This window comes from Variovorax sp. CF079, assembly GCF_900101545.1.
Lineage (GTDB): Bacteria > Pseudomonadota > Gammaproteobacteria > Burkholderiales > Burkholderiaceae_C > Variovorax.
On the sequence record NZ_FMZU01000009.1, the window covers coordinates 1 to 54,542 of the forward strand.

At 68.3% G+C, this 54,542-nt stretch carries 57 protein-coding genes and 1 pseudogene (1 of these 58 running past the window's edge); 27 read left to right on the forward strand and 31 right to left on the reverse strand.

The genetic code is table 11. The features are described 5' to 3' along the window. The 4 genes and pseudogenes from BLS74_RS35080 to BLS74_RS13330 all read left to right on the forward strand — a co-directional run. Positions 1-168, forward strand: a pseudogene (locus tag BLS74_RS35080) (twin-arginine translocation pathway signal protein); the annotation flags it as partial. A 2-nt stretch (positions 169-170) separates the two neighbouring features. Then, positions 171-1,121, forward strand: coding sequence for a 3-hydroxyacyl-CoA dehydrogenase NAD-binding domain-containing protein (locus BLS74_RS13320; RefSeq protein ID WP_170855590.1), 951 nt, complete (start codon positions 171-173; stop codon positions 1,119-1,121). A 24-nt stretch (positions 1,122-1,145) separates the two neighbouring features. Next, a complete protein-coding gene (locus BLS74_RS13325) occupies positions 1,146-2,960 on the forward strand; it encodes a feruloyl-CoA synthase (RefSeq protein ID WP_093106872.1) in 1,815 nt (604 codons plus the stop codon). 207 nt (positions 2,961-3,167) lie between these two features. After that, positions 3,168-3,560: a DUF1801 domain-containing protein gene (locus BLS74_RS13330; protein WP_093106874.1), complete on the forward strand. Its 393-nt coding sequence runs from the start codon at positions 3,168-3,170 to the stop codon at positions 3,558-3,560. A 15-nt stretch (positions 3,561-3,575) separates the two neighbouring features. Here BLS74_RS13330 and BLS74_RS13335 read toward each other — a convergent pair whose 3' ends face one another. The 5 genes from BLS74_RS13335 to BLS74_RS34780 form a co-directional block, all read right to left on the reverse strand. Then, entirely contained in the window at positions 3,576-4,274 is a 699-nt protein-coding gene (locus BLS74_RS13335; protein WP_093106877.1) for a hypothetical protein, read from the reverse strand. A 175-nt stretch (positions 4,275-4,449) separates the two neighbouring features. Next, positions 4,450-4,914, reverse strand: coding sequence for a DUF4259 domain-containing protein (locus BLS74_RS13340; RefSeq protein WP_170855591.1), 465 nt, complete (start codon positions 4,912-4,914; stop codon positions 4,450-4,452). A 44-nt stretch (positions 4,915-4,958) separates the two neighbouring features. Further along, positions 4,959-5,711 carry a hypothetical protein gene (locus BLS74_RS13345; RefSeq protein WP_093106882.1) on the reverse strand — a complete coding sequence of 251 codons (753 nt, stop codon included), beginning with the start codon at positions 5,709-5,711 and terminating at the stop codon, positions 4,959-4,961. Between the two features lie 124 nt (positions 5,712-5,835). Then, entirely contained in the window at positions 5,836-6,309 is a 474-nt protein-coding gene (locus BLS74_RS13350) for an RES family NAD+ phosphorylase (RefSeq protein ID WP_093106884.1), read from the reverse strand. Then, positions 6,306-6,830 (reverse strand): antitoxin Xre/MbcA/ParS toxin-binding domain-containing protein, encoded by a 525-nt coding sequence (locus tag BLS74_RS34780; RefSeq protein ID WP_093106887.1) that lies wholly within the window; start codon positions 6,828-6,830, stop codon positions 6,306-6,308. Before BLS74_RS34780 ends, BLS74_RS13350 begins: the two co-directional genes overlap by 4 nt. A gap of 153 nt (positions 6,831-6,983) precedes the next feature. On the opposite strand from BLS74_RS34780, the gene BLS74_RS13360 reads away from it, so the two are divergent. From BLS74_RS13360 to BLS74_RS13370, 3 genes are read left to right on the forward strand one after another with little or no spacing between them, the layout of a single operon-like run. Beyond that, the gene (locus BLS74_RS13360) at positions 6,984-7,454 is read left to right on the forward strand and encodes a helix-turn-helix domain-containing protein (RefSeq protein ID WP_093107342.1); all 471 of its coding nucleotides are present in this window, start codon (positions 6,984-6,986) and stop codon (positions 7,452-7,454) included. Positions 7,455-7,459: 5 nt separating this feature from the next. Beyond that, positions 7,460-7,870: a VOC family protein gene (locus tag BLS74_RS13365; RefSeq protein ID WP_093106890.1), complete on the forward strand. Its 411-nt coding sequence runs from the start codon at positions 7,460-7,462 to the stop codon at positions 7,868-7,870. A 41-nt stretch (positions 7,871-7,911) separates the two neighbouring features. Next, positions 7,912-10,299, forward strand: a complete 2,388-nt coding sequence (locus tag BLS74_RS13370; RefSeq protein WP_093106892.1) for an ATP-binding cassette domain-containing protein — start codon at positions 7,912-7,914, stop codon at positions 10,297-10,299. Positions 10,300-10,342: 43 nt separating this feature from the next. Here BLS74_RS13370 and BLS74_RS13375 read toward each other — a convergent pair whose 3' ends face one another. Then, entirely contained in the window at positions 10,343-10,918 is a 576-nt protein-coding gene (locus tag BLS74_RS13375) for a carboxymuconolactone decarboxylase family protein (RefSeq protein WP_093106895.1), read from the reverse strand. A 102-nt stretch (positions 10,919-11,020) separates the two neighbouring features. On the opposite strand from BLS74_RS13375, the gene BLS74_RS13380 reads away from it, so the two are divergent. Beyond that, a complete protein-coding gene (locus BLS74_RS13380) occupies positions 11,021-11,341 on the forward strand; it encodes a winged helix-turn-helix transcriptional regulator (RefSeq protein ID WP_093106897.1) in 321 nt (106 codons plus the stop codon). A 44-nt stretch (positions 11,342-11,385) separates the two neighbouring features. Then, positions 11,386-12,357, forward strand: coding sequence for a threo-3-hydroxy-L-aspartate ammonia-lyase (locus tag BLS74_RS13385; protein WP_093106900.1), 972 nt, complete (start codon positions 11,386-11,388; stop codon positions 12,355-12,357). Positions 12,358-12,360: 3 nt separating this feature from the next. On the opposite strand, the gene BLS74_RS13390 is transcribed toward BLS74_RS13385, so the two are convergent. From BLS74_RS13390 to BLS74_RS13400, 3 genes are read right to left on the reverse strand one after another with little or no spacing between them, the layout of a single operon-like run. Further along, positions 12,361-14,652 carry a LamG domain-containing protein gene (locus BLS74_RS13390; protein ID WP_093106903.1) on the reverse strand — a complete coding sequence of 764 codons (2,292 nt, stop codon included), beginning with the start codon at positions 14,650-14,652 and terminating at the stop codon, positions 12,361-12,363. Continuing rightward, positions 14,649-15,626 carry a Bug family tripartite tricarboxylate transporter substrate binding protein gene (locus BLS74_RS13395; protein ID WP_093106905.1) on the reverse strand — a complete coding sequence of 326 codons (978 nt, stop codon included), beginning with the start codon at positions 15,624-15,626 and terminating at the stop codon, positions 14,649-14,651. Before BLS74_RS13395 ends, BLS74_RS13390 begins: the two co-directional genes overlap by 4 nt. A 27-nt stretch (positions 15,627-15,653) precedes the next feature. Next, complete coding sequence (locus BLS74_RS13400; RefSeq protein ID WP_093106908.1) at positions 15,654-17,054, reverse strand: aminotransferase family protein; 1,401 nt, start codon at positions 17,052-17,054, stop codon at positions 15,654-15,656. 131 nt (positions 17,055-17,185) lie between these two features. Between BLS74_RS13400 and BLS74_RS13405 the strand changes: the two genes are divergently transcribed. Next, a complete protein-coding gene (locus BLS74_RS13405) occupies positions 17,186-18,103 on the forward strand; it encodes a LysR family transcriptional regulator (protein WP_093106910.1) in 918 nt (305 codons plus the stop codon). 3 nt (positions 18,104-18,106) lie between these two features. On the opposite strand, the gene BLS74_RS13410 is transcribed toward BLS74_RS13405, so the two are convergent. Then, a complete protein-coding gene (locus tag BLS74_RS13410; protein ID WP_093106913.1) occupies positions 18,107-19,414 on the reverse strand; it encodes an AsmA-like C-terminal region-containing protein in 1,308 nt (435 codons plus the stop codon). Between the two features lie 105 nt (positions 19,415-19,519). Here BLS74_RS13410 and BLS74_RS13415 point away from each other — a divergent pair, with 105 nt between their 5' ends. Then, positions 19,520-19,942, forward strand: a complete 423-nt coding sequence (locus tag BLS74_RS13415; protein ID WP_093106916.1) for a hotdog fold thioesterase — start codon at positions 19,520-19,522, stop codon at positions 19,940-19,942. A gap of 49 nt (positions 19,943-19,991) precedes the next feature. Continuing rightward, positions 19,992-21,350 carry a solute carrier family 23 protein gene (locus tag BLS74_RS13420; protein WP_093106918.1) on the forward strand — a complete coding sequence of 453 codons (1,359 nt, stop codon included), beginning with the start codon at positions 19,992-19,994 and terminating at the stop codon, positions 21,348-21,350. Here the strand turns inward: BLS74_RS13420 and BLS74_RS13425 are convergent. Further along, positions 21,317-21,649: a hypothetical protein gene (locus BLS74_RS13425; RefSeq protein ID WP_093106920.1), complete on the reverse strand. Its 333-nt coding sequence runs from the start codon at positions 21,647-21,649 to the stop codon at positions 21,317-21,319. The genes BLS74_RS13420 and BLS74_RS13425 overlap by 34 nt on opposite strands. A 201-nt stretch (positions 21,650-21,850) precedes the next feature. On the opposite strand from BLS74_RS13425, the gene minC reads away from it, so the two are divergent. Genes minC through minE form a run of 3 tightly spaced genes read left to right on the forward strand, consistent with a single transcriptional unit; the run spans position 21,851 to position 23,758 of the window. Next, on the forward strand, positions 21,851-22,606 hold the full coding sequence (gene minC, locus BLS74_RS13430) for a septum site-determining protein MinC (RefSeq protein ID WP_093106923.1): 756 nt from the start codon (positions 21,851-21,853) through the stop codon (positions 22,604-22,606). Positions 22,607-22,654: 48 nt separating this feature from the next. Then, on the forward strand, positions 22,655-23,470 hold the full coding sequence (gene minD / locus BLS74_RS13435; protein ID WP_093106925.1) for a septum site-determining protein MinD: 816 nt from the start codon (positions 22,655-22,657) through the stop codon (positions 23,468-23,470). Between the two features lie 3 nt (positions 23,471-23,473). Then, positions 23,474-23,758, forward strand: coding sequence for a cell division topological specificity factor MinE (gene minE, locus BLS74_RS13440; RefSeq protein WP_093106928.1), 285 nt, complete (start codon positions 23,474-23,476; stop codon positions 23,756-23,758). 15 nt (positions 23,759-23,773) lie between these two features. On the opposite strand, the gene BLS74_RS13445 is transcribed toward minE, so the two are convergent. Together BLS74_RS13445 and BLS74_RS13450 are read right to left on the reverse strand one after the other, a co-directional pair. After that, entirely contained in the window at positions 23,774-24,679 is a 906-nt protein-coding gene (locus BLS74_RS13445) for an alpha/beta hydrolase (RefSeq protein WP_093106931.1), read from the reverse strand. 190 nt (positions 24,680-24,869) lie between these two features. Then, positions 24,870-25,472 (reverse strand): TetR/AcrR family transcriptional regulator, encoded by a 603-nt coding sequence (locus BLS74_RS13450; protein ID WP_093106933.1) that lies wholly within the window; start codon positions 25,470-25,472, stop codon positions 24,870-24,872. A 100-nt stretch (positions 25,473-25,572) separates the two neighbouring features. On the opposite strand from BLS74_RS13450, the gene phaP reads away from it, so the two are divergent. Together phaP and BLS74_RS13460 are read left to right on the forward strand one after the other, a co-directional pair. After that, positions 25,573-26,064 (forward strand): TIGR01841 family phasin, encoded by a 492-nt coding sequence (gene phaP / locus BLS74_RS13455; protein ID WP_093106936.1) that lies wholly within the window; start codon positions 25,573-25,575, stop codon positions 26,062-26,064. 106 nt (positions 26,065-26,170) lie between these two features. Then, a complete protein-coding gene (locus BLS74_RS13460; protein WP_093106939.1) occupies positions 26,171-26,419 on the forward strand; it encodes a hypothetical protein in 249 nt (82 codons plus the stop codon). A gap of 4 nt (positions 26,420-26,423) precedes the next feature. Here the strand turns inward: BLS74_RS13460 and BLS74_RS13465 are convergent, their stop codons facing one another. From BLS74_RS13465 to BLS74_RS13475, 3 genes are all read right to left on the reverse strand, one after another. Further along, a complete protein-coding gene (locus tag BLS74_RS13465; protein WP_093106941.1) occupies positions 26,424-26,828 on the reverse strand; it encodes an RcnB family protein in 405 nt (134 codons plus the stop codon). A gap of 96 nt (positions 26,829-26,924) precedes the next feature. Next, positions 26,925-27,278: a hypothetical protein gene (locus BLS74_RS13470; protein WP_093106944.1), complete on the reverse strand. Its 354-nt coding sequence runs from the start codon at positions 27,276-27,278 to the stop codon at positions 26,925-26,927. Positions 27,279-27,303: 25 nt separating this feature from the next. Further along, positions 27,304-27,876: a cob(I)yrinic acid a,c-diamide adenosyltransferase gene (locus tag BLS74_RS13475; protein WP_093106946.1), complete on the reverse strand. Its 573-nt coding sequence runs from the start codon at positions 27,874-27,876 to the stop codon at positions 27,304-27,306. Between the two features lie 58 nt (positions 27,877-27,934). Between BLS74_RS13475 and BLS74_RS13480 the strand changes: the two genes are divergently transcribed. Further along, entirely contained in the window at positions 27,935-29,359 is a 1,425-nt protein-coding gene (locus tag BLS74_RS13480; protein WP_093106949.1) for an FAD-binding oxidoreductase, read from the forward strand. Positions 29,360-29,424: 65 nt separating this feature from the next. On the opposite strand, the gene BLS74_RS13485 is transcribed toward BLS74_RS13480, so the two are convergent. The 9 genes from BLS74_RS13485 to BLS74_RS13525 form a co-directional block, all read right to left on the reverse strand. Further along, positions 29,425-30,321 carry a CsgG/HfaB family protein gene (locus BLS74_RS13485; RefSeq protein ID WP_093106952.1) on the reverse strand — a complete coding sequence of 299 codons (897 nt, stop codon included), beginning with the start codon at positions 30,319-30,321 and terminating at the stop codon, positions 29,425-29,427. A 117-nt stretch (positions 30,322-30,438) separates the two neighbouring features. Next, entirely contained in the window at positions 30,439-31,380 is a 942-nt protein-coding gene (locus BLS74_RS13490; RefSeq protein WP_093107344.1) for a ParB/RepB/Spo0J family partition protein, read from the reverse strand. 5 nt (positions 31,381-31,385) lie between these two features. Next, entirely contained in the window at positions 31,386-31,928 is a 543-nt protein-coding gene (locus BLS74_RS13495; RefSeq protein ID WP_093106954.1) for an RBBP9/YdeN family alpha/beta hydrolase, read from the reverse strand. A 42-nt stretch (positions 31,929-31,970) separates the two neighbouring features. After that, positions 31,971-32,825 (reverse strand): ParA family protein, encoded by an 855-nt coding sequence (locus BLS74_RS13500; RefSeq protein WP_093106957.1) that lies wholly within the window; start codon positions 32,823-32,825, stop codon positions 31,971-31,973. A gap of 1 nt (position 32,826) precedes the next feature. Further along, a complete protein-coding gene (locus BLS74_RS13505) occupies positions 32,827-33,441 on the reverse strand; it encodes a LysE family transporter (protein WP_093106960.1) in 615 nt (204 codons plus the stop codon). 59 nt (positions 33,442-33,500) lie between these two features. Next, entirely contained in the window at positions 33,501-34,139 is a 639-nt protein-coding gene (rsmG, locus tag BLS74_RS13510) for a 16S rRNA (guanine(527)-N(7))-methyltransferase RsmG (protein WP_093106964.1), read from the reverse strand. Then, complete coding sequence (gene mnmG / locus BLS74_RS13515) at positions 34,136-36,085, reverse strand: tRNA uridine-5-carboxymethylaminomethyl(34) synthesis enzyme MnmG (RefSeq protein ID WP_093106967.1); 1,950 nt, start codon at positions 36,083-36,085, stop codon at positions 34,136-34,138. The genes rsmG and mnmG overlap by 4 nt, the downstream gene beginning before the upstream one ends. A 100-nt stretch (positions 36,086-36,185) precedes the next feature. Next, positions 36,186-37,109, reverse strand: coding sequence for a transglutaminase-like domain-containing protein (locus BLS74_RS13520; RefSeq protein WP_093106969.1), 924 nt, complete (start codon positions 37,107-37,109; stop codon positions 36,186-36,188). After that, positions 37,106-37,291, reverse strand: a complete 186-nt coding sequence (locus BLS74_RS13525) for a DUF1328 family protein (protein ID WP_093106971.1) — start codon at positions 37,289-37,291, stop codon at positions 37,106-37,108. The genes BLS74_RS13520 and BLS74_RS13525 overlap by 4 nt, the downstream gene beginning before the upstream one ends. Before the next feature lie 186 nt (positions 37,292-37,477). Between BLS74_RS13525 and gstA the strand changes: the two genes are divergently transcribed. Next, positions 37,478-38,086 carry a glutathione transferase GstA gene (gene gstA, locus BLS74_RS13530; RefSeq protein WP_093106974.1) on the forward strand — a complete coding sequence of 203 codons (609 nt, stop codon included), beginning with the start codon at positions 37,478-37,480 and terminating at the stop codon, positions 38,084-38,086. On the opposite strand, the gene BLS74_RS13535 is transcribed toward gstA, so the two are convergent. Then, entirely contained in the window at positions 38,079-39,302 is a 1,224-nt protein-coding gene (locus BLS74_RS13535; RefSeq protein ID WP_093106978.1) for a YbfB/YjiJ family MFS transporter, read from the reverse strand. The genes gstA and BLS74_RS13535 overlap by 8 nt on opposite strands. Positions 39,303-39,417: 115 nt before the next feature. Between BLS74_RS13535 and BLS74_RS13540 the strand changes: the two genes are divergently transcribed. Continuing rightward, on the forward strand, positions 39,418-40,521 hold the full coding sequence (locus BLS74_RS13540; protein WP_093106980.1) for an alkene reductase: 1,104 nt from the start codon (positions 39,418-39,420) through the stop codon (positions 40,519-40,521). On the opposite strand, the gene BLS74_RS13545 is transcribed toward BLS74_RS13540, so the two are convergent. Together BLS74_RS13545 and BLS74_RS13550 are read right to left on the reverse strand one after the other, a co-directional pair. Then, positions 40,503-41,906, reverse strand: coding sequence for a sensor histidine kinase (locus tag BLS74_RS13545; protein WP_093106983.1), 1,404 nt, complete (start codon positions 41,904-41,906; stop codon positions 40,503-40,505). The genes BLS74_RS13540 and BLS74_RS13545 overlap by 19 nt on opposite strands. Continuing rightward, positions 41,903-42,592, reverse strand: a complete 690-nt coding sequence (locus BLS74_RS13550; RefSeq protein ID WP_093106985.1) for a response regulator transcription factor — start codon at positions 42,590-42,592, stop codon at positions 41,903-41,905. Before BLS74_RS13550 ends, BLS74_RS13545 begins: the two co-directional genes overlap by 4 nt. A 141-nt stretch (positions 42,593-42,733) precedes the next feature. Between BLS74_RS13550 and BLS74_RS13555 the strand changes: the two genes are divergently transcribed. Then, positions 42,734-42,928 carry a heavy-metal-associated domain-containing protein gene (locus tag BLS74_RS13555; RefSeq protein ID WP_093106988.1) on the forward strand — a complete coding sequence of 65 codons (195 nt, stop codon included), beginning with the start codon at positions 42,734-42,736 and terminating at the stop codon, positions 42,926-42,928. A gap of 115 nt (positions 42,929-43,043) precedes the next feature. Next, entirely contained in the window at positions 43,044-43,811 is a 768-nt protein-coding gene (locus BLS74_RS13560; protein ID WP_093106990.1) for a TIGR04325 family methyltransferase, read from the forward strand. A gap of 81 nt (positions 43,812-43,892) precedes the next feature. On the opposite strand, the gene BLS74_RS13565 is transcribed toward BLS74_RS13560, so the two are convergent. Further along, positions 43,893-44,828 carry a YcjF family protein gene (locus BLS74_RS13565; protein ID WP_093106993.1) on the reverse strand — a complete coding sequence of 312 codons (936 nt, stop codon included), beginning with the start codon at positions 44,826-44,828 and terminating at the stop codon, positions 43,893-43,895. Positions 44,829-44,905: 77 nt separating this feature from the next. On the opposite strand from BLS74_RS13565, the gene creB reads away from it, so the two are divergent. Together creB and creC are read left to right on the forward strand one after the other, a co-directional pair. Next, positions 44,906-45,658 carry a two-component system response regulator CreB gene (gene creB, locus BLS74_RS13570; protein ID WP_093106996.1) on the forward strand — a complete coding sequence of 251 codons (753 nt, stop codon included), beginning with the start codon at positions 44,906-44,908 and terminating at the stop codon, positions 45,656-45,658. A 91-nt stretch (positions 45,659-45,749) separates the two neighbouring features. Further along, complete coding sequence (creC, locus tag BLS74_RS13575; protein ID WP_093106998.1) at positions 45,750-47,186, forward strand: two-component system sensor histidine kinase CreC; 1,437 nt, start codon at positions 45,750-45,752, stop codon at positions 47,184-47,186. Between the two features lie 4 nt (positions 47,187-47,190). On the opposite strand, the gene BLS74_RS13580 is transcribed toward creC, so the two are convergent. Together BLS74_RS13580 and creD are read right to left on the reverse strand one after the other, a co-directional pair. Continuing rightward, complete coding sequence (locus BLS74_RS13580) at positions 47,191-49,533, reverse strand: penicillin-binding protein 1A (protein WP_093107001.1); 2,343 nt, start codon at positions 49,531-49,533, stop codon at positions 47,191-47,193. Beyond that, complete coding sequence (gene creD / locus BLS74_RS34785; RefSeq protein ID WP_093107346.1) at positions 49,530-50,933, reverse strand: cell envelope integrity protein CreD; 1,404 nt, start codon at positions 50,931-50,933, stop codon at positions 49,530-49,532. The genes BLS74_RS13580 and creD overlap by 4 nt, the downstream gene beginning before the upstream one ends. 195 nt (positions 50,934-51,128) lie before the next feature. Here creD and BLS74_RS13590 point away from each other — a divergent pair, with 195 nt between their 5' ends. The 3 genes in view from BLS74_RS13590 to BLS74_RS13600 are tightly spaced (at most 10 nt apart) and all read left to right on the forward strand, a layout consistent with a single transcriptional unit that may run on beyond the window. Continuing rightward, positions 51,129-53,201, forward strand: a complete 2,073-nt coding sequence (locus BLS74_RS13590) for a VIT and vWA domain-containing protein (RefSeq protein ID WP_093107348.1) — start codon at positions 51,129-51,131, stop codon at positions 53,199-53,201. A gap of 10 nt (positions 53,202-53,211) precedes the next feature. Further along, on the forward strand, positions 53,212-54,147 hold the full coding sequence (gene xrtQ, locus BLS74_RS13595) for an exosortase Q (RefSeq protein WP_093107003.1): 936 nt from the start codon (positions 53,212-53,214) through the stop codon (positions 54,145-54,147). Beyond that, positions 54,125-54,542, forward strand: partial view of a hypothetical protein gene (locus BLS74_RS13600; protein ID WP_093107004.1) — the 5' portion only. It continues 158 nt past the right edge of the window; the window shows 418 of its 576 coding nt (coding positions 1-418); its start codon is at positions 54,125-54,127; its stop codon lies beyond the right edge, outside the window. Before xrtQ ends, BLS74_RS13600 begins: the two co-directional genes overlap by 23 nt.

The window sequence follows — 54,542 nt, forward strand, 5'->3', positions numbered from 1 at the left end:
GCGTCCATCAACGCCGCGATCAAGGACAAGTCCGTCATCGACAGCCTGGCGGTGGTCGGCCTGATCGCCCAGGGCTCCACCGTCGAGGAGATGGCCCGCTCGCAGAACATCGAGTTCGAGCGCTGGGGCCCATTGGTCAAGAAGGTCGGCTTCACGGCCGAATCCTGACGATGGCGCACATGGACACGGCCATCACACGCGTCGCGGTCGTCGGCACCGGTGTGATCGGCGCCAGCTGGACGGCCTACTTCCTCGCCCACGGGCTCGACGTCGATGCCACCGATCCTTCGCCGGGCGCCGAGGCGCGCCTATTCGAAGCCGTGGCGCAGCACTGGCCGACCTTGCAGCGCTTCGGGCTGGCCGAAGGTGCGTCGATGGAGCGGCTGCGCTTCCATGCAACGCTGGAAGACGCGGTGCGCGACGCCGACTTCGTGCAGGAGAACGGCCCCGAGCGCCTGGACTTCAAGATCGATCTGTTCCGCCGCATGGACGTGGCCGCGCAGCCGCACGCGATCCTCGCTTCGAGCTCTTCGGGGCTCGCGATCAGCGGCGTGCAATCCGGCTGCGCGCATCCCGCGCGCGTGGTGCTGGGCCACCCCTTCAATCCGCCGCACCTGATTCCGCTGGTCGAGGTGATCGGCGGCACGGCCACATCGCCCGCGACCATCGAACGCACGATGGCCTTCTATGCCGCGATCGGCAAGCGCCCGATCCACGTGAAGCGCGAGGTCAAGGGCCATATCGCGAACCGGCTGCAGGCCGCGCTGTGGCGCGAGGCCTTTCACCTAGTCGACCAGGGCGTAGCCTCGGTGGCCGACATCGATGCGGCCATCGCGCACGGGCCCGGTTTGCGCTGGGCCGTGATGGGCCCGTTCATGAACCTGCATCTCTCCGGTGGCGCCGGCGGCATCGCGCATGTGCTCGCGCACCTGGGTGGGCCGATCGAGGACTGGTGGAAGGATCTGGGTGCACCCACGATGACACCCGAGCTCAAGCAGCAGGTGGCCGAAGGCGTGGCCGCGGAGCTGGGCCAACGCCACACCAGTGAGCTCGAAGCCGCGCGCGACATCCTGCTGTTGAACCTGATTCGCGCAAAAGCGGCGTCCGGCACACTCGAATAACCAAGCGCCTCCAGGAGACAAGCGATGACCGCCCCCGGCTTCTTCGACGACGAGCGCCACCTCGCCCCGCCGCGCACCCTGCGCATCGACTTCGACGACGGCTCCTTCGCGCTGCGCTCGCCGGTGGCGCTCAGGCCCTATGCGCGCTGCATCGGCGAGTGGCTGGAGCGCTGGGCGCGCGAGACGCCCGATGCGCTGGCGCTGGCCGAGCGCGACGAAAGCGGCGAAGGCTGGCGCCGGCTCGACTACCGTGCGCTGCGCCGCGCCGTCGGCGCCGTGGCGCAAGGCCTGCTGGACCTGGGCGTGCCCGCAGACAAGCCGGTGGTGATCCTCTCCGACAACGCGATCGACCATGCGGTGCTGATGCTCGCCGCCATGCACATCGGCCGCACCGCCTGCTCGCTCTCCAGCGCCTATTCGCGCATGGCGAAGGACCCGACGCGGCTGCACAGCATGCTGCGCGCGCTCGAGCCGGCGCTGATCTATGCCTCGGATGCCAAGGTCTACGGCAGCGCACTGGCGGGCTCGCGCATCGATGCGCCGGCGGTGTTCAGCCGCAACGCCGACGCCCACCCGGGCGCGCTCAGCTTCGCGCAGCTGCTCGAAACCGAGGAAACGCCGGCCGTCATGCAGGCCTTCGAGGCCATCCTGCCCGACACCCACGCCAAGTACCTGCTGACTTCGGGCTCGACCGGCCGGCCCAAGGTGGTAATCAACACGCACCGCATGCTGTGCGCCAACCAGCAGATGATTGCGCAGACTTGGCGCTTCCTCGACCAGGAGCCGCCGGTGCTGGTGGACTGGCTGCCCTGGAGCCACACCTTCGGCGCCAACCACAACTTCAACATCGTCCTCAGCCACGGCGGCGCGCTCTACATCGACGAGGGCCGGCCGGCGCCGGGGCTGATCGAGAAGACGGTGCGCAACCTGCGCGAGGTGCGGCCCACGCTGCTCTTCAACGTGCCGCGCGGCTACGACATGCTGCTGCCCTTCCTCGAGGCGGACGACACGCTCGCGGCCGAGGCCTTCTCGCGCCTGCGCCTGTGCTTCTATGCCGCCGCGGCGCTCGCGCCCTCGACCTGGCAGCGGCTCGAAGCGGTGGCGCGGCGCGCACGGCCCGCGCAGCCGCTGTGGCTCACCACTTCCTGGGGCGCGACCGAGACCTCGCCCGCGATCACCTCGGCGCACTGGAAGCTCGACGGCGCAGGCTGCATCGGCGCGCCGCTGCCGGGGCTGGAGCTGAAGTTCGTCCCCAACGGCGACAAGCTGGAGATGCGGGTCAAGGGCGTTTCGGTGTTTCCCGGCTATCGCGGTGCGCCGCGCGAGACCGCGCAGGCCTTCGACGAGGAGGGCTACTACCGCATCGGCGACGCGGGCTACCTGGTCGATAAAGCACGGCCCGAGTGCGGCGTGATGTTCAACGGCCGCGTGGCCGAGGACTTCAAGCTCACCAGCGCCACCTGGGTGTCGGTGGGCACGCTGCGCGTGGAGCTGGTCTCGCGGCTTGCGCCGCTGGTGCAGGACGTCGTGATCACCGGCCACGACCGCGAGGCGGTTGGCATGCTGGTGTTCGCCAGCCCGCAGGGCGCCGCGCTGCCGCGCGAGGAGCTGGCGGCCGCGCTGCGCCGCACGATGGCAGCCATGCGCGACGCCGGTGCAGGCTCCTCGCAACGCCCGGTGCGCGCACTGGTGCTCGCTACCCCGCCCGATATCGATGCCGGCGAGATCACCGACAAGGGCTACATCAACCAGCGCGCGGTGCTGACGCGGCGCGCGGCCGAGGTCGAGCGGCTGCATGGCAGCGCAGCCGACCCGGAAGTGGTGCGCCTGGACGATTGAGCTCGAGAAGCGGCTACGGAGCGTTCATGTAGCGCTCGACCTCGCAGGCCTGCCCTGCGGGATCGGCGCCGCAGGCCGTCGGAGGCGGTGCATGGGCCGCGCCCGCGCAGCCTGCCAGGTTGAGAACACCAGCGATCGCCGAAGCTTGTCGAACGACGGCTTGGCGCCCCGGTCCCGTTTAAGCTTCGCCGATCAAGCCTGTCCGGAATGCAAAAGACGACGCCTGCTTCTAGTCCCGACGCCTATGTGGCCGCCCTCGATGGCTGGCGTCGGGCGTGCGTCGGGGAATTGCGTGCGGAGGTTCGCGCCGCGTCGGCGATGGAGGAGGTCGTGAAATGGCGCCACCTCGTCTATCTCGCGAACGGGCCCGTGCTCCTCATTCGCGCGGAGGAAGCCCGGGTACTGTTCGGCTTCTGGCGAGGGCAGCAGCTGCGCGCCATCGAACCCGGGCTCAAGCCTGGAGGGAAGTACGAAATGGCCACGCTGGAACTGCGAGAGGGAATGACCGTCGACCCCGCCACAGTGCGCCTCCTGACGCGAAAGGCGGTCGCCCTCAATCGAACGCTTGGTGATCCGACTCTCGCAGCGAAGCGCAGCTGAACGACTGATGCAGGCTCAGCCCAGCAGCAACGGATTGCGACGCGCTTCGTCGAGCCGGCGCTGGCGTAGGGGTTCGACGCACTGCAGGCTGCGGCGGGCGGATGGCTGCGCGCACGCGTAGTTCATGCAGACCGCGCGGAACACGAAACTCAAGCCCGTACACTTGGCCGACGGACCCCGGGCGCCGGCGCGGGCCAGCAGCGGTGCTGCACTGGCGTGGGCCGATGAAGACCTACGCGGGGTTTTGCCTGGCGCCGCACGGGAGCGCTCCGCAACGACGGCAAGGGGTTCGGTGTCCGCCTTCGGCGCTTGCGCCAGCGCGACGGCCGGCGCATCCGGCGATGCATGCATCGGCATTTTTTCGCTTGCCGAAGAGAAGGACCCGTCGCGAGGGCCGAAGGCCGCGACGACGATGAGCGGGATCGCCACGGTCCACATGGCCAGCAAGGCAACGGCGCGCAATGGCCGCGCCACCACGACGGGCGACGGCGTCTTCGGTTCGTTGTCGGCCGGCCGCGCCGCCAGGCGGTCGGCGAGCCGGCGGCGCCGTCGCGCTTCGTCGGCCGCCAATCTCGCGAACTGCCTGAGCTGCTCTTCCGTAGGACCCGGGCCGCCCCGGATGAAGCTTCCGAACGAGCGAACGATGGCGGCCTGCGCCTCTTCTCTTGCGCTCGCCGCGTTGCGGGTGGCGTCCAACTGGGCGCCGATCGACACCTCCGTCGTCCGCGCAGACCTTGAATTGAAACCCTCTGACATCAGTTCCTTCCAGCACCAAAAGCCATGAGACGGCATCACATCCGAGCTTGCGCATTTTTCTGTCGGACATCGCCTGATGTGCTTGTCCCGGTGGTAACCGGGCGTTAAGACGCCCAGGGCCTGCTAACAGGCCCTAGCGCTGCAGACGCGCCGCAAGCCGTGTCAGGTTGGAAGCCCACCGGTTCGGCTTTTCTTCTTCCCATTGTTGGGCGAGCTCGGAGACATTGCGGTCCGCGACGCGGGCCAGGGCCAGCCTGGCGCGCGTCGCGAGCGCATGCAGTTCTTCTGTTCGTCTGCCGGCCAGGCACTCCACCGCTCGCGTTTTCGATGCCGCGGCGCCCTTGCCGATGGCGCCGGCGATCAGTTCGGCGGCAGCGACCGCGGCGGCCCCGTCGTCCGCATCGATGTGGCTTGCCATCTGCGCCATGTCGAGAGCCTGGGACACAAAGGCCGGATCCGCCCTGCGCTCGCATTCGGCCAGCCAGTCCTGCGCGGCGTCGTTGTCGAAAGCGCCGTCGCCCCACGCCCCGGCGTGCGCCGCCAGGTTCATCGAAAGTGCGAGTGCAGCAACAATCAAAAGATGCTTCGGCCGGCTCACCGTGGTCCACCTCATCGCAGCCGCCATGGCTGCCGGCGACAAGGCTACATCAACCAGCGCGCGCTGCCGGCGCGGCGCGCGGCGGGACTCGAAAAGCTGTCCTGCAACGCCAGCGATGCGGTGGTCGTCCGGCTGGACTGAAGCACGGCCAGGTCGGTCTCGACTTCGAGGAAGCAGGCCAGCATCGCATTGACGCCCGGCGCGCGGCCGGTGCCGTCGCGCCAGTGCGGCAGCTCGTGGTCCATCTGGACGCAGAGATCGTTCCAGGCCTCGGCCAGCGCGGCCCAGGGCACGACCGCAGGTTCGCTGACGCGGCCCGCCAGCAGCAGGAGCGCGCGCCGCAGCGAGGGGGTCTGCTCCACCAGCAGCCGGCAGCGGCGGAACTCGCTCGCGCTGCGCGGCAGGTCGAGCGCTGCGCCGCCGTAGTGCGGCGGGCGAACGCCGGTCAAGAGCGCGAAGAGCGCCAGGCTCGAAAGCCCCTGTTCACCGGCCGCGAGCCAGCGCACGGCATCCGGCTCGAGCCGGCGCGCAGCACGGCCCAGCTGCGCGCGCACGCGTCCCATGGCGGCGGGCGCTTCCTGCTCGCGGATGCGCGCCAGCCCTTGCGGCGGCCCGAGGACGGCAGTGGCGCCCAGCATGCGCGCGACGTCGGCATGCAGCACGTCGATGTCGCTCGCCTCCTTCAAGAGAAGCAGCCAGTCGCGCAGCGGCATGTGGCCGTACACGATCCTGCAGCCTTCGCGCTGCTGGATCTTGTAGTTCGGCTCGCCCGCGGCCGGCGTCTTCGATGGGGTCATGCCGGTATATCGGCAGACCCGGGGCCGGCGAACAGGGCGACGCCAAGAAAAAATGCGAGCGTGGTGTGCGGGTAGCGCTCACTCCAGCTTCATGCCCGAATCCGCCAAGCGAATCGCGCCAAGCTCATGACCTGAAGAGCCGGTCGTATTCGAACAGGCGAACGATTCGCGGCGCGATCCGCTTCGACTGCGGATGGAGAGGATTGATCAGGGCCGCTCGTTCCTCTGGAACCACCACCGAAGGCACCAGCAGAATCGGCGTTCGCAGCGAGGCAAGCCACGCGGAGCCGATCCTCACGCTGGCATGACCCGCGGGGATCGCCGACCAGGTCGCAGGCAGGGACGCCACGTCGAGTTCTTCGCGCGACTCCCACATGTCATCCGGTACATCCAGCTCGAGCAGATATCGGTTCAGCGGAAGGCCGGTGTTGTCGATGTGCGCAGCGGTCTCGAGCACCGCGATGGAGACGGACGGCGCCGCGTAGACGACCGGCTCGCCAGTGTCGTTCCATCGGCCGGGATGCTTGGCCGCGCCGCCGCCGCTGAGATCATCGGCGCGGTACTTTCGAGTATCGGCCGCGATTCGCCACAGCTTCACTGGTAGGCGCCGCTCTCGATGGAGCCCAGCAGACGGGCGACGACCTCCACGCCCGTCGGCGTGTCGATCAGATCCGCGGGTTTGCGGCCGCCGAGAGAGGGCTGGGGCCGCTCGATCCATTGGCCGAGCCATTTCGCGGCATCGAAGCCCTTCGCCTCGGGCGCCTTGCTGTTCTCGACGATGTCCTGTGCGATTCCGAGGAGCTTGATCATGCCGATCGCGGCTTGGCCGCCGCTGCCGGAGACCAGCTCGCCCGCAGCAGCCTTCTTCTCGGCCGTGGCCTTCGGCACGCCGAGGATGGCGAAGAAGCGCGAAGTCGCAAGGTCCATCCTCTTGGACAGATCCTTGATGAAGATTCCCTGCACACCCTGGCGTTCGATCGCCACGATTTCCATCGGCGTGGCGCCGGACACCGCGCGCACGTAGGCGTCGACACCTTTGTTCCGCTGATAGACGATGACGGCCTGGGTGCCGCGACGCGGCTTGGGGGCGGAACCGGTTCTGGTCTGTGACGACAACATGGCTGGCCTCGGTATGTCTATATGAAGACGAATTTTAGTCTCATTCTAGACGACACAGGCAACCCCCTCACCTTCCGCGACCTCGTCGCCCACCTCGGATACACCACGTCAACGGGCTTGAGCACGCCGGTGCGGCGTGACACGATCGCGCAGATGACCAGCAGACCCGCCGCAGCGCAGCACCTGCGCGACCTCGCGAGGCTACGCCGCGTTCGCGACCGGATCGACCGGGAGTACGCGCAGCCGCTGGACGTCGAGGCGCTCGCCCGTGGCGTGAACATGTCGGCCGGGCACCTCAGCCGCCAGTTCCGGCTCGCCTATGGCGAGTCGCCGTACGCCTATCTGATGACGCGGCGCATCGAGCGCGCGATGGCGCTGCTGCGTCGTGGCGATCTCAGCGTCACAGAGGTCTGTTTCGAGGTCGGCTGCTCGTCGCTGGGCACCTTCAGCACTCGCTTCACCGAGCTGGTCGGCATGCCGCCCAGCACCTATCGGCGCCAGGGAGCGCGCGCGACCGCGGGGATCCCGTCGTGCGTGGCGAAACAAGTCACCAGACCGATCAGGAATCGAGAAGCGCCGATCACCGAGCCGCAACTAGACTGGCCGCCACCGCAACCAGACTGACCGCCATGGACATCACCATTCACTCGAGCTTCCTCCCGCACAACGACCCGGACGCCTCCCTGGCCTTCTACCGCGACATCCTCGGCTTCGAGGTCCGCAACGACGTCGGATACAACGGGATGCGCTGGATCACGGTCGGCCCCGCCGACCAGCCTGGCACGTCCATCGTCCTGCACCCGCCGGCCGCCACCCCCGGCGTCACCGACGACGAGCGCCGCACCATCGCCGAGATGATGGCCAAGGGGACCTACGCCATCATCATCCTGGCCACCGCCGACCTCGACGGCACCTTCGCTCGCCTGCAGGCGAGCGGCGCCGAGCTCATCCAGGAGCCCACCGAGCAGCCGTACGGCGTGCGCGACTGCGCCTTCCGCGATCCCGCAGGCAACCACATCCGGATCAACGAAGTGCGCTGAGCGGTCCGGCAATGCGGCCCCGCCCAACAGATGGAGACACGATGAGCAAGGCGACGAGGAAGGACACGCAGTCGCCTGCGCTGCACGTTGCCGACCGCCACGGTCTGATCCGCGTGCAGGGCGCGCGCGTGAACAACCTCAAGGACATCAGCGTCGAGCTCCCTAAGCGCCGGCTGACGGTGTTCACCGGCGTCTCCGGCTCCGGCAAGAGTTCGCTGGTGTTCGGCACGATCGCCGCGGAATCGCAGCGGCTGATCAACGAGACCTACAGCGCCTTCGTGCAGGGTTTCATGCCGACGATGGCGCGGCCTGAGGTCGACGTACTCGACGGCCTGACGACCGCGATCATCGTCGACCAGGAGCGGATGGGCGCCAACGCCCGCTCTACCGTCGGCACCGCCACCGACGCCAACGCGATGCTGCGCATCCTCTTCAGCCGGCTCGGCAAGCCGCACATCGGCTCACCCAACGCGTTCTCCTTCAACGTCGCCTCGGTCCGGGCGACCGGTGTGATCACCGTCGAGCGCGGTGCCAGCAAGACGGTGAAACAGAGCTTCAGCCGCACGGGCGGTATGTGCCCGCGCTGCGAGGGCATGGGCAAGGTCTCCGATATCGACCTCACCCAGCTGTACGACGAGGCCAAGTCGCTCAACGCGGGCGCGATCACGATTCCCGGCTACAGCATGGACGGCTGGTATGGCCGCATCTTCCGCGGCTGCGGCTTCTTCGACCCGGACAAGCCGATCCGCAAGTTCACCAAGAGGGAGCTGCACGATCTCCTGTACAAGGAGCCGACCAAGATCAAGGTCGATGGCATCAACCTGACGTACGCGGGGCTGATCCCGCAGATCCAGAAATCGTTTCTGTCCAAGGACCTCGACGCGCTGCAGCCGCATATCCGCGCCTTCGTGGATCGGGCGATGACGTTCGACACCTGCCCCGACTGCGGCGGCACCCGGCTCAGCGAGGCCGCCCGGTCCTCCAGGATCAGGAAGATCAACATCGCCGACGCCTGCGCGATGCAGATCAGCGACCTGGCCGATTTTGTCCGTGGCCTCGAAGAGCCGTCGGTCGCGCCGTTGCTCGCCAAGCTGCTGCATACCCTCGACTCGTTCGTGGAGATCGGGCTGGGCTACCTCTCGCTCGACCGGCCGTCGGGCACGCTGTCGGGCGGCGAGGCACAGCGCACCAAGATGATCCGCCACCTCGGCTCCTCGCTCACCGACGTCACCTACGTCTTCGACGAGCCCACCATCGGTCTGCACCCCCACGACATCCAGCGGATGAACGAGCTGTTGCTGCAGCTGCGGGACAAGGGCAACACGGTGCTCGTCGTCGAGCACAAGCCGGAGGCGATCGCGATCGCCGACCACGTCGTCGACCTGGGCCCGGGCGCCGGTACGTCGGGCGGCACCGTCTGCTACGAGGGAACCGTCGAGGGGCTGCGGGCCAGCGGCACCCTCACCGGGCGCCACTTCGACGACCGGGCCGCCCTCAAGGAGACGGTACGAACGCCGACGGGCCAGCTTCCGATCCGCGGCGCGAGCACTCACAACCTGAAGGACGTCGACGTCGACATCCCGCTCGGCGTGCTTTGCGTGATCACCGGCGTGGCGGGCTCCGGCAAGAGCTCGCTCGTGCACGGATCGATCCGCGCCGGCGAGGGTGTGGTGTCGGTCGACCAGGGCGCGATCCGCGGCTCGCGACGGAGCAACCCGGCGACCTACACCGATCTGCTCGAGCCGATCCGCAAGGCGTTCGCAAAGGCCAACGGCGTGAAGCCCGCGCTGTTCAGCGCCAACTCCGAGGGCGCCTGCCCCACTTGCAACGGCGCCGGCGTCATCTACACCGACCTGGCGACGATGGCCGGCGTCGCCACGACCTGCGAGGACTGCGAGGGCAAGCGATTCCAGGCGTCGGTCCTGGAGTACCGCTTCGGCGGCCGCGACATCAGCGAGGTGCTCGCGATGTCGGTGTCCGAGGCCGAGGAGTTCTTCGGCGCCGGCGAGGCGCACACGCCGGCCGCACACGCCATCCTCGAGCGGCTCGCCGATGTGGGCTTGAGCTACCTCAGCCTCGGCCAGCCGCTCACCACGCTGTCCGGCGGCGAGCGGCAGCGGCTCAAGCTGGCCACCCACATGGCCGAGAAGGGCGGCGTCTACGTCCTCGACGAGCCGACCAGCGGCCTCCATCTCGCCGACGTCGAGCAGCTGCTCGGCCTGCTCGACCGGCTCGTCGACGCCGGCAAGTCGGTCATCGTCATCGAGCACCACCAGGCGGTCATGGCGCACGCCGACTGGATCGTCGACCTCGGCCCCGGCGCCGGCCACGACGGCGGCCGGATCGTCTTCGAGGGCACACCCGCCGACCTCGTCGCCGCCCGCTCCACCCTCACCGGCGAGCACCTCGCGGCCTACGTCGGCACCTGACCCCCTGCTGCGCAAGCGTTGGGATCACCCCAGATGCACCGCGTCAACGGGCTTGACCCCACCGCGCCGCCCATGTCTCCAGCGGCACCCGCGCCGCGTTGCAGACATAGCTGATCGCGTGGTACCAGCCGGCGAGCATCAGCAGCTCGATCAGCTGCGGCGGCGTCCAGTGCGCCGACAACGATTGCCAGAGCGCGTCGTCGACATCGGCCTTGTCGTGCAGCGCGTCCACCATCTGCAACAGCAGCCGATCACGCGGTGCAAGCACTTCGAGGTCGGCGACGGCCGAGACGATGGCCTCGCGCTCACGTTCGCCCAGTCCCGCAGCCTGGGCGAACGCCGCCCAATGCACGCCCCACTCGTACTCCGCGCCGCAGCGCGTACACACGCGCAGGATGACGATCTCCCGATCGCGCAGCGGAAGGCTTGCCTTGCGGCCCAGCAGGTAGCCGCCCCATGGCATCGATCGATCGGCCAGCGCCGGATTGATCGCCAGTACCCGGAAGAGCGCCAGGATCTCTGGCGCATCGGGCGGCGTCATCTTTTTCAGCAGCGCACCGAGCTCTTCCGGATAGGGCGGCGCAAGCGGTGCGATCCGTGGTTCGGACGGGGTCGTCATCGGCAATTCCTCTGGCTAGAATGGCTGCATTTCGCTACGGAATTCGTAGCAGCAAAATGCAGTCTATCGCTACGGATTCCGTAGCGCAATCACCTTTGCGGCATGAACGCCAAGACTTCCGATGCCCTCCCCGTCACGGCGCGGCGACCGATCATGGCCCTGCTCGAGCAGCTCGGCCGCAAGGGCACATTGCGCATCCTGTGGGAGCTGCGCGACGGCGCGCCGCAGAGCTTCAGGCTGCTGCAGACGAATGCGGGCGAGATGTCGCCCTCGGTCCTCAACGACCGCATCAAGGAACTGCGCGCGCTGAACATCGTCGAGTTGGCCGAGCTCGGCTATGCGCTCACCGAATCGGGCGTCGAACTCGTGAAGCGCCTGAAGCCGCTCAACCAGTGGGCGGACCGCTGGTTCGAGGAACTTTGATAATTTGTCCAGATATAGATAATCTGTCCATACCGAGGAACGCCATGCCTGAGACCCTGAAACTGCCCACCTTCGAAGACGTCGCCGCCGCTGCCGCGCGCATCGAAGGCCATGCCCATCGCACACCGGTCCTGCGTTCGCGCACGGCCGACGAAGAGCTGGGCGCTGAAGTGTTCTTCAAGTGCGAGAACCTGCAGCGCATGGGCGCCTTCAAGTTCCGCGGCGCCTTCAATGCCTTGTCGAAGTTCGACGAGCGCCAGCGCCGCGCCGGCGTGGTGGCCTTCTCTTCGGGCAACCATGCGCAGGCCATCGCGCTCGCGGCACGCATCCTCGGCATGCCCGCCACCATCGTGATGCCGCACGATGCGCCGGCGTCCAAGGTGGCGGCCACCAAGGGCTACGGCGGCCAGGTCGTGATCTACGACCGCTACAAGGACGACCGCGAACAGATCGGCCGCGAGCTCGCCGAGAAGCACGGCCTGACGCTGATCCCGCCCTACGACCATCCGGACGTGATCGCGGGCCAGGGCACGGCGGCGAAAGAACTGTTCGAGGAGGTGGGGCCGCTCGATGCCTTCTTCGCTCCCATGGGCGGCGGCGGCCTGATCTCGGGCTCGGCGCTCTCGACGCGCGCGCTTTCGCCGCAGTGCAAGGTCTACGGCGTGGAGCCGGAAGCGGGCAACGACGGGCAGCAGTCGTTTCGCAGCGGCGAGATCGTCCACATCGACACGCCCAAGACCATTGCGGACGGCGCGCAGACGCAGCACCTTGGCCAACACACCTTCCCCATCATCCGCCGCGATGTCGACGACGTGCTCACCACGAGCGACGCGCAGCTGGTCGAGGCCATGCGTTTTTTCGCCTCGCGCATGAAGCTGGTGGTGGAGCCCACCGGCTGCCTGGGCTTTGCGGCCGCACGCGAGATGAAGGCGCAGCTGCGCGGCAAACGCATCGGCGTGCTGGTGAGCGGCGGCAATGTCGACGTGGAACGCTTCGGCGCCCTGCTCGCAGGCTGAGCCTCAGGCCCGCGGCTGCACGCCGAAGCGGTACAGCACGTTCTTGAGCAGCTTGCCGAAGTTCGGGTCGCTGCCGATCACCCAGGCCGCGCCGACCGCGCCGGCGTGAAACACGCGCCCGCCTTGCGGCCGTTCCCAGTAGATCATCTCGGCCGAGAGTCCGCCGATCGACTCGGTGAGATTCGAGTGGTAGTCGAGGTAGGCGTCGAGCTTGCCGGGCACGCGCCGGATGCCGTTGGCGATGACCTCGATGCCTTCCTGCGGCGCCGGCAGCGCAGCACCCGGCGGCGTGTGCTTCGTCATGCGTGCGAGCGTGGCGATCGTCAGGTCCCACTCATGGCCGATCGCGCGCGGCAGGCCACCGCCCGGCGCATGGCCGAAGGTCTGTCCCTTGGCCAAGCCCAGAGGATGCGGCTCGTTGAACAACGCATGCGCCGGCTGTTCCACGTGGTAGACGCCGAAGTCCTCGCCGTCGGCAAAGGCCCAGCCCGCGGTCTCCAGGCCGATGATGTCGGCCGCCGGCCGGCCCGAGGCCTTGAGGCGGCCGCCACGCGCCCAGTCCTGGCTGTGGTACTGCTCGCCGAAGGGCCCGGCGGGCGGGCCCACCGGCGGCACGGTTTCGTCGTGATGGGGGCCGTTGACCTTGCGTTGCTCCATCACGCTGAAGTCCTCGTCGTAACTCACGCGCAAGTACATGGTGTTGCCCGACAGCACGATCGCGCTGCCGCCGCGGCGGAGGTAGTCGTCGAGACCCTCGACGCCGGGCAGCGACCAGTATTCGCTGTGGCCGTTGACGAACACGGTCTGGTAGCGCGAGAGGATCGCGGGATCGCGATGCAGGTCGATGTCGCCGATCACGTCGAAGTCGTAGCCCTCGCGCGCGAGCCAGACGTGCAGGCGGCGCTCCAGCCGCGTCCACTGGCTGAAGCCGCTGCCGGCCGGATCGTAGAGCGCACTGGGGCTGGCGTTGGGCCAGGGCATGCGCAGGCCGACCTGGTAGCAGGGCTGGCCGGCGCGGTGGTAGGTGTAGCTGCTGTAGGCCGGCGCTTCCGGATGGCAGTTCTCCAGGCCGGCCGCACGGCGCGGCCACACAGGATCGTCGACCACGTTCTTCGCGAAGGGCGTGCTCGCATAGGCCAGCCAGCTGTTGACGGCGCACAGCACGAGGATCGGCGCCGGCGCTGCATGCGCCGGCTTCCGGACGATGAAAGTGATGTCGTAGTCGGCTTCGCGGCCGCCCTGCTCGAAGCGGATGCGGCCGACGTAGACGCCGGACTTCGCATCTTCGGGGATGCGGAACTCGTGCGTCGCCTCCCATCGGCAGTCGTAGAGATCGTCGCTCGCGAAGCGCAGGCCGTGGCCGCGCGTCGGATCGGCGAAGGGGTCGTAGCCTGATTCGGCGTCTTCGCTGGGTGCGACCTTCGCAGGCTCGAAGGCGGGGCCGACGATCATCCAGGTGCCGTGGTTGACGATGCGGCCGGTGCGCTGATGGCCGCTGGCGTCGGCCACCTGCGCGCCGCGCTCCTCGCGCAGCGGCCAGCAGGCGAGCACCGAGCGGCCGGAGGCGATCGCGAGGCCGCGCTGCGCGTGGCGCTCGACAATCTCTTCAGGTACCAGCGCGCGGCCGTAGAGGACCGGCATGGCGAGATCGGCTTCGAGGAAGACGTCGGCCAGACCGTCGACGCCGCTCGCGCCCATTCGCAGCGGCGCCGGACCGGGCCGGACTACCTGCCCCGCATCCCATTGCCCGGCCTGTTGACCATCGATCCACAGCGCCGCGACGCGGCCGTTCCACGTGGCGGCCACATGCTGCCAGCGGCGCTCGACGAGCCGGCCGTGCGCCCGCTGCGCCTCGGCGCGGAAGCCCCGGCCATCGCCGAGGTAGAAGGCGAGCGCCCCACCCTCCTCGATGAACAGGCCCCAGCCGCAGTGGGCGGGAAAGTCGTATTGGCCGATAAGGGTCTGGCGCGTGGCGATGCTCCAGGGCTTGACCCAGCATTCCAGCGTCAGGCCGTAGAGCGGCAGCGCCGCATCCAGCGCCTTCTCGACGAAGACATAGGAGCCCGGGTGGATGGCCTGCACGCGCGCGGGCGACGGCGCAAAGGCGTGCAGCACGACATCGTCGCTGCGCCCTTCCACATCGCTGCCGAGCTGGCAGACCGAGAGCTGGTAGCCGCGGTCGCTGCTGACGTGAAAGCGCACGCATTCGCCGGCGGCCACGCTCTTGCGGTCGGCGTAGCCGTGAACACCGGGAAGATTCAGGGACTTGTGCGGAGGGATCGGTGGCGTCGTCATTCGGACGTGAAACCGGAAGCCTTGACCACTGGCCCCCAACGCTTGAGATCGTCGGCAATGAGCTTGGTCAATTCCTCGGGCGTGCTCGGACTCGGATCGCTGCTGAGCTTCTGCAAGCGCTCCTGCACTTCCTTGTTGGCGAGCGCCTTGCCGAGCGCCGCGTGCAGCTGCTCGACGATGGGCCGCGGCGTGCCGGCGGGCACGAAGAGACCGGTCCATTCGAGGTTGTCGAAGTGCGGCTGGCCCAGTTCCTTGAGCGTCGGCACATCGGGCAGGAGCGCCGCGCGCTTCGCGCCGTTGACGGCCAGCACCTTGAGCTTGCCGCTTTGCTGGTGCGCGACCAGGTCGGCGATCGGGATGATGCCGGCCGCGATCTGGTTGCCCAGCAGGTCCTGCACCAGCGGCGCCGCGCCGCGGTAGGGCGCGGCCACCAGGTTGGCCTTGGCCTCGCTGCCGAGGCGGAAGCCCATGAACTGCGCGACGCTGCCGGGCGCGGGAACGCCGTAGCTCGCCTTCGACGGATCGGCGCGCGCGAGGTCCAGCCACTGCTGCACGTTCTGCGCCGGCAGTGCGGTGGGCACGGCAATGCCTTCGTAGAAGCTCACGATGCGGCCCACGGCCTGAAAGTCCTTCACCGGGTCGTAGCGCACCGACTTCGAGGTCAGCGGCAGCATCACCATCATGTGCATGTTGGCCAGCAGCACCGTGAGGCCGTCGGGCGGCGCGGCGCGCACATAGTCGGCCGCGATCTGCCCGCCGGCGCCGGTGCGGTTGTCGACGACCACCGTGGTGCCGAGCTCGGCCGCGAGCTTGTCGGCCAGCGTGCGTGCCTGCACGTCGGCCGAGCCGCCGGCCGGGTAACCGACGATGAGTTTCACGGGGCCCTTGCCGGCGGCGATCTGCGCCGAAGCGGCAGCGGCGAATGCGAGGGTCGCGCAGGCGAGCGCGGTCTTCAGGAGAACGGGGAGCTTCATCGGGGACCTTTCAGAAATGAATAGGGTTCACGCGGCCAGGCCCTTGCGCGCGATCTCGTCGGCGAGATCGCGCAGGGACTTCTCGAGCAGGTCGGCGAGCTCGTCGATCTCCGGCTCGGTGATCGTGAGCGGCGGCGTGATCATCTGGAAGTCGCCGAAGGCGCCGAGGTTGGCGCGGCGGTTGTAGAGCGCGATGCCGTGCTTCAAGCCGTGCTCGGTGAGCCGGGCGGGCGCGTTGAAGGCCACCGGCAGCTGGCGGCGTGTGGCCTTGTCGGCCACGATCTCGATCGCGGTCAGTAAACCCTTGCCGCGCACGTCGCCGACGATGGGCGAACGCGCGGCGACTTCGGTGAGGCGCGCCATCAGGTACGCGCCCCTGTCGCGGGCGCGCGCGACAAGGCCCTGCCGGACCACCTCGTCGACCACCGCATGCGCGACCGCGCAGGAAAGCGGATTGGTGAAGTAGGTATGGCCGTGCACGAAGCCGCCGCTGGCAGCCACGGCATCGACGATGCGGTCGGGCGCGAGCAGGCAGCCCAGCGGCGTGTAACCGGCGGCCAAGCCCTTGGCCAAGGTCACGAGATCGGGGCGCGCGGCCGGCCAGTGGTGCGCGGCGAGGAAGGCGCCGGTGCGGCCGGCGCCGCTCATGATCTCGTCGTAGATGACCAGCACGCCATGGCGGTCGCAGATGCTGCGCACGCGCTCGAAGTAGGCCGCCGAGGACACCACCGCGCCGGTCGAGAGCCCGCCGATCGGTTCGACGATGAAGGCCAGCACGGTCTCCGGGCCTTCGCGCAGGATGGCCTGTTCGAGTTCGTCGGCGCACGCCAGCGCATGGGACTCGACGGTGTGCCCTTCCGGCACGCGGTAGGACAGCGGCGCCGGCACCTTCGGCATCGCGCGGATCATCGGCCCGTAGAGATTGAGCGTGTTGGCATCGCCCGTGACCGCCAGCGCGCCCAGCGTGGAACCGTGGTAGCTCGGGTTGCACGAGATCACCTTGGCGCGGCTCGCCTGGCCCCTGACCACCGCGTACTGTCGAGCGAGCTTGATCGCCGATTCGTTGGCTTCCGAGCCGCCCGAGACGAAGAAGGCGCGATCGAAGCCCTCGCCCGCGAGCGCGCAGACGCGGTCGGCCAGCGCGATGTTGTGCTCGCTCTCGAAGAAGCGCGGGTAGGCGAAGCTGACCTTGGCCGCCTGCTCGGTCATCGCGGCCAGCACGCGCGGATTGCCGTGGCCGATGTTGGCGACCACCGCGCCGGCGGTGGCGTCGAGATAGCGCTTGCCGTCGGCGTCCCACAGGAAGATGCCCTCGCCGCGCGCAATGCGGGGCGGGCGCGGCGCGCCCTTGGGCGCATAGAAGCCGAGGACGGTGCCGCCCTGCGGCGTGTCGCCCACGAAGCGTGCAGTGGGGGTCTGGGTGCTCATTAAGTAACCTCTGCGCTGCGCGCTCCGGTATCCGCCTTGGTAACGGCTCTGCGGCTCATGCCGCCGAAGATACGAAGAGACCGGCGCCAGCGGTAGACGTATGGGACGATGAAGTGCTATACGTGCTGCGCATGAAGACCACGCACGACCGCCTGGACCTGCTCGACACTTTTCTGCGCATCGGCGACACCGGCTCGCTCAGCAAGGCGGCCCGCCTGCTCGGCACCACGCAGCCGACGGTGAGCCGCAGGCTGCTGGAGCTCGAACGCCTGCTCGGCTGCAAGCTCGCGATACGCACCACCGCGAGCTTCTCGCTGACCGACGAAGGCCGCTCGCTGCTGGCCGAGGCGCACGACCTGACCGATCGCTGGTCGGGCCTGTCGAGCCGGCTCTCGGGCGGGCAGAGCCGGCCCGAGGGCACGCTGCGCGTGATCGGCCCCTCCGGCTACGGCACCGGCTTCCTGACCGATGCAGTGACCGATCTGCGCGCCGCCCATCCCGGCCTGCGCATCGAGCTGACGCTGACCGATCGCGTGATCGACCTCGCCGCCTCGGGCGCGGAGTGCTGGGTCTGCGTCGGCGAGGTGCGCGACCCGGGGCTGGTCTGCCGCCAGCTCGGCTCGATGGAGCGCGTGCTGCTCGCCACACCGGCGCTGCTCAAGCGCCTGGGGCCGGTGACCCTGGCGCGGCTGCCCTCGCTGCCCTGCGTCGGGCTGGTGCCCTACGTGATGGGCAGCGTGCGCCTGCTCGACAAGGCCGGCCGCTCGCGCATCGTGGCGCTGGACACGCCGATCCGCACCGACAGCCTGCTGTCGAGCTACCGCGCCATCCTCAACGGCGCGGGCATCGGGGCGGCGGCGCCGTGGATGTGCCAGGACGACCTGCAGGCCGGCCGGCTCAAGCGGGTGCTGCCTCAATGGTGGCTGGAGCCGGTCGGGATCCACGTCGCGTTGCCGCCAGGGATCTATAGACCCGCGCGTGTGACCGCCTTCATCGAAGCGCTCAAGCGGCGCATGCATGCGCTGCCCGGTTTCCGCCCGGCGCCCTGAGCCTCAGCGCGGCTTCTGCGGCGGCTTCTTTTCCTTCTCTTCGTCCTCGCCGCCGAACAGCTTTTCCACCTGCTGCCCGATGCGCGCGCCGATGGCGGTGCCGACACCCGGCAGCACGGCCGTGCCCACTGCGGCGCCGGCGAGCGCGCCGCCGGTCAGCGAAAGCTGCGGCTCGTCGAGCGTGCCGGCGAGCTTGAAGGGCACGCCGACCACGCCGTCGACCAGGTCGATTGCTGCCTCGCCGCTCAGGCGCCGGTTGAGCACCGTGGCGCTGCCGCTCGCGGTGAGCAAGCCGGAGCGCGCCTGCAGGCCGGTGTAGCGAAGCACGATGCCGTCGTCGCCGGACTGGGTGTCGAGGGTGCCCGTGAGGTCGTCGAACACGGTCTGGCCGCTGCGGTCCGCGCCGGCGGTGCTGACTGCCTTCGCGAGATCGAAGCCCTTCAAGGTCGCGGGCTTGACCGTGAATCGGGTGCGCGTGTGCAGCCGGCGCACCATCTCGCCCAGGTTGTCGCCCTCGGTTTCGAGCTCGGTCTGGCCGTCAATCCTGCCTTCGACCACGTTGCGCCGCGCAAAGGCGCCGACCAGCCCGGCGATGTCCACGCCCTTCGGCGACAGCTGGGCCGTGAGGCGCATCCGGCCCTGGTCGAGCACCCGCAGCGCCGCATCGCCGTTCCACGAGCCGCCGCCCACATCGATCTTCACGCGCCAGCGGTCCTGCTCGCCTTCGCGTTCGACGCGCATCCTCGCGGCGGGCGATGCGCCGCGCCGCGACACTTCGGCCTCGCGCGGGCGCCAGCCGCGGTCGAAGCGCAGGTCGGCGTCGTAGGCCAATCCGATGTCGCGGCGGTCGATCCAGGTCACATCGCGCAGCCGCAGGTGTTCGAGCGCAACCTCCGCCGGGCTCCACGCGCCGGCCAACGCCGTGGCCGCATCGCTCCACTGCCAACGCCCGCGGAAGGCGCGCACCGAGGTGCGCGGCAGCACGGCACCCTCGATTTCGACGGCATCGATCGCGATCCTGCGATTCCACAGCGCGGCGAGCTGCGGCCGCACGACCACGCGCCGCACGGTGATCGGGCGCTCCTGCACGGTCGCGAGATCGCTCAGCACCACCACCGGGATCGGCCTCAGCGACCAGTGCGCCCCGCCGATGCGAAGGCCGATGCCGGAGGCCTTCTCGAAGCGCTGGCCGATCTCGGCCGCGAGCGCTTCGTCGCTCGGCAACAGCCGCCAGGCCAACAGGGCCAGGCCGCCCAGCAAGAGCAGCACCGCGACGGCGGTGCCGGTGATCCATCGTCCTGCGCGGGTCATGATGAAAGCTTATGCCGTACAAGGCCGGCGGCAGTGTCGGCGGGAGGCCCGTCGTATCAGGGCCAGTCGCTATAGTTTTGGCCACATCGAACAGGAGAATGCCGCATGCCCATCTGGAAAAAAGAAATCTCGATCGAAGAACTGACTCGCAGCCACATCGACACCGCGGTCCAGACGCTGGGCGTCGAGTTCCTTGAGATCGGTGACGATTTCATTCGCGCCCGCGTGCCGGTGAACGAGCGCACGCGCCAGCCCTTCGGCATCCTGCACGGCGGCGTGTCGGTGGTGCTGGCCGAGACGCTGGGCTCCTGCGGCGCCCACTACTCGGCGCCCGAAGGCGAGCGCTGCGTGGGACTGGACATCAATGCCAATCACATCAAGGCCACGACCTCCGGCTGGGTCACCGGCACCGCGCGGCCGGTGCACCGCGGCCGCAGCACGCAGGTGTGGCAGATCGACATGACCAACGACGCGGGCGAACTCACTTGCGTCTCCCGCATCACCATGGCGGTGCTGAAGGCGCGCTGACCGGCGGAGCCCGGGATCCCGACAAAGACAACAACCGAGGAGAAGAACAATGAGCGATTCCTACCTTCCCCGCTGGCGCGAAGTCGCAGCCGGCAGCACCGCCGTGGTGGCGCCCGACGAGCGGCTGCCCTGGCCGCAAACGGCCGCGATGGGCGTGCAGCACGTGATCGCGATGTTCGGCGCCACGGTGCTGGCGCCGATCCTCATGGGCTTCAATCCCAACATCGCGATCCTGATGAGCGGCGTCGGCACGCTGATCTTCTTCGTCGTCACCGGCGGCCGGGTGCCCAGCTACCTGGGCTCGAGCTTCGCCTTCATCGGCGTGGTGATCGCGGCCACGGGCTATGCCGGCCAGGGGCCGAACGCCAACCTGGGCGTGGCGCTGGGCGGCATCATCGCCTGCGGCCTGGTCTACACATTGATCGGCATCCTGGTGGCCGTCACCAACGAGCGCCATCACAAGACGGCGCCCCTGCGGGGCATGGAGGTCGAGGAGATCGAGCAGGACGTTGCGGTGCACTGGATCGAACGGCTGATGCCGCCGGTGGTCACCGGCGCGGTGGTCGCGGTGATCGGGCTCAACCTGGCGAGCGTGCCGATCAAGAACATGGCGCCGACCGGCTTCGACACCTGGATCCAGGCGCTGACCTTTCTTTGCGTCGGCCTGATCGCGGTCTACACGCGCGGCATGGTGCAGCGCTTGCTGATCCTGATGGGGCTGATCGCCGCGAGCGTGATCTACGCAGTGCTGACCAACGGCCTCGGGCTGGGCAAGCCGATCGACTTCACGGCCCTCGGCACCGCGCCATGGTTCGGCCTGCCGCGGTTCGCGGTGCCGGTGTTCGATGTCAACGCGATGCTGCTGATCGCGCCGGTGGCGGTGATCCTCGTGGCCGAGAACCTGGGCCACATCAAGGCCGTGAGCGCGATGACGGGGCGCGACCTCAACCCCTATCTCGGCCGCGCCTTCATCGGCGACGGCATCGCGACCATGGTGAGCGGCGCGGCCGGCGGCACCGGCGTCACGACCTATGCGGAAAACATCGGCGTGATGGCGGCCACCAAGATCTATTCCACGGCGATGTTCGTGGTCGCCGCGCTGATCGCGCTGCTGCTGGGCTTCAGCCCCAAGTTCGGCGCGCTGATCCAGGCCATCCCGCTGCCGGTGATGGGCGGCGTCAGCATCGTGGTCTTCGGCCTGATCGCGGTCGCGGGCGCCAAGATCTGGGTCGACAACAAGGTCGACTTCTCGCAGAACAAGAACCTGATCGTGGCTGCGATCACGCTGATCATCGGCACCGGCGATTTCACGCTGAAGTTCGGCCAGTTCGCGCTCGGCGGCATCGGCACGGCGACCTTCGGCGCGATCCTGCTCTACGCGCTGCTGAGCCGCTCGCGCCAGGCCTGAATGCGCCGGCGCGGGAGGGTGCGCGATCGGTAGACGATTTCGATGCGCGCCATGAGTTCGCGAAACAGTCCCATCGGATCCTCGACCATGCGCGTCACCGGATAGCTGCCGAGCGCAAAGCCGGCAAAGCAGATCTGGACGCGGTCGAAGTACAGGAAGAGGCCCTGGCCCGCGTCCTGCAGGCAGCGCTCGGCTGTTTCGAAGAAATCGTCGCGCGGAAGCACGGCCTGCGCCGCCGCACCGAGGCTGTAGGTGTAGAGGTCGGGCTGGACGGTCCGGATATCGAGGATGGGTTGCATGGCAGGAAATGCGCCTTTTTGAAGCGGGCCAGTCTGCGAAGAGATTTCCGGGGCCCGTGTAGGAATCGGGCGCTCCTTCATGACCGCAAAAAATGCAACCTGGTGCAAGAGATGTTGTGCCGCGTGTTCTTTCACCAGCCTGTCAGCGGCGTGCGGCCTGCTCCCCGTTAGACTCCAACGCTTTTCGCACCAACGTTTTCCATGGCCGATGCTTCCGCCGCGCGCACCAAGGCGGTATTCGAATTCAAGAGCGCGACGCTGCCGCTGATCGCCGTGATCCTCAAGACGGCCGAGCTCGGCGTTCTCGCCGAGGCGCTGGACGTCCAGTTGGCCGATTCGCCTGACTTCTTCGATCAGGAGCCGGTGGTCATCGACCTCTCGCAGCTGCAGGAGAACGAAGCGGGCGCCAATATCGACTTTGCCGCGCTGCGCGCGTTGCTGGCGCGCCACCAGACGCAGCCGATCGCCGTGCGCGGCGGCAACGATGCGCAGAGTGCCGCGGCCCGTGCCGCCGGCCTGTCGCTGGCCGCGATGCCGGTGACGCCGAGCCCCCGCGCGCCTGCGCCGCCGGCCGAGGCGCCCAGCGAGGCGCCGCAAATCGTGCGCGAAGTGCCGGTGCCGGCGAATGGCACGCTGGTGATCGACAAGCCCTTGCGCTCGGGCCAGCAGGTGTATGCACGGGGCGGCGACGTGGTCGTGACCGCCGTGGTCAGCTTCGGCGCCGAGGTGATCGCCGACGGCAACGTCCACGTCTATGCACCGCTGCGCGGCAAGGCGATCGCCGGTGCGCGCGGCAATGCCGAGGCGCGCATCTTCACGACCTGCATGGAAGCGCAGCTGGTGGCGATCGCGGGCATCTACCGCACCTCGGAAGTCGCTCTGCCGGCAGACATCGCAGGCAAGCCGGCACAGATCTCGCTCGACGGCAAGAAAATCGTGATGAGCGCGATTCAATGAAGCGGCGCGCCTCGCACACCTGACAACCGAAATAAACGAAGGAATGGAATGGCCAAAATTGTGGTGGTGACCTCGGGCAAGGGCGGCGTCGGCAAGACGACCACGAGCGCGAGCTTTGCGTCGGGGCTCGCGCTTGCCGGCAAGAAGACGGCCGTGATCGATTTCGACGTCGGCCTGCGCAACCTCGACCTGATCATGGGCTGCGAACGGCGCGTGGTGTACGACCTGATCAACGTGATCCAGGGCGAGGCCAACCTGAATCAGGCCCTCATCAAGGACAAGCAGTGCGACAACCTGTTCGTGCTGGCCGCTTCGCAGACGCGCGACAAAGACGCGCTCACGCAGGACGGCGTCGAGAAGGTTCTGACGGACCTCGGCGGAATGGACTTCGACTACATCGTCTGCGACTCCCCGGCCGGCATCGAGACCGGTGCGCTGATGGCGATGCACTTCGCCGACGAGGCCCTGGTCGTGACCAATCCGGAAGTTTCGTCGGTGCGCGATTCCGACCGCATCCTCGGCATGCTCGGCAGCAAGACGAAGCGCGCGAAGAACGGCGGCGACCCGATCAAGGAGCACCTGCTGATCACGCGCTACAACCCGAACCGCGTGGCCGGCGGCCAGATGCTCTCGCTGGAGGACATCAAGGACATCCTGCGCATCAAGCTGATCGGCGTGATCCCCGAATCCGAAAGCGTGCTCCAGGCTTCCAACCAGGGCGTGCCCGCGATCCACGACAAGGAAAGCGACGTGGCCGAGGCTTATAGCGACGTGGTGGCGCGCTTCCTCGGCGAAGACAAGCCGATGCGCTTCATCGATGCCGAGAAGCCGGGCTTCTTCAGGCGCATGTTCGGAGGGAGATAAGCCATGTCCCTCCTCTCGTTCCTCTTGGGCGAAAAGAAGAAGACTGCGAGCGTCGCCAAGGAGCGGCTGCAGATCATCCTCGCGCACGAGCGCAGCAGCTTGAGCGGCAAGAAGCGGCCCGACTACCTGCCGGAACTGCAGCGCGAGCTGATCGCGGTGATCTCCAAGTACGTGTCGATCAAGGCCGAGGACATCAAGGTCAACCTGGAGAAGCAGGACGACCTCGAGGTGCTCGAGGTCAAGATCGAGCTGCCCGACGCGGCAGCGGCCGCGCTCGCGGCGCGCTGAAGCTTCTTCCGGCGCTCAGGGCCGGACGATGAACGCGACCACTTCCTGCAGCACCGAGGGCTCCTTGAGGATGCGCCGGTGGCCCAGGCCTTCGGTCGCGATCAGCCGCGCGCCCGCGATCGCATCGCGGTAGGCCACGCCGTCCGCGAAGCGATTGACACGGTCGTCGCGATCGTGCACGACCAGCGTGGGCTGGCCGATGCGCGGGCCGACGGCGGCCGGCTCCAGGAGCGGCATCAGGATGCCCTCACGCGCCTCGATCCGCCGCTGCATCGCGGCGCGCGTGCGCTCGCTGAGGCCGAACACGTGCGCGAAATAGCGCGTGAACGCGTGCGGCGACGCGGGCGGCGCCAGCAGCACCAGGCTTTGCGCGGGCAGGCCGCGGCCCGCGGCGTAGGCCAGCGCGTTGGCGCCCAGCGAGTGCGCGACCACGGCCTGCAGAATGGCGCCCTGCTGCACCAGCCGCGCTGCCACATAGTCGACGGCACGTGCGAACTGCGGCAAGTTGCTGACGGTGCCCGCGCTGCGGCCATGGGCCGGCATCTCGAGCAGCACCGGCGTGAAACCCTCGGCCGCCACGGCCTGCGCGAGCGCCAGCATCTGGCCCGCATGACCGCCCCAGCCGTGCACCAGCAGGACCTTCGGCGTGTCGGCGGCCATCACGGCGGGCGTGTAGAGGCCCATGCTCGCGTCCTCGAAGGGCCAGGCTTCGCGCCGCCAGCCCGCGCCCGGGCCGTGGCGCCGGTTGATCCATTTGAGCGGCAGCGGCGTGCCGAAGAGCCGATAGGCGGCGCGGACCCCAAGAGCCGGCCAGGCGCGTTGCGCCGTGCCCAGCGCGAAGCGCAGTGCGCGCATCGCGAGGCTGGCGCCGTAGTAGTTGGAAGCGGCGGCGCTGGCGCCAGTGCTGATGGTGGATTCCATGCTCAGTACCAGACCCAGTCTTCGTTGCTGCGCGGGAGGCTGCGCACGGTATCAACGACGGAACGGATGCCCAGCCCCACCAGGCAGGCTCCAAGAAAGAGAAAAGCGATCAACATGAGGTTTCTCCTTTTATCGCACAGTTGTGCGAAATTCAGACAAGGGAACGGGCAAGGCAGAGAGACATGGGGGTTCAGGCCCGGTAGCTGGCGACCAGCCGTTGCCAGGTCAGCACGGCGCGCTCAGCGGCACGCGGGTCGCGCAGGAAGCGCGCGTCGTGCAGCAGGGCCATCACCAGGCCGTTGATTTCGCTGACGAGCTGCGCGGGGTCGGTCTCGGCCTTGAGCTCGCCGGTCTCGATGGCCTGCAGCACGGTACGCCGGAGCGCGGCGCGCCAGCGCGTGACTTCTTCCAGCAGCAGGTCCCGCAGCTCGCCTTCGCGGTCGTCGAGCTCGAAGGCTCCAGCGGTGTAGATGCAGCCGGTTTCGATCTCCACGTCGCGCGTGCGCACGATCCAGCGAGACACGATCTCGTCGAGGCGCGCGAGGCCCTTGGGCTTTTGCATCGCAGGCACGAAGACATCGGCCAGGAAGCGGCGGCCGAATTCCTCGATCACCGCCTTCTGCAAGGCCTCGCGCGACCCCACGCGCGAGAACACCCCGCTCTTGGACAAGCCCAGCCGCGTGGCCACCGCTTGCAGCGTGATGGCCTCCAGGCCTTCGGCCGAGGCGAGATCCATCGCCGCACCGACGATGGCGGTGCGGGTCATCTCGCTCTTCTGGGTCTTGGCGTCCATGCGAGCCAATTTAGCACATACGTGCGAAATTGCAAGCCACTTCCATGAAGCCCTGGTGTGGGCGTATCGTGGCAGCCCCAACCACAGAACGGAGAAAAGCATGGCAACAAGCAGCAAATCGAGCGGCGCCACCGCCGCCAAGAAAGCGCGCCCCACGGCCGCGGAGGATGTCCAGGACGCCTTCATCAAGCCCCTCAAGGGCATGGCCGAACGCCTGCAGAACCTTCCGCTGGCGGGCGCCGCAGGCGCCATCGTCGAGAGCGGGCGCAAGGACCTGCAGGCGCTGGTGCAGGCCAACGAGAAGTCCTACCAGGGGTTGCAGGCGGTGGTGCAGCGCCAGACCGAGATGCTCAAGGCATCGATCGTCGAATGGCAGGGCACGGTGAAGGGGATGTCGCCCGCCGACCCGCGGGAGAATCTCGCCAAGCTCGATGCCATGGGCAAGGCCGCCTTCAAGCAGGCACTCGACGACATCCGCGAGCTGTCGGAACTGGCGGCCAAGTCGCAGGCCGAGGCTTTTGACATCGTGAGCGAACGCATCCGGTCCAACGTGGACGAGGTCAGCAAGCTGCTGCAGCCGAAGCGCAAATGATGCCTCGCCGATGTCTTATGGCCTGATCCGAGAAAAAGGTCCGTGACGCTTCACACAGGAAGCGTACATTGGTCCCCATTCCTCAGCGATCGGAAAAGAACCAGCCATGGCATCGACTTCCACTTCCACGCGCACTTCCCCGACGGCGGCCGATGAAGCCGCGGCCCGGGAGCGGCTGCGGCAGGCGCTGCCTGCCACGGTCGATCTGCTGACCCAGCGCCAGGCCGACCGGATCGACGACAAGGACATCGACGCCTACGTGAAACTGAACTGGCTCGAATGGCATGGCGGCGGGCTGCGCCTGACCATCACCGGGCGCAACGTGTGCGCCCAGATGGCGCCGACCGCCGTCTGAAGCCTTACTGGCCCGCGATGATCTGCGCGATCAGGCCGGTGGCGATGGCGGCCAGCACATAGTCGCCTCCGACGCCGACCCACTGGTAGCCACGCGGGGGCGCATGCAGCCGGTGGCCACGCCAGTCGCTGACCACGTAGTTGCGGCCGCGGTATTCGCGCGGCACGTAGCCGCCGCGGCGCCATTCGGCACGCGGATGCGAATAGCCGTGGCGGTCGAAATGGCGGCCCTCCCGAAAGTCCTGGTGAGCACCGTGGCGTTCGAAATGACGCTGCTGCTGCTGCTGCTGGTAGTGCTGCGGGCCCCGGCGATCGTCGTGGTCGAACCGGCGGTCCTGCGCAAAGGCACTGCCCGCCATGCACATCGCGAGCGCCGCTGCGGCCACGGCCATGCTCTTGGGCTTGATCATCTTGGAACTCCTTCGCGTTGATGAGGAGTTCAGTCTCGAAGGCCCGTGTGTCGCTCGCGCGCCATGCATGTACGCGCGAGGTGAAGCAAGGTGAAGCTAGGGCGCGCCGCCCTGCGGCCCGACCGGCGGCGGCGCGGCATGGCCGCCGCCGAGCTTGCGCCCGAAGGCCTCGCCCACCCTGCGCACCGGCCGGCTCGCGCGCTCCGACACGTTGTTGACGCCACGCTCGGTGGCGCTGCCCGCGCGGTCGATGCCGCGGCCGGCGGCATCGGAACCGCGCTCGATGCCGCCGAGGACCTTGTTGTCGCGCGGCGGGGTTTTCAGGGTGTTGGCACGCTGCGCCTTCGGTGGGTTGTCGGCGCTCTGGGCCGACGCGGCAACCGGCAGCGCGAGCATGGCCGCGAATGCGAGCGCGGCGATCAATGCGGGAGAACGGGGTTCGATGGGCATGGTTCGGGTTCCTGGGTTCAAGTCGTCATTCTTCACTGGCAGCGGCACGCGCCATGCGCTCGCTCTTCCAGTACACGTCGTCGCCGCCGTCGACGCGGTTGAGCACGCGCGCCAGCACGAACAGTAGATCACTCAGGCGGTTGAGGTACTGGCGCAGCGCATCGTTGAGTTCGGCCTCGGCGCCGAGCGCGACGACCGCACGCTCGGCGCGCCGCGCGACCGTACGGCACACGTGCGCCTGCGAGGCGGCGCGGGTGCCGGCCGGCAGGATGAACTCGGCCAGGCGCGGCAGCGCCGCATTGTGCTCGGCCAGCGCGTTGTCGAGCTGCAGCAGCGCATCGGCCTTGAGCAGCGTGTAGCCCGGCATCGAGAGCTCGCCGCCGAGGTTGAAGAGCTGGTGCTGCACGTCGACCAGCAGCTCGCGCACGGGCGCCGGCATCGGCTCGCACAGCAGCACGCCGATGTGCGAGTTGAGTTCGTCCACGTCGCCCATCGCGTGCACGCGCAGGTGGTCCTTGGGCACGCGCGTGTTGTCGCCGAGGCCGGTGGTGCCGTCGTCGCCGGTGCGCGTGGCGATCTGAGTGAGTCGATTGCCCATGTCGGGGCCCTTTTCGAATGCGGTTCGTAGAATGGTAGACCCTTCAGGAGACCCGCCGATGAACGCCCCCGCCGCCCTTTCCCATCTCACGCCCGAGATCGCGCTGCGCGAGGTGCCCGATGCGCTGATCGCGGCCTTGAAGGCGCGCTTTGCCGAGCGCTGCTCGACCGCGATGGCGGTGCGCACGCAGCACGGGCGCGACGAGTCCTCCTTCGATGCACCGCCGCCCTCGGCCGTGGTCTTCGCCGAGAGCACGCAGGACGTGGCCGATGCGGTCAAGCTTGCGAGCGACTGCCGCGTGCCGGTGATCCCCTTTGGCGTCGGCTCGTCGCTCGAAGGGCATCTGCTCGCGGTGCAGGGCGGCATCAGCATCGACGTGAGCCGCATGAACCGCGTGCTCTCGACCAACGCCGACGACCTCACGGTCACGGTGCAGCCCGGCGTCACGCGCAAGCAGCTCAACGACGAGATCAAGAGCACCGGCCTCTTCTTCCCGATCGACCCCGGCGCCGACGCTTCGATCGGCGGCATGACCGCCACCCGCGCGAGCGGCACGAACGCGGTGCGCTACGGCACCATGCGCGAGAACGTGCTGGCGCTCGAGGTGGTCACCGCGAGCGGCGAAGTGATCCGCACGGGCACGCGCGCGAAGAAGTCATCGGCCGGCTACGACCTCACGCGCCTGATGGTTGGCAGCGAGGGCACGCTGGGCGTGGTGACCGAGATCACGCTGCGCCTCTATCCGCTGCCCGAGGCGGTGTCGGCCGCGATCTGCTCCTTCCCGAGCATCGAGGCGGCCGTGCGCACCACCATCGAGATCATCCAGCTGGGCGTGCCGATCGCGCGCGTGGAGCTGATCGACGTCAACACCGTGCGCATGGTGAACGCCTACGCCAAGCTCGGCCTGCGCGAGGAACCGATGCTCCTGATGGAGTTCCACGGCTCGCCGGCCGGCGTCAAGGAACAGGCCGAGACCGTGCAGGAACTGGCCAGCGGCCATGGCGGCAAGGCCTTCGAATGGGCCAGCACGCCGGAAGAGCGCACGCGCCTGTGGACCGCGCGGCACAACAGTTATTTCGCGGCCGTGCAGTCGCGCCCCGGCTGCCGCGTGATCTCGACCGACACCTGCGTGCCGATCTCGCGGTTGGCCGACTGCCTGCTCGAATCGGTGGCCGAGGCCGATGCCAGCGGCATCCCCTACTTCCTGGTCGGCCACGTGGGCGACGGCAACTTCCACTTCGGCTATCTGCTGGATCCGAATGCGCCCGAGGAGCGCGTGACGGCCGAGAAGCTCAACCACGCGCTGGTGTCGCGCGCGCTGGCGCTCGAAGGCACCTGCACCGGCGAGCACGGCGTGGGCCTGCACAAGATGGATTTCCTGGTCGCCGAAGCCGGCACCGGCGCGATCGACATGATGCGCACGATCAAGCGCGCGCTCGATCCGAAGAACATCATGAACCCCGGCAAGATCTTCAGCCTCTGAAGAAGAATGCAAAAAGCCCGGGGCTCGAAGAGCCGCGCCGGGCTTTGCGCCCTGAACCTCGGGTCTTATTTGCTGTTGCGCCGAGTTGGCGCACGCTCGGCCGGCGCTGAGGTCTGCGACGGCGCCACGCCGCCATCGACACCCAGCCGGCCGCCGCCGCCCAGGCCCTGCCCTTGCACCGTCTGCGCCTTGTAGTTGCGCAGCGAAACGACCATCTGGTTGAAGGCGTCCATGAAGGCGGCGCTGATCACCTTGCCCTGCGCCGTGTTGGTGTAGCCACCGAGAGCGCCGGCACCGCCGCCGCCGAAGACGGAGCCGAAGGCGCCGAAGTCGGTCTTGGAGGCGCTGCCTTCCGAAGCCGCAACCTGCACGCCCGAGCGGTTGTCGATCAGCGTCAAGAGTGCGCTGGCTTCCTTGGTCTGCAGGTTGCCGCCGACCGCTGCCAGCACGCCGCTGTAACGGCCGCCGACCAGGCCGCCCAAGGAGCCGCCGACTCCGCCGGCATTGCTGTTGCTGAACACGATCTCGGGCGACATGCCGTAGTCGGACGCCACCATCTGGCCGCGGCCGAAGTTGCTGCCCTGGCGCATTTCGCCCGACTGCATGAGATCGCGCTCGCGCGACATGGCGTTCATGCCGGCCGCGCCGCGCTCGACCACGACGAAGCAGTTGGATTGCTGGATCAGCAGACGCAGCAGGTTGGCCGTCGGGGGCAGCTTGTATTCGTTGCGCAGGATGGTGTACCAGCCCGCCGACTGGTTCTCGATCAGCGACACGGTGCCCAGTGGCGAGGCGCAGCGCTCGAGCGAGCTGCTGGTATTGGCCGATGCACTGCCGGCTGCGCTGCCGGTCGCCACGGTCTTCGCGCTCTGGCTGCCCATCTGCATGTCCGTGGTCTGGCAACCGGTCAAAAGAAGCGCCCCCACGGCGACGGCGGCAAGCGGAAGTCGAGCGATATGCATGGTGGAATCCCCTCCGAGAACTTTCGGGCTAAAGTTAAAAAAAGTAACTCCTGAGCATATGCGCAAAGAAGCCGGCGAATCAATCGCCCGGAAGGAAGGGATCCGAGATGTCGTGAGTTATGCCGTTTGGCGGATGCGGTCGATCAGACCGTTGAGCGCTTCGAGCGAGCCGAAGTGGATCGCGAGTTCGCCGCTCTCCTCCACCTTCCCGTTGCGCTTGCTGCGCTTCTTGATGCGCACTTCGACTTCGGCCGCCAGCAGATCGGCCAGCTCTTCCTCCACGCGCTGGAGGTCGCGCGACTTCTCGGCGGCGCCGCGCCGCGGCGACGGCGTGAGGCTGAATTCGGCGGCCAGCTTCTTGACCAGCGCCTCGGCCTCGCGCACCGAGAGCTTCTTGGCGGCGATCTGGTTGGCCGCGGTGATCTGGGTGCCCTTGTCGAGCGAAAGCAGCGCGCGCGCATGGCCCATGTCGATGTCACCCGCCATCAGCATCGCCTGAGCCGGTTCGGCCAGGTTCAGAAGACGCAGCAGATTGCTGGCGGCGCTGCGCGAACGGCCCACCGCCTGAGCCGCAGATTCGTGAGTGAGCCCAAACTCGGCGACCAGGCGTTGCAGGCCTTGGGCCTCTTCCAGCGGGTTGAGGTCTTCGCGCTGGATATTCTCGATCAGCGACATGGCAGCGGCGGCTTCGTTCGGCACGTCGCGCACGAGCACGGGCACGCTGTCGAGGCCGGCCAGCTTGGCCGCGCGGAAGCGGCGCTCGCCCGCGATGATCTCGAACTCGGCGTTCTTGGTGCGCGCCGCATCTCCGTCGAGGCGGCGAACCAGGATCGGCTGCATGATCCCCTGCGCCTTGATGCTCTCGGCCAGCTCGTAGAGCGCGCCCTCGTCCATGCGCGTGCGCGGCTGGTAGACGCCGGGCACCATCTGGTCGAGGTTCAGCGCGGTCGGGTTGGGCGGCGCGGCATCGTCGTTGGCGGAGCTGTCCGGACCGTTGAAGGTCGGGCCCAGCAAGGCTTCGAGTCCGCGGCCGAGGCCCTTGGGTTTCTTGGTGGCCATCGAGGTCATTCTTCTTTCAATAGATCGTTCAGCAATTGCCGGCCATGGGGCCAGTCGCCCAGGCCGGATTCGCCGTTGAGGTGGCCGCCTCGACCTGCGTCGATGTAGCGGGCTCCCCAGTCGCCGGCCATTGCGCGCGAGCGCTCGGCAGCACAGTAGGGGTCGTCGTTGGCCGCGATCATGAGAGCGCGGAATGGCAAGGGTTGGCGCACGACCGGCGCCCAGCCCGGGATCAGCTCGCGCAGGTCCTCGCGCTCCAGATCGCCCGGCGCGACCAGCAGCGCGGCCGCCACCTTGTGCGTGTTGCGCGAATGCGCGGCCCAGGCGGCGACGAGGATGCAGCCCAGGCTGTGCGCCACCAGCGCGACCTGCCCCGGCGCAGCCAGGATCTCTTCTTCGAGGCGGGCCGACCAGTCACCACGCAAGGGGCGCATCCAGTCATGCTGCTCGACTCGATGATCGCCATGAACCGCCTCCCAGCGACTCTGCCAGTGCGGCGGGTCGCTGTCTTGCCAGCCGGGCAACAACAGGATTTTCGGGGCAGTCATCTGCTGCGAAATTGATAGCAAAAGAGATCGATCCGGCGGGCCTCAGAGGCCGTTCGGATCCTGGATCGCAACCGGCGGCGCATCCATCGGCTCCGGTGCGGGCACGGGCGAGGCGCCGGCCAGCGCGCTGGCCGGCGGCATCTTCTCGACCAGCTCCTGCGCAAAAGCAATGTAAGCCTGGCTGCCCCTGGCCGCCGGATCGAAGACCACGCCCGGTAGACCGTAGCTCGGCGCCTCGGCCAGCCGCACATTGCGCGGGATCACGGTGTCGAACACCTTCTCGCCGAAATGGGACTTGAGTTGCTCGCTGACTTGCTGCTGCAGCGTGATGCGCGGATCGAACATCACGCGCAGCAGGCCGATGATCTGCAAATTCTTGTTGAGATTGGCGTGCACCTGCTTGATGGTGTTGACCAGGTCGGTCAGCCCTTCGAGCGCGAAATACTCGCACTGCATCGGCACGATCACGCCGTGCGCTGTGCACAGACCGTTGAGCGTGAGCAGGCTCAGGCTGGGCGGGCAGTCGATCAGGATGAAGTCGTACTCGGCGCCGACGGCGGCCAGTGCGGTACGCAGGCGCTTTTCGCGTCGGTCGAGCGCGACCATTTCCACCTCGGCGCCGGCCAGCTCGCGGTTCGCGCCCAGCACGTCATAGCCGCATTTTTCGGACTTCACCCGTGCTTCGACCACGGAAGCGGACTCGAGCAGCACGTCGTACACCGTCGTTTCCAGCTGCCGCTTGTCGATGCCTGAGCCCATGGTGGCGTTGCCCTGGGGATCCAGATCGATCATCAGGACCCGTTGACCCACCTTGGCCAGTCCGGCGGCCAGGTTGACGGTGGTCGTGGTCTTGCCGACGCCGCCCTTCTGGTTCGCGATGCAGAAGATCTTCGCCATGCTATCTGGACACCGCCAGCTTGAGGCCGAAGGCGATGAGGAAGACGCCGGCGAGCTTTTCGAGCGTGGCCGAGATGCGGGGATTGGCGCGCAGGCGCTCCGCGAGGAAATGCGTGAGCAGCGTCGCGATCAGGCAATAGATGAAGGTCAGCACGGCGATGGTCAGTGCCATCACCGCGAAGGTCGTGAGCCCCTGGTGGCGAGCCGGGTCGACGAAGAGCGGGAAGAAGGCCATATAGAAGACGATCGCCTTCGGATTCAGCAGCGTGATCATCAAGGCCTGCCGGAAATACTGCTGCGGACGGATGTTCAGGACTGGCGCGGCGCCCGGCTTGGCCGTCAGCATCTTGAATCCCAACCAGGCGAGGTAGGCCGCACCCAGCCATTGGACGGCCTTGAACGCGGGCGGATAGGCGCCCAGCAAGGCGGCGACACCGGCCACGGCAGCCCACATCAGCATCTGGTCTCCGGCGATCAAGCCCAGGGCGGCGGCCAGTCCGCCACGGATTGCGCCCTTGCCGGTGGAGGTGATGATCGCCAGGTTCCCGGGTCCGGGAATCGCGAGAAATATGATGATGGCGACGACGAACGCGCCGTAGTCAGCGATGCCGAACATGAAATTGCCTTGGATGGGAGAGCGTCGAGTCTAAGCGAGGTCGACGCGTCGGGCGCCTGTCAAGAGGCAGCTTTTCGTGCCCAGACGATGCAGCGTTCGGCATCGAGGCCCGGAACGCTCAATTGTTCCACGTGAAACACATCGATTCCCGGCGGCAGCTCTGCCAATTCGTCGCTGGGCACCTTGCCCTTCATGGCCAACCAAAGCCCGCCGGGCGCCAGCAGGCGTATCGAGCCGGTGAAGAAATCAGGGAGCGAAGCAAAGGCGCGTGAACTGATGAGTTCGTAATTTCCGGCCAGCGATTCGACACGCGCGTGCACGCCTCGCAGATTGGGCAGCCCCAGCTCGGCCGCGACCTGTTGAACAAAGGCCGCCTTCTTGGCCACGGCGTCGAGGCAGCTGACATCGATGTCTTCGCGCAGGATCGCAATCACCACGCCCGGAAGACCAGCGCCGGCGCCGACGTCGAGCAGCTTCGCCCTCCCCGGCCACTCGCGGTTCAGCGGCCCGATCACCGACAGGCTGTCGAGCAGATGATGCGTCAGCACCGTCGTCGGATCGCGCAGCGCAGTCAGGTTGTAGACCTTGTTCCACTTGAGGATCAGCGCACCGTAGGCCAGTAGCCGTTCGCACTGGCGATCGCTCAGCGCGAGGCCGAGTTTGGCTGCGCCCTCGCGCAGCACCAGATCCTGGCTCATTCGTCGATCTGCTGCGGCTCGGCCGCTGCGTCTCGAGCGAACGCGCGATGACCGCCTTTGCGCAGGTGAATCATCAAGAGCGAGATGGCCGCCGGCGTCACACCGGAGATGCGCGAAGCCAGCCCCAGGGTTTCCGGACGATGCTTGCTCAGCTTCTGCCGCACCTCGAAACTCAGCGCCGCGACCTGGCTGTAGTCGAGGTCGGCCGGCAGCTTGAGATTCTCGAAGTGCGCCGCGCGCTCGACCTCGTCATGCTGCCGGTCGATGTAGCCGGCGTACTTGGCCGCGATCTCGATCTGCTCGATCTCCGATTCGCCCAGGGGCTGGTCCGAGCCGTACTTCCCGCCGTCCAGCGACATCAGCGAGGCGTAACTTACATTGGGCCGGCGCAGCAGGTCGCCCAGGTTGTACTCACGCTCGATCGCCTTGCCGAGCACGCGTTCGGACTCGGCTGCCGGCAGGTTCCTCGGATTCACCCAAATAGAACGCAGCCTCTCTGTTTCACGTGAAACAAGATCGCGCTTGCGCGAGAAGGCGTCCCAGCGCGCATCGTCCACCAAGCCCAGCTTGCGCCCGATCTCGGTGAGCCGCATGTCGGCGTTGTCTTCGCGCAGCTGCAACCGGAACTCGGCCCGGCTGGTGAACATGCGATAGGGCTCGGTCACGCCCTTGGTGATCAGGTCGTCGACCAGCACACCCAGGTAGGCTTCGTCGCGGCGGGGCATCCAGGCGGCCCCCTCTCTGCATTGCAGCGCCGCATTGATGCCGGCAAACAAGCCCTGCGCCGCCGCCTCTTCGTAGCCGGTGGTGCCGTTGATCTGCCCCGCAAAGAAGAGCCCCTGGATCGCGCGCGTCTCGAAGTTGCTCTTGAGTTCGCGCGGATCGAAGTAGTCGTACTCGATCGCGTAGCCCGGGCGCAGGATGTGGGCGTTCTCCAGACCCGCCATCGAACGCACCAACTGGTACTGGATGTCGAAAGGCAGGCTGGTCGAGATCCCGTTTGGGTAGTACTCGTTGGTCGTCAGGCCTTCGGGCTCCAGGAAGATCTGGTGGCTTTCCTTGTCCGCGAAGCGGTTGATCTTGTCTTCCACGCTCGGGCAGTAGCGCGGCCCGATGCCGTCGATCTTGCCGGTGAACATCGGGCTGCGGTCGAAGCCGGAACGGATGATTTCGTGCGTGCGCGCGTTGGTGTTCGTGATCCAGCACGGCATCTGCCGCGGGTGCATGTCGGCCCGGCCCATGAAGCTGAAGACCGGCATCGGCCCGGCACCGCCCGGCATGCCGTCGCCCGGTTGTTCGACGCACTTCGAGAAGTCGATGCTCCGCCCGTCCAGCCGCGGCGGGGTGCCGGTCTTGAGCCGGCCTTGCGGCAACTTCAGTTCCTTGAGGCGCGCCGACAGGCTGACCGCCGGTGGATCGCCGGCGCGGCCGGCCTGGTAGTTGTCGAGCCCGACATGGATCCGGCCGTCGAGAAAGGTGCCTGCCGTCAGCACCACCGCGCGCGCGCGGAACGCGATGCCGACCTGCGTGATCGCGCCGACCACGCGGTCACCCTCGATCATCAAATCATCGACTGCCTGCTGGAACAGCGACAGGTTCGGCTGATTCTCGAGCCGGCGCCGGATCGCGGCCTTGTAGAGCACGCGGTCGGCCTGCGCGCGCGTCGCCCGCACCGCCGGCCCCTTGCTCGAATTGAGGATGCGGAACTGAATACCGCCCTCGTCCGTCGCGATCGCCATCGCACCGCCCAGCGCGTCGACCTCCTTCACCAGGTGCCCCTTGCCGATGCCGCCGATCGAGGGATTGCAGCTCATCTGCCCCAGCGTCTCGATGTTGTGGGTGAGCAGCAGCGTGCGCGCGCCCATGCGCGCGGAGGCCAGCGCGGCTTCGGTGCCGGCATGGCCGCCACCGACGACGATCACATCGAATTCTTCGGGGTACAGCATGGAGAGTGGGGGCGCACATGCGCGTGCGCTCGCGGAAAGGGGCGCTAATTTTAATCGCGCACCGTGCTCCGTGCGGCGTGGAGGGGCAAGCCGGGCCCGGCTATTTGCCTGGGCCGATTGCTATCATTTTGATAGCAATCAAGGATTCGCCGGCGGTGGCCACCGGCGCCGGCTTCTCGATCCCGACCAGCTGCCCGCTGGGCTCGGGCTCGGCCGGCGGCGTCAGGCTTTCGTCCTGCAGTTCGCGCACGACCAGCGACTTGCCCGTCATGCGCACCGGCCCGAAGATGGTGCAGAAGGCGACGTCCTTCGCATCACGCCCCGTGCCCACGCGCACCAGGCGATCGACCGGCGCCATGCGCGTGGCATCGAACAAGACCCACCGCCCGCCCAGCCAGGCCTCGAACAGCGCATGAAAATCCTGCGGCGGCTCGTCGAACCACACATAGCCCACCACCAGCCGCGCCGGGATGTTGAGCGCGCGGCAGAAAGTGATGCCCAGGTGCGCGAAATCGCGGCACACGCCGGCGCGCTCGACGAAGACCTCGCGCGCGGTGGTGGTCGAGTCGCTGCTGCCCGGTTCGTAGGTGATGCTGTCGTGAATCCAGTCGGCGATGGCCTGCACGCGTCCGATGCCCGGCGGCAGGTCGCCGAAGAGCTGCTGCGCGCAGCGCGACATCAGGTCCGACTCGCAGTAGCGCGTCGGCATCATGTAGTGGAGGATCTCGTTGGGCACCTGGTTCACCGGCACTTCGGCCAGATCGGGCGGCACTTCCACGTGCGCGCGCTGGACGCTGGCGCGGTAGCGGATCTTCAGCGGCCCCTGCGGCGCATCGAAACGAATGAAGCGGTTGCCGCTGCCCTCGTCGCAGAAAACCTGCATTTCCACCGCCGGTTCGATCGCCAGATCCTCGCTGATCACAGTCTGTGCGCCGCTGCGCGCGGCCTCGATGTTGAGCAGCAAATGCGACGGCGCCTCGACCTCGTAGTCGAGCACCGTCTCCACGTTCGAGTAGTGCGTCAATCCAGCGCTTTCTTCACCGCGCCCACCCCGAGCGCCGCAAGAACGAGGAACACGACCGCCAGGATCAGGAACAGCCCGAACAGCACCTTCGCGATGCCGGCCGCGCCGGCCGCCACGCCGCCGAAGCCGAGGGCGCCGGCGATCAGCGAGATCACCGCAAAAATGATGGCGTACTTCAACATGAGCGAGCTCCTTGCGTGCGGTCATCCGCCCGCGGTGCCGGGAGCATAGAAAGGCGCGCCGGCCGGCCCGATAGTCGCCGCGCCCAAGGCCCCGTAGGACAAACGCGCTCGCGGCGAACCCGCTAGCATCGGCCTCGCGTCTGCAAGAAATAACGTTTCCCGAACATCCATTGGAGAGTTTTTCGCATGAAGCTGTATTACTCGCCGGGCGCCTGCTCGCTCTCGCCCCATATCGCGCTGCGCGAAGCCGGCCTCGCCTTCGAACCCGTGCTCGCCAGCACCAAGAGCCACAAGCTGCAGGATGGCACCGACTACTACGGCATCAACCCGCTCGGCTACGTGCCGATGCTCGAGCTCGACGACGGCACGCGCCTGCGCGAAGGTCCGGCCATCGTGCAGTACATCGCCGACCTCGCGCCGAACAAGAACCTCGCCCCCGCCAGCGGCACGCTCTCGCGCTACCGGCTGCAGGAGTGGCTCACCTTCATCGGCACCGAAATGCACAAGACCTACTCGCCGATGTTCAACCCCAACATGCCCGAAGAAGCCAAGGCCATCTTCAGGACCAAGCTCCAGTCGCGCTACGAGTGGCTCAACGGCGAGCTCGAAGGCAAGGACTACCTGATGGGCGAGCACTTCACGGTGGCCGACGGCTACCTGTTCACCGTCACCAACTGGACCAAGCCGACCGGCGTCGACATCTCGCCCTACGCGAATGTGCAGGCCTGGCATGCACGCATCGGCGCCCGCCCGGCCGTGCAGGAAGCCATGAAGACCGAAGGCCTGCTCAAGTAAGCAGCAGCGGCCGCTGCCGCGAGGCGAGCGCAGCCCCGGCCCACAGCGTGATCGCCGAGGCCACCAGGCCGCGCGCCAGGCCGCCCGGCCCGTCGGAGATCCAGCCGGTCACGGTGGGCCCCACGATCTGCCCCAGCGCGAAGATGATCGTGAAGGCGCTGATGCCGGTGGCCCATTGTTCGGCCGGCAGGTTGTGGCGCACCAGCGCGGTGGTGGAGGCCACCACCGACAGGAACACCGCGCCGAACAGCAGCCCCGAGACCAGCGTCACCGGCCACGCGGCGCTCAGCACCGGCAGCAGGGTTGCCATGCCCAGCAAGGCATTGAGCACCGCCTGCGGCTGGCCGCCATGAAAGCGATCCAGCAAGCCGGCCCAGAGCCGCGCCGAAGCCACGCAGGCGACGCCAAGCAGCGCATAGAACATCGTGATGTTCGCCGGGCTCGCGCCTTGCTCGCGCAGCAGCGCGATCACGAAGGTCATGTAGCCGATGTAGCCGGTGCCGAAGAGCGCATAGCCCGCGAGCGCCCAGCCGAAGCGACGTACTGCGCGCGCGGGCTGCGCGGCCGCCTCGTGCGCTGACGCCGGCGCAGCGGGTGCACGCGCCTCGCTCGGCATCGCATGCGCCGCGTACCCCAGCACGGCCGTCCCCGCGAAGCTCGCCAGCGCCAGCGCCCACCAGGCCCAGGCCCAGCCATGCGCTTCGCCCGCGGCAGCGTGCAGCACCGGCGGTACCAGCAGCGCCGACAAGGTGATGCCCAAGCCCGTGCCGCCGTAGTACAGGCCCAGCAGAAAACCTGCGCGCGACGGCTGCAGCGTCCCGAGCCGCGCCGCCAGCAGGCCGCCCGCGACGAACACCCAGGCGCTCGCCAGCCCGGCCAGAAAGCGCTGCAACAGCAGCGCCGAGGCCGAGGTGAAGAAGCCGCTGGCCGCCATGAACAGGCTGGCCCACACCGCACCCCAGACCAGCAGACGCAGCGGCCCGAGGCGCCGCATCAAGGCCGGCATCATCAATGCGCCCAGCAAATAGCCGGCCGCATTCGCGGTGTTCATCGCGCCGGCCAGCGTGTAGCTCCAGCCCAAATCCGCGCGCATCGGCGGCAGCAGCAAGCCATAAGAAAAGCGCGTGATGCCGAGCGAGACCGCGGCACCCATCGACAACGCAAGCGCGAGGCGCAGGGCCTGCGCGGGCGTGAGCGTGGCGGAATGCATCGTCATGGAGTGCGGGCATTCTGCTGCATCCCCTAGCAGCAAACCGACAACCCCGTGGCAGCGCGGTTGGGCGCGCCGGTTTACCGTTCGCGCTGTTCATCCACCCCAACAAGCAGAACCGATGTCCTCCCTCTTCGACCCCATCCAGGCCGGCGACCTGAAGCTGGCCAACCGCATCGTCATGGCGCCGCTCACGCGCAATCGCTCGCCCAACGCCGTGCCGCGCGATATCGCGGCCACTTACTACGCGCAGCGCGCCAGCGCCGGACTGCTGATCACCGAAGCCACCGCGATCAGCCAGCAGGGCCAGGGCTATGCCGACGTGCCCGGCCTCTACGGCAGCGAGCAGCTCGAAGCCTGGAAGCGCGTGACCGATGCGGTGCACGCCAAGGGCGGCAAGATCGTGGTCCAGCTCTGGCACGTGGGCCGGGTCTCGCACAACGAGCTGCAGCCCGATGGCGGCCAGCCGGTCGCGCCCTCGGCCATCACGGCCAAGACCAAGACCGTGCTGATCAAGGACGGCGTTCCCACTTACGTCGAAACCTCCGAGCCGCGCGCCCTCGACGCGGGCGAGCTGCCGGGCATCGTCCACGGCTACGCCGCCGCCGCGCGCAACGCCGTCGAGACCGCCGGCTTCGACGGCGTCGAGGTGCATGCCGCCAACGGCTACCTGCTCGACCAGTTCCTCAAGACCGGCAGCAACAAGCGCAGCGACGACTACGGCGGCAGCATCGGGAACCGCGCCCGCCTGCTGCTCGAAGCGACGCGTGCCGTGGTCGACGCGGTCGGCGGCGGCCGCACCGGCATCCGCATCTCGCCCGTGACGCCGGCCAACGACGTGCACGACGAGAATCCGCAGCCGCTCTTCGAATACGTCGTGAAACAGCTCGCCACGCTCAAGCTGGCCTACATCCACGTCGTCGAGGGCGCCACCGGCGGCCCGCGCGAGCTGGAAGACCGCCCCTTCGACTACGAAGCCCTCAAGGCCGCCTACCGCCGGGCCGGCGGCAAGGGCGCCTGGATGGTGAACAACGGCTACGACAAGCCGCTGGCCGAAGAGGCATTGAAGGAAGGCGACGACCTCGTGGCCTTCGGCAAGCCCTTCATCTCCAATCCCGACCTGGTGCGCCGCCTGCGCGAGGGCGCGCCGCTCAATCCCTGGGACAAGAACACCTTCTACGGCGGCGGCGCGAAGGGCTACATCGACTATCCGGCGCTGGGCTGATCGTCCCCGGGCGGGCTCGGCGCGAAGGCCACGCTGACCCGCAGCCCGCCCGCTTCGGACGCCTTGTCGAAGCGCAGCTCGGCGCCCAGCAGCGCGGCATGGCGCGCCACGATCGCGAGCCCGAGGCCGGCGCCCTGCCCCAGCTTCTGCCCGGCCGGTCCTTGCGACCAGCGCTGCATCAGGTCGCGCTGCACCTCGGGCGCAATGCCGGGGCCGTCGTCGACCACGCCGAGCGTGCGGCCCGCCAGCTCGACGGTGATGGTGCGGCCGCCGTAGCGCAGCGCGTTGTCGATCAGGTTGTCGAGGATGCCTTCGACGAGCGCCGCATTGGCCTGCACCGTCACCGGCTGGTCGAGACCCAGCGCGCCCAGATCCACGCCCTCTGCATCGGCGCGCGCGAGATGGCGCAGCACCGCCTGCTCCACCAGCTCGTCGAGCCGAAGCGGCGCGCGCTGCAGGCCGGTGCGGGCCTCGTCGGCCAGCGCCAGCGCGAGCAGCTGGTCGACCAGGTGGCTGGCGCGCGCCTGGCTGGCGGCGATGTGCTGCAGCTGTTCGCGCCACACGGCCGGGGCCTGCTGCGCGAGACCGTAGTCGGCCAGCGCGCGGATGCCGGCCAGCGGCGTGCGCAACTCGTGCGCCACGTTGCCCGCGAACTCGCGCTGCGCACGCACGCTGTGGCCCAAGCGCTCGAACAGGGCGTTGAGCGTCTCGCCCAGGCGTTCGAGCTCGCGCGAGCTGCGTGCCACCGGCACCGGTGCCAGGTCGTGGGCATCGCGTTGGTCCAGCGTCCGGCGCAGTTCGCCGAGTGGACGCAGCTCGCCTTCGATGCCGCGCCACAGCCACACGGCCAGAAGCGCCAGCAGCACACCTTGCGGCGCCAGCGAATAGAGCAGCAGCCGTTCGACCAGCGCGGCGCGGGCGCGCGTGGTCTGCGCGATCACGACGCGGAAGGCTTTGGGCGCGTCATGGTTCAACACCACGGCGCGCAGCGCTTGCCCCTCGTAGTTCACATCGGAAAAGCGATAGCGCGCGCCCTCCTCCGGCGCCGGTGCCTGCAGGCCCGCGTGGCCGGCGAGCCGCGAGCCGTCGGGCCGCAGCACCGCGAAGTAGACCTGCTCCGACTGGTCGAACAGCACGCTCGTGACCTCGCGCGGCGACAGCTGCAGCTGGATGTCGCGCTCGCCGGCCTCCACGTTGGCCGACACCGAATAGGCATCGTCGAGCAAGGCGCGGTCGAAGGCCTGCTCGGTGAAGTGGCCGGCCACCGCCACCGCGACCGCGGTGCCCACCAGCCAGGTCAGGGCCAGCGGCAGCAGCACGCGCCGCAGCACGCGCGAAGTGAGCGAAGGCGCGCCCGCCGACGCCCGGCGCGGCGCCGGCTTCACTCGGCCGCTTCCAGCAGATAGCCGATGCCGCGCAGCGTGCGGATCGCCGCGCCGCTGCCCGCGAGCTTCTTGCGCAGGCGCGAGATGAAGGCCTCCAGCGCGTTGTCGCCCAGGGCTTCATCGAAGCTCGACAGCTTGTCGGACATGGCCCGCTTGCTGACTGTGCGGCCCGGCGGACTCATCAGCTCCCACAAGACCTCGAACTCGCGCGCCGGCAGGTCCAGCGGCGCGCCGGCCACCGAGAAACGGCGCGCCTTGCGGTCGAGCCGCAGCCGGCCCAGCGTGGCGATGTCCTCGGTGCCCTGTGCGCGCCGCACCAGCGCCCGCAGGCGGGCCTCGACCTCGGCCAGGTCGAAGGGCTTGCCGAGGTAGTCGTCGGCGCCCGCATCGAGGCCGGCGATGCGCTCTTCGGTGCGATCGCGCGCGGTCAGTACCAGCACCGGCGTGCGGTCGCCGCGCGCGCGTGCGTGGCGCAGCACGGTGAGGCCGCTCGCGAGGCCGCTGGTCGGGCTGGCCGTTGCCGGCAGGCTGAGATCGAGCAGCACCGCATCGAACAGCTGCACGCGCCACAGGTGGTCGGCGTCCTCGGTATTCGCCGCCACGTCGACGCGGTGTCCGGCATCGCCCAGGCTGCGCAGCATCACGCCGCGCAGCACCGCATCGTCTTCGACCAGCAGGATTCGCATGGAAAGGGAAAAGAGAGTTCGTTACCGGGGCTTACCGCGGGCCGCAGGCGAGGATACGGCAAGGGACGAGCGCCCCTGTACTGGACATTGACAACGTGAGAAGGTTGACACTTGCGCATCATCCCCATGAAAGGAGCAACGATGAGCCAGAAATTCCAGGTCTTGGGCATGAGCTGCGCCCATTGCGCGAGCGCCGTGCAGAACGCGGTGCAGACGGTGGACCCCGAGGCGCAGGTCACGGTCGATCTCGAAACCGGCCATGTCGACGTGTTGAGCCATCAGCCGCGGCAGGACATCATCGTGGCGATCGAGAACGCCGGCTACCAGGCGCAGTGAACCCCGGCCCGGCCCGGATGCCGACCGGCGACACCGAGAACGCACGAAACAGTTGAATACTTTTGTTTCAAAGTGCAAAATATGCGCTGCATCCACCGTGAGCAAAGAGGCTTCCATGTTGTCGAATCTGCTGCCCTCATCGGTCCGCGAAGCTGCCTACCGGCGCAAGTTCCTGGACAACCGCGAAGAGAACCTGTTCATGGGTTCCTTCGAGAGCTTCGCCGCTGCCGAAGCCGGCGCGCCGCCCTCCAAGGCCATCGGATACGACAACGCCCCGGCGGACGCCTTCTACAGTCACCAGGTCGCTTTCTACGACTACCCCGGCCTGTTCTGGCTCGGCCGCGCGCTCGACGACGGCATGCGCAGCATCTTCGACCTGGGCGGCCATGTCGGCATCAAGTACTACGCCTTCCGCCGCATGCTCAACTACCCTGCCGACCTGCGTTGGACCGTCTGCGACGTGCCTAACGTGGTGGCGAGCGGCCGGGAGCTCGCGGTGCAGCGCGAGGCCAGCGCGCAGCTCGGCTTCACCACCGATTGGCGCGACGCGAGCGGCTGCGACGTGCTCTACGCCTCGGGCAGCCTGCAGTACCTGCCGACGCGCATGTCCGAGATCATTGCCGCGCTGCCCGTGAAGCCACGGCGCATCGTGCTCAACACGACGGCGGTGCATCCCGAGCGCACGCTCTACACGCTCAACAGCATCGGCTTCGCCGTCTGTCCCTACCGGATCCAGCACCACGACGAGCTCCTCGCCGAGCTCGCCGAATCCGGCTACAAGCGACGCGACGCCTGGCGCAACGAGGGCAAGCCGATCGAGGTGCCCTTCGTCGACGGCGGCGACAAGCCCTACTACGCGGGCTGCTGCTTCGATTTGCACTAGGCCGGCGCCGGGCCGCCCCAAGGCGGCCTGCACCCCCTCGGGGGGCAGCGAGTACACGAAGTGACGGAGCGTGGGGGCCAGCTAGGCGCTGCGCACCATCGACAAGATCTTGCCGGCATCGAGCGTGCGCGCCTTCTCCTGCATCGCAGGCAGGTAGCGCGTCTGCAGGCCTTGCGCTTCCTGCGTGACGCTCGCATACGCTTCCTTCAGCATCTGCATCGACAGCGTGCGGCCGCCTGCGTAGTAGCGCTTGGCGACATGGCCCAGCGCATAGGTGGTCGCGAAGCTCATGCCCGAGCTCACCGCCTGCTTGCCGAGGCCGCGCAGCATTCCGCCGCCGACCTTGCCGAGCAGGCCGCCCAGCAGCTTGCGGCCGGCCTGTTCGAGGTACTGCGAAGTCAGGCCGACGCCCACCGTGGCGAGGAAGTCCTTCACATGGCCGCTGTCGAGCTCGTGGCCGTGCGCGCGGCCGATGCGATAGACCAGCTTCATCTGCAGCGGGATGATGGCCATGGTCGAGAGCGTCTCGGGCAGCAGCTCGAGCGCGCCGTTCAGGATCGCGGCGTTGAGGATCGCCTGGTCGAGCTCGGCGTTGTCGACCGTGGCGGACGGCGCAGCAGCGGCAACGGCCGTCGACAGCGGCACCGCCGCGATCTCCTCGGCCTCCTTCGCGAACTGCTTGGCCGCCGGCGCATCAAGCCCGAGCGAAGTGCGCACGTCGGCGAGGAACATGCGCTCGGCCTCCGACTGCGTGCCGTCGGCATCGCAGACGCAGACCGCCATCTCGTAGGCGAGCTGCTTCGATTCGGAACTCTTCAATTCAGCAGCCACCGCAGGCAGCGAAACGCGCTTCATCAGCACGTCCTGGTAGAGCATCGGCAGCTGCACGCCGTCGGCCTCAGAGAGTCCTTCGGCAATGCGCTTGATCTCGGCGCGTTCGCGCTCGTGCTTCTCGCCGTCGACAAAGGCTGCCAGCAGGCTGAGGGTGACGATGGCCCGGGTTTCGGATGGGGTCACGGTGCGGTTCTCCAGAATGCAAGACCCTGTTCGTTCGAGCTGCGGCGCAAAGGTTCCGGCCGGCTACCATCCGGCCCATGCCCTTCAACCCCCGGATCCTGATCGCCGAAGACGAGTCGGGCATCGCTGACACCCTGCAGTACGTGCTCAAGACCGACGGCTTCGTGCCCGTCTGGTGCGCCACGGCCGAGGAGGCCATCGCGCAGTTCGCGGCCGATCCGCCCGCGCTTGCGATCCTGGACGTGGGGCTGCCCGACATGAACGGCTTCGAGCTCTTCAAGCGCCTGCAGGCCTTGAACCGCGAAGCCGGCGGCGCCGAGGTGCCGATGCTCTTCCTCACGGCGCGCAGCGACGAGATCGACCGCGTGGTCGGCCTCGAGCTCGGCGCCGACGACTACATCGCCAAGCCCTTCTCGCCGCGCGAACTGGTGGCGCGCGTGCGCACGATCCTGCGGCGCAGCGGGCGCGGCAATGGCGCCTCGATGCCGGCAACGCCCGTTGCACCGGCGGCCACTCCACCCGCCACGCCCTTCGCGCTCGACGCCGAGCGCATGCAGATCCGCTACTACGGCCGCCTGCTCGAACTCTCGCGCTACGAGTACGGGCTGCTGCGCCTGCTGATCCAGCGCCCGGGCCGCGTGTTCACACGCGACGAGTTGCTGCGACTGGTCTGGGACGATGCCAGCGACAGCTTCGACCGCACGGTCGACGCGCACGTCAAGACCCTGCGCGCCAAGCTGCGCGCCATCGCGCCGGAGGTCGAGCCGATCCGCACCTTGCGCGGCACAGGCTATGCGCTCAACGAAGAGCTGCCGGCGAATCGGAGATGAGCATCAGGCCGGCGCCGGGCCGCCCCAAGGCGGCCTGCGGCCCCCTCGGGGGGCAGCGAGGACACGCGGTGCCGAGCGTGGGGGCCATCCCTTGAGTCGCAGAACCCGCATCTTCATCGGCATCTTGCTGATCTACACGGCGGGCATCGCCTTCCTGCTCTACCGCGTGGTGTCCGACATCGACCCGCGCTACCGCGAGTCGGCCGAGGAGTCGCTGGTCGAGACCTCGCAGCTGATGGCCAGCCTGATCGAGCAGGACGTGATCGCCGGTGCGATCAACATCGCGCGGCTGGAGCCGGTGTTCCGTTCGGCCTACGCGCGCCAGTTCTCGGCCCAGATCTACAACCTGCACAAGAGCCGCGTCGAGCTGCGCATCTACGTCACCGACCGCAGCGGCCGCGTGCTCTTCGATTCGCTCGGCCGCAGCGTCGGCGCCGACTTCTCGAAGTGGAGCGACGTGAGCCGCACCCTGGCCGGCGTCTACGGCGCGCGCACTTCGCGCGACATCGAAGGCGACCCGATGACCTCCGTGATGTACGCGGCTGCCCCGATACGCTGGAACAACGAGATCGTCGGCGTGGTCAGCGTCGGCAAGCCGGTGCAAAGCTTCGGCCAGTTCGTCGAGGACGCACGCGCCCGCACGCTGTGGGTCGGCGTCGGCTCGGCCTTCGCGCTCTTGCTGCTGGCGCTCATCATGTCGGTCTGGCTGGTGCGGCCCTTCGGCCTGATCTCCGACTACCTGCGCTGGCTGCGCAGCCAGCGCAGCTGGAGCCTCGCGCGCATGGTGCGCCGCGCGGTCGATACGCTGCGCAGCGGCTTCGGCGAGATGCGCGACGCGCTGACCGGCCGCAGCTATGTGGCCGACTACGTGCAGACCTTCACGCACGAGATCAAGAGCCCGCTGTCGGCGATTCGCGGCGCGGCCGAGCTGTTGCAGGAACCCTCGATGCCCCAGGCCGAGCGCGAGCGCTTCCTCGCCAACATCGCAAGCGAGACCGAGCGCATCCAGGAGATCGTCGACCGCATGATGGAGCTGACGGCGCTCGAAACCCAGCGCGCGCTGGAGCGCAGCGAGCCGGTCGCGCTGGCGCCGCTGCTGCGGCAAGTGGCGGCGAGCGCCCAGGGCGCAGCGGCGGCGCGTGAGATCCGCCTGCATGTCGCGATCGACACCGAGGTCCGCGTCGAGGGCGATCCCTTCCTCTTGCGCCGCGCGGTCAGCAACCTGCTCGACAACGCGATCGACTTCTCGCCGCCGGGCGCCGAGGTCGCGCTCGCGCTGCACGCCGGCGCGCGCGAGGCCCGCATCACCGTGCGCGACCACGGCCGCGGCATTCCCGACTACGCGAAAGACAAGGTGTTCGAGAAGTTCTATTCGCTTGCGCGCCCGCACAGCCAGAAGAAGAGCACCGGCCTCGGCCTGGCCTTCGTGAAAGAGATCGCGGCGCTGCACCGCGGCCGCATCGAGCTTGCGAACGCGCCGCGCGGTGGCGCGCTCGCGACGCTCACGCTGCCGCTGGCGTCGCACTAAGGCTCTATCTGAAAAACTCGAGGATCCGGTTGCGTTCCTCCGGCGGCGGCATCGCGCTGACCGGCACCGCGGCGAGCGCCTCGGCCGGCGGCGTCGGGCCGGTCTCGATGCCCAGGCTGGTGATGCCGCGGCCCGGCGCGTAGTCGTCGTAGTACCACTCGCCGTCCACCTTCACCACGCCGTCGGGCGCCGGCAGCTCGGCCACCGGCACGCCCTGCAGCGCCGCCTGCATGTAGCCGGTCCAAATCGGCAGGCTCAGGCTGCCACCGGTCTCGCCGCGAACGCCCAGCTGGCGCGGCGTGTCGTAGCCGATCCAGGCAATGCCGACGCGGCTCGGCTGGAAGCCGGCGAACCAGGTGTCGATCGAATCGTTGGTGGTGCCGGTCTTGCCGTAGAGGTCGCGGCGCTGGAGCGCCTGATAGGCCTTGAAGCCGGTGCCGTTCGTGACCACGCTTTGCAGCAGCGAACGCATGACGAAGGCGTTGCGCTGCGGGATGGCGCGTGCGCTTTCGTCGCGCGCCGGCGGCTCGGCCTCGACCAGCACCTGGCCCTTGGGGCCGGTGATGCGCGTCACGAGCCAGGGGCTGACGCGATGGCCCCCGTTCGCAAAGACACCGTACGCGGCCGCCATCTGCATCGGCGTGACCGAGCCTGCGCCGAGCGCCATCGGCAGGTAGGCTGGATGCTTGGCACGCTCGAATCCGAAGTTGCCGATCCAGTCCTGCGCGTAGCGCGGGCCGATCGATTCGAGCACCCGGATCGTGACCATGTTCTTCGATTGTTCGAGCGCATGGCGCAGCGACATCGGCCCTCCGAAAGTGCCGTCGTAGTTCTTCGGCTCCCACGGTTGGCTTCCGGTCGCGCCGGCGTCGAAGAACAGCGGCGCATCATTGACGATGGTGCCCGGCGTGAAGCCTTTCTCGAGCGCGGCCGAATAGATGAAGGGCTTGAAGCTCGAGCCCGGCTGGCGCCAGGCCTGCGTCACGTGGTTGAACTTGCTCTTGCCGAAATCGAAGCCGCCCACCAGCGCCTTGATCGCACCGTCGCGCGGGTCGAGCGCAACGAAGGCGCCTTCGACTTCCGGCATCTGGACGATCTCCCACGTGCCCTTGGGCGTCTTCGCGACGCGGATCACCGCGCCGCGCCGCACGCGCACGTTCGGGGCCGCGCGCTGCGACAGGCCGGCCTGCGCGAGGCGCAGGCCCTCGCCCGCGATCCGCAGCTCGTCGCCGTTGGCGCGCACCGCGCTGACCTCCTTCGCGTCGGCCTGCAGCACCACGGCGGAGAGAACGTCATCGTTGTCGGGATGCTCGGCCAGGGCCTCATCGACGGCATCGTCGAGCTCGGCGGGATCGGCGGGCAGGTCGACGAAGCGCTCGGGACCGCGATAGGGCTGGCGCCGTTCGTAGTCCATGATGCCGCGGCGCAATGCCTTGTACGCCGCCGCCTGGTCGGCCGCGACGAGCGAGGTCGTGACCTTGAGGCCGCGCGTGTAGATGCTGCTGCCGTACTGCGCGTACATCAACTGGCGCACCGTCTCCGCCACGTATTCCGCATGCAGGCGCTTCGGCTCGGAAGGGTCGCGCAGATGCAGCACCTCCTTCTTCGCCTCCACCGCCTGCGCGGCGGTGATCGCACCGACTTCCTGCATGCGGTCGAGCACGTACAACTGGCGGGCCCGCGCGCGACGCGGATTCTTCAGCGGGTTGTTGGCATCGGGCGCCTTCGGCACACCCGCCAGCATGGCGGCCTCCGCGAGCGTGATGTCCTTCAAGGGCTTGCCGAAATAAACCTCCGAAGCCGCGGCGAAGCCATAGGCGCGGTGGCCGAGGAAGATCTGGTTCAGGTAGATCTCGAGGATCTGGTCCTTGCTGAGCCGCTCTTCGAGCCGGAACGCGAGCAGCGCCTCGTAGATCTTGCGCGTCAGCGTGCGCTCCGAGCTCAGGTAGACGTTGCGTGCCACCTGCTGCGTGATGGTGGACGCGCCCTGGCGCGTGCCATGCCGCAGGTTCGCGAGCACCGCGCGCAGCAGGCCCTTGGCATCGACGCCACCATGCTCGTAGAAGCGCGCATCCTCGACCGCGACCACCGCGTCCTTCAGCGACCGGGGCATGTCGGCGATCGGGATGAGCTGGCGCCGCTCTTCGCCGAACTCGCCGATCAGCACGCCGTCGGAAGTGAAGACCCGAAGCGGCAGCTTGGGCCGGTAGTCGGAAAGCTCCGAGACATCCGGCAGCTTCGGATCGATCACCGCCACGGCGATGCCGGCAGCGCACAGCAGCGCGACCGCGCCGCCCGCCGCCACGGTCGCGCTCCAGAACAGAAGGCGTCGCAAGCCGGGCTTCATGACTGCGCTCCGGCAGCGGCGACAGTCTTGCCGCCTCCGGTCGACAAGGCATACCAGTCGACCTTGCGCGTCGCCAGCATCAGCACGGCGAGCATGCCGAAGATCAGCAAGGCGCCGAGCAGCAGCGCGTTGCTCTCCGACGCAAGCAGCCCGTAGAGCGCGCCGTAGAGCAGTGCCACATAGGCGCCGAAGGAGGCGCCACGCCGCCAGCCGCCCAGCACCGCGCTGAAGTACACCGCCAGCAGCAGCACGCTGGCACCCGCCGCGCCGGCGTAGGCCAGCCAGAACGCCACCTTTTCGGACAGCGCCAGGAGGAGCAGGAAGAACAGCGCGATCGAGAGACCGACGAGCCCGTACTGCACCGGATGCAGACGCAGCTTGCGGAACAGCTCGAACATGAAGGCCGCCATCAGCACCAGGCCGATGAACAGGAGGCCGTACTTCACCGCCCGCGTGGACATCGAATAGACGTTGAGCGGCTGCGCGAGCGAGACGTCGAAGCTCTGCAGCGCTGCAGGCGCATTGGCGCTCTTCATGCCGCCGCGCACTTCCTCGCGCGCCGAAGTCACGAGCGAGGAGACGCGCCAGCGCGCATCGAAGCCCTGATCCGTCACGGTGCGCTCCGAAGCCAGGAAGCGGCCCCCGAAGCTCGGATGCGCCCAGGGCGATGTCAGATGCGCCGTGGTCTCCTCGCCGATCGGCACCATCAACAGCTTCTCCTGACCGACCAGCCCGAGCTTGAGCTGGAAGGGCAGCGGCTGCTTCGCCTGCCATGCCGCCAGCGCGCTGCCTGCGAGCGGCGCATGAATGCCGCTCGCAAGCCAAGCCTCGTCGGCCAGGCCCGGCAGGCGCTGCTGGAAGCGCAGCGTCTCGGCGCCGACCTGCAGCGCGGGCGAACCGTCGAGCCCGCGCAGGTCGCTGACGTTGAAGGCCACGTACGGCGGCTTGAACTCGATCGTCGAACCCTTCTCGCTCGACGGCACCACGGCCGGATCGAAGGCCGCGAAGGCGCCGGCCAGCGACGCGTTCAGCGTGTAGAAGGGAATCCTGAAGATCCCGCGATAGCGCTCCTGGGGCGCCAGGCTGCCCTCGATGTGCAGCTTGTCCGGAAAGAGCAGGTGCGCCAGCTCCTTGCTGCGCCCTTCCTGGCCGACGATCCGCCCCTGCGCGTCGCGCAGCGGTTCCATCCAGCGCTCCACGTAGGGCACGACCAGCAAGGGCCCGATCACGGTTTGTGCGCCCGCATAGGTGGCGGCGAGCTCCTGCGCTGCCTCCTGCTGGCTGTGGCCGCGCTCGCGGTTGAGCGATTCGATCTGGCCGAGCGGGATGCACAACAGCAGGGTCAGGGCCAGGAGGCCGAAGACCTTGAGCAGCACGGAATTTCGAAGTGTCTGAAGCATGAGGGTTCTCTCCTCGTCGATGACGATGCGGCGATGCTCGCGCCGCGATCCGAAGCGCATATGAAGTGCGGCCTCCCGCGCACTTCACACGGACTTCACACGGCGCTTTTCGCTTCAAACAGGCTTCCAACTGTCTTCGAGTCCGCGCTCGACAGTGGCTGCCGTGCACCGTTGCACGACCACCGGATCACCACCATGGAAGCCACCACAACCCGTCCCGGCCGCTGGCTCTGGCTCGCGACACTGGGTCTCGCAAGCACTTGCTTCTTGCTGCTCGTCGCCCGGCCGCTGCATGCGCAGGAAGCGACCGGCCCGCGCCTGAAGACCGAGAGCCCCTACTTCTCCGTGAAGAGCGACGACCCTTCGATCGACCGCCTGCCGCTCAAGAGCACCGAGGTCGACGTCAAGATCTCGGGCGTGATCGCCGACGTCCGCGTCACGCAGACCTACCGCAACGAGGGTTCGCGCGCGATCGAGGCGAAGTACGTGTTCCCGGGTTCGACCAAGGCCGCGGTCGGCGGCCTCAACGTGCGGCTCGCCGACCGTCTGATCACCGCGCAGATCCGCGAGAAGCAGCAGGCGCGCATCGACTACGACAACGCGAAGAAGGAAGGCAAGACCGCCGCGCTGCTGGAGCAGCACCTGCCCAACGTGTTCCAGATGAACGTCGCGAACATCCTGCCGGGCGACGACGTCAAGGTGGAGCTGCGCTACACCGAACTGCTTGTGCCGCAGGCGGGCAACTACCAGTTCGTGTTTCCGACGGTGGTGGGGCCGCGCTACAACAGCCCGCAGTCGCAGAACAGGGATGCGAAGTGGGTGGCGCAGCCGACGCTGCGCGAAGGCGTGGCGCCGAACACCGCGTTCAAACTGAAGGTCGCGCTCGACACGCCGCTCGGCATCAAGGAAATCCGCTCGGCCACGCACGCGATCGACATCCGCAAGAACAACGACGACCAGCACGCCGACGTCGCACTTGCGCAGAGCGGCGAGCCCGCCAACAACCGCGACTTCGTGCTCGACTACCGGCTCGCCGGCGAGAAGATCGAGTCGGGCCTCATGCTCTACAAGGGCCAAGGCGAGAACGCGGAGAACTTCTTCCTCGCGATGGTCGAGCCGCCCAAGTCGGTCGCGGCCAATGCGATCTCGCCGCGCGACTACATCTTCGTGGTCGACATCTCGGGCTCGATGCACGGCTTCCCGCTCGACACGGCCAAGGTCGTCCTCGAAAGACTGATCGGCGGGCTGCGTCCCAGCGACACCTTCAACGTGCTGCTGTTCTCGGGCAGCAACAGGATGCTCTCGCCGCAATCGGTGCCCGCGACGCGTGCCAACATCGAGCAGGCGTTGTCCACCATCAAGAACTACAACGGCAGCGGCAGCACCGAGCTGATCCCGGCGCTAAAGCGCGTCTATGCCGAGCCCAAGGCCGAGAACGTGTCGCGCACCGTGGTGATCGTGACCGACGGCTACGTGACGGTCGAGCGCGAAGCCTTCGAACTGGTGCGCAAGAACCTCGGCCGTGCCAACGTCTTCGCCTTCGGCATCGGCAGCTCGGTCAACCGCCACTTGATGGAAGGCCTGGCCCGCGCCGGCATGGGCGAGCCCTTCATCATCACCGACCCGATCCAGGCACCGGAGCAGGCGGCGCGCTTCCGCCGCATGGTCGAGTCGCCGGTGCTCACCAATGTGAAAGCCACCTTCGGCGGCCTCGACGTGTACGACGTGGAGCCGCAGGCGCTGCCCGACGTGCTCGGCGAACGCCCGGTGATCGTGTTCGGCAAGTGGCGCGGCGAAGCCAAGGGCCGCGTCATCATCGAAGGCCTGAGCGCCGACGGCCCTTACCGTCAGGAAGTGCGCATCGACGACGCGACGCGCCAGGATGCCGCCGCGCTGCGCAGCCTCTGGGCCCGCCACCGCATCGCGAGCCTGAGCGACCAGGAAGCGCTGGAAGGCGGCGACGCCTTCAAGCAGCGCATCACCGATCTCGGCCTGCGCTACGGCCTGCTCACGCAGTACACCAGCTTCATCGCGGTCGACAAGGTGGTGCGCAACATGGCGCCGCAAGACGCCACGAGCGTCGACCAGCCGCAGCCGTTGCCCAAGGGCGTGAGCGAACTGGCGCTGGGCCAGGGCCAGAGCCTGGGCGCCGCAGTGCCGAGCACGCCCGAACCCGAAACCCTGGGCGCGATCGCGGTCGTGCTCTCCATGCTGGCCATGCTGCGCCGCCGCGCACGCCGCCACGACGCACGCCGGTACACAGCTTGAGGACCGCGCGATGACCCTCGCTCAGCTCGCCCAAACGCATCCCCGCGTCTTCGACTGGGGCATCCAACTCGACCGCGCACCGGCCGCCGCCTGGCTGGCGCTGCAGGCCGCCGCGCTGACGCCGACCTGGCTCTGGATGGCCCGGCGCCTGCGCGACGGCTCCGACGATCCGCTGGGCCTGCTCTCGCTCGCGGCGCTGGCCGTGCTGGCCTGGAGGCTTCGGCATTCGCTGCGCGCCGCGCCCCGGCTCGGCTGGCTCGCGCTGGCCAGCGCCGGCACGCTGGCCGCGACCTTGCTGCGCACCGGGCCCGGCGTGATGCCGGCGCTGCCGCCGCTCGCCGCCGGCCTGATCGCCGTGCTGGCGCTGGCCGCAGGCCTGCTGGCCTTCTTGCCCAAGCGCGTCGCAGCCCTGCCGGTCGTCGGCCTGGCGGTGCTCGCACTGCCGCTGCTCTCATCGCTGCAGTTCTATGCCGGCTACCCGCTGCGCGTGATCACGGCCGAAGCCAGCCGCTGGCTGCTGGCGCCGGGTTTCAGCATGGCGCGCGAGGGCACCAGCCTTCTCGTCGACGGCCGGCTGGTGATCGTCGACGCACCCTGCTCCGGCGTGCAGATGGTCTGGCTCGGCTACTTCACGGCCTGCGCGGTGGCCCTCTGGGCGCGCCGCGGCGACTGCGGCTTCCTGGCCCGGCTGCCGGCCGTGGGGCTGTTGGTGATGGGCGGCAACATCCTGCGCAACAGCGTGCTGGTCGGCTTCGAAGGTGCGGGGCTCGCGCTCGCGCCCTGGCTGCACGAGGCGCTCGGCCTGTCCGTGCTCGCGCTGGTGTGCGGCGGCATCGCGTGGGTGATGGCACCGGCGCGCCGGCCGCAGGAGCGCTTCGTCCCCGCCGCCATCCCCGGTCTGATCACTTCCGCAGGAGGTCGCCGTGTCGACACCGCTCTTTCTTGAACGCTGCTTCGCCAACCGTTTCGTCAACCGCATCGCGCACAAGGCGGTCTTCGCCTTCGTCATGGGCCTGTGCCTCCTCTGGTCGGCCGCCTTCGCGCTGCGTCCGCAGGCCGCGCCGGCCATGGCCGCGGCCTTTCACGAGTGGCCCAGCCAATGGGACGGCGCCGCACTGCGCCCGCTGGCCCTGAGCGAGGTCGAGCAGCGCTTTGCCGAGCGCTTTCCCGGCGCCATCGCACGCCTGACCGACGGCCGACAGACGCTGGTGCTGCGCGAGGTCAACACGCCCACCCGCATGCTGCACCCGGCCGCCGACTGCTACCGCGCGCTCGGCTATCGCATCGAGCAGACGCTCCTTTCGCGCGATGCCCAGGCCCGACTGTGGCGTTGTTTCGTCA

Excerpts from the sequence above, each read along its gene's own strand:
- BLS74_RS34780 (WP_093106887.1), bottom strand. The coding sequence starts at position 6,830 with ATGTTGTCGTCACAGACCAGAACCGGTTCCGCCCCCAAGCCGCGTCGC.
- BLS74_RS13495 (WP_093106954.1), bottom strand. The coding sequence starts at position 31,928 with ATGACTGCCCCGAAAATCCTGTTGTTGCCCGGCTGGCAAGACAGCGAC.
- BLS74_RS13325 (WP_093106872.1), top strand. The coding sequence starts at position 1,146 with ATGACCGCCCCCGGCTTCTTCGACGACGAGCGCCACCTCGCCCCGCCG.
- BLS74_RS13375 (WP_093106895.1), bottom strand. The coding sequence starts at position 10,918 with ATGACGACCCCGTCCGAACCACGGATCGCACCGCTTGCGCCGCCCTAT.
- BLS74_RS13550 (WP_093106985.1), bottom strand. The coding sequence starts at position 42,592 with ATGCGAATCCTGCTGGTCGAAGACGATGCGGTGCTGCGCGGCGTGATG.
- BLS74_RS13320 (WP_170855590.1), top strand. The coding sequence starts at position 171 with ATGGCGCACATGGACACGGCCATCACACGCGTCGCGGTCGTCGGCACC.
- BLS74_RS13460 (WP_093106939.1), top strand. The coding sequence starts at position 26,171 with ATGGCATCGACTTCCACTTCCACGCGCACTTCCCCGACGGCGGCCGAT.
- BLS74_RS13415 (WP_093106916.1), top strand. The coding sequence starts at position 19,520 with ATGCCCATCTGGAAAAAAGAAATCTCGATCGAAGAACTGACTCGCAGC.
- BLS74_RS13480 (WP_093106949.1), top strand. The coding sequence starts at position 27,935 with ATGAACGCCCCCGCCGCCCTTTCCCATCTCACGCCCGAGATCGCGCTG.
- BLS74_RS13380 (WP_093106897.1), top strand. The coding sequence starts at position 11,021 with ATGAACGCCAAGACTTCCGATGCCCTCCCCGTCACGGCGCGGCGACCG.
- BLS74_RS13525 (WP_093106971.1), bottom strand. The coding sequence starts at position 37,291 with ATGTTGAAGTACGCCATCATTTTTGCGGTGATCTCGCTGATCGCCGGC.
- BLS74_RS13470 (WP_093106944.1), bottom strand. The coding sequence starts at position 27,278 with ATGCCCATCGAACCCCGTTCTCCCGCATTGATCGCCGCGCTCGCATTC.
- BLS74_RS13390 (WP_093106903.1), bottom strand. The coding sequence starts at position 14,652 with ATGACGACGCCACCGATCCCTCCGCACAAGTCCCTGAATCTTCCCGGT.
- BLS74_RS13505 (WP_093106960.1), bottom strand. The coding sequence starts at position 33,441 with ATGTTCGGCATCGCTGACTACGGCGCGTTCGTCGTCGCCATCATCATA.
- BLS74_RS13395 (WP_093106905.1), bottom strand. The coding sequence starts at position 15,626 with ATGAAGCTCCCCGTTCTCCTGAAGACCGCGCTCGCCTGCGCGACCCTC.
- minE (WP_093106928.1), top strand. The coding sequence starts at position 23,474 with ATGTCCCTCCTCTCGTTCCTCTTGGGCGAAAAGAAGAAGACTGCGAGC.
- BLS74_RS13365 (WP_093106890.1), top strand. The coding sequence starts at position 7,460 with ATGGACATCACCATTCACTCGAGCTTCCTCCCGCACAACGACCCGGAC.
- minD (WP_093106925.1), top strand. The coding sequence starts at position 22,655 with ATGGCCAAAATTGTGGTGGTGACCTCGGGCAAGGGCGGCGTCGGCAAG.
- BLS74_RS13330 (WP_093106874.1), top strand. The coding sequence starts at position 3,168 with ATGCAAAAGACGACGCCTGCTTCTAGTCCCGACGCCTATGTGGCCGCC.
- BLS74_RS13445 (WP_093106931.1), bottom strand. The coding sequence starts at position 24,679 with ATGGAATCCACCATCAGCACTGGCGCCAGCGCCGCCGCTTCCAACTAC.
- BLS74_RS13490 (WP_093107344.1), bottom strand. The coding sequence starts at position 31,380 with ATGGCCACCAAGAAACCCAAGGGCCTCGGCCGCGGACTCGAAGCCTTG.
- BLS74_RS13485 (WP_093106952.1), bottom strand. The coding sequence starts at position 30,321 with ATGCATATCGCTCGACTTCCGCTTGCCGCCGTCGCCGTGGGGGCGCTT.
- BLS74_RS13475 (WP_093106946.1), bottom strand. The coding sequence starts at position 27,876 with ATGGGCAATCGACTCACTCAGATCGCCACGCGCACCGGCGACGACGGC.
- creD (WP_093107346.1), bottom strand. The coding sequence starts at position 50,933 with ATGCTTCAGACACTTCGAAATTCCGTGCTGCTCAAGGTCTTCGGCCTC.
- xrtQ (WP_093107003.1), top strand. The coding sequence starts at position 53,212 with ATGACCCTCGCTCAGCTCGCCCAAACGCATCCCCGCGTCTTCGACTGG.
- phaP (WP_093106936.1), top strand. The coding sequence starts at position 25,573 with ATGGCAACAAGCAGCAAATCGAGCGGCGCCACCGCCGCCAAGAAAGCG.
- creB (WP_093106996.1), top strand. The coding sequence starts at position 44,906 with ATGCCCTTCAACCCCCGGATCCTGATCGCCGAAGACGAGTCGGGCATC.
- BLS74_RS13465 (WP_093106941.1), bottom strand. The coding sequence starts at position 26,828 with ATGATCAAGCCCAAGAGCATGGCCGTGGCCGCAGCGGCGCTCGCGATG.
- minC (WP_093106923.1), top strand. The coding sequence starts at position 21,851 with ATGGCCGATGCTTCCGCCGCGCGCACCAAGGCGGTATTCGAATTCAAG.
- mnmG (WP_093106967.1), bottom strand. The coding sequence starts at position 36,085 with ATGCTGTACCCCGAAGAATTCGATGTGATCGTCGTCGGTGGCGGCCAT.
- BLS74_RS13425 (WP_093106920.1), bottom strand. The coding sequence starts at position 21,649 with ATGCAACCCATCCTCGATATCCGGACCGTCCAGCCCGACCTCTACACC.
- BLS74_RS13360 (WP_093107342.1), top strand. The coding sequence starts at position 6,984 with ATGACCAGCAGACCCGCCGCAGCGCAGCACCTGCGCGACCTCGCGAGG.
- BLS74_RS13560 (WP_093106990.1), top strand. The coding sequence starts at position 43,044 with ATGTTGTCGAATCTGCTGCCCTCATCGGTCCGCGAAGCTGCCTACCGG.
- BLS74_RS13450 (WP_093106933.1), bottom strand. The coding sequence starts at position 25,472 with ATGGACGCCAAGACCCAGAAGAGCGAGATGACCCGCACCGCCATCGTC.
- BLS74_RS13385 (WP_093106900.1), top strand. The coding sequence starts at position 11,386 with ATGCCTGAGACCCTGAAACTGCCCACCTTCGAAGACGTCGCCGCCGCT.
- BLS74_RS13400 (WP_093106908.1), bottom strand. The coding sequence starts at position 17,054 with ATGAGCACCCAGACCCCCACTGCACGCTTCGTGGGCGACACGCCGCAG.
- BLS74_RS13540 (WP_093106980.1), top strand. The coding sequence starts at position 39,418 with ATGTCCTCCCTCTTCGACCCCATCCAGGCCGGCGACCTGAAGCTGGCC.
- BLS74_RS13420 (WP_093106918.1), top strand. The coding sequence starts at position 19,992 with ATGAGCGATTCCTACCTTCCCCGCTGGCGCGAAGTCGCAGCCGGCAGC.
- rsmG (WP_093106964.1), bottom strand. The coding sequence starts at position 34,139 with ATGAGCCAGGATCTGGTGCTGCGCGAGGGCGCAGCCAAACTCGGCCTC.
- BLS74_RS13580 (WP_093107001.1), bottom strand. The coding sequence starts at position 49,533 with ATGAAGCCCGGCTTGCGACGCCTTCTGTTCTGGAGCGCGACCGTGGCG.
- BLS74_RS13535 (WP_093106978.1), bottom strand. The coding sequence starts at position 39,302 with ATGACGATGCATTCCGCCACGCTCACGCCCGCGCAGGCCCTGCGCCTC.
- BLS74_RS13555 (WP_093106988.1), top strand. The coding sequence starts at position 42,734 with ATGAGCCAGAAATTCCAGGTCTTGGGCATGAGCTGCGCCCATTGCGCG.
- BLS74_RS13590 (WP_093107348.1), top strand. The coding sequence starts at position 51,129 with ATGGAAGCCACCACAACCCGTCCCGGCCGCTGGCTCTGGCTCGCGACA.
- BLS74_RS13370 (WP_093106892.1), top strand. The coding sequence starts at position 7,912 with ATGAGCAAGGCGACGAGGAAGGACACGCAGTCGCCTGCGCTGCACGTT.
- BLS74_RS13500 (WP_093106957.1), bottom strand. The coding sequence starts at position 32,825 with ATGGCGAAGATCTTCTGCATCGCGAACCAGAAGGGCGGCGTCGGCAAG.
- BLS74_RS13405 (WP_093106910.1), top strand. The coding sequence starts at position 17,186 with ATGAAGACCACGCACGACCGCCTGGACCTGCTCGACACTTTTCTGCGC.
- gstA (WP_093106974.1), top strand. The coding sequence starts at position 37,478 with ATGAAGCTGTATTACTCGCCGGGCGCCTGCTCGCTCTCGCCCCATATC.
- BLS74_RS13410 (WP_093106913.1), bottom strand. The coding sequence starts at position 19,414 with ATGACCCGCGCAGGACGATGGATCACCGGCACCGCCGTCGCGGTGCTG.
- BLS74_RS13345 (WP_093106882.1), bottom strand. The coding sequence starts at position 5,711 with ATGACCCCATCGAAGACGCCGGCCGCGGGCGAGCCGAACTACAAGATC.